The sequence below is a fragment of the Halegenticoccus tardaugens genome (assembly GCF_004116405.1).
Lineage (GTDB): Archaea > Halobacteriota > Halobacteria > Halobacteriales > Haloferacaceae > Halegenticoccus > Halegenticoccus tardaugens.
The window spans coordinates 230,687-286,375 of the sequence record NZ_SDIC01000005.1 but is presented as its reverse complement, the minus strand read 5'-3'; the positions used below and the strand labels follow the sequence as shown (position 1 = coordinate 286,375).

Below are 55,689 nucleotides of genomic sequence, written 5' to 3'. Positions count from 1 at the left end.
GCGTACAGCATGGTCTTCTGGGACGACGTTGTGGACGACGTGGCGTCCGACTACCCGAATGTGGAGGTCGAGAGCCTGCTGGTCGACGCGGCCAGCATGGACTTCATCCGAAGACCCGAGGAGTTCGACGTGGTCGTCGCCTCGAACCTCTTTGGAGACATCCTTACCGACGTCGGCGCGATCGTCACGGGCAGTATGGGGCTTGCGCCCTCGGGGAACGTCAACGTCGATGGCGATTACCCGTCGATGTTCGAACCCGTCCACGGAAGTGCCCCGGATATCACCGGCAAGGGGATCGCGAACCCGCTGGCGACGGTGCTCTCGGGGGCAATGCTGTTCGAGAATCTCGGCGAGCAAGCGGTCTCGGAGGCGCTGTGGACGGCGGTTCGGGAGGTACTCGCCTCTGACGAAGCCCCGAAGACGCCCGATCTTGGCGGTTCGGGAACGACCACGGCGGTCGTCGAGGCCCTCGAAACGCGCCTCTGAACGGCAGTAAGTTCGGGGAGAAACACGGAGTCCGCGAGAAGAACCGTCGGTTCGGATCCTTACGCCGGTTTCTCGGGGGGTTTCACCATGACGATCGGCGACTCCGCCGAGAGAATCACGGATTGGGCGACGCTCCCGAAGAGCGCCTTGCCGACCGGTGAACGCTTTCTGCCACCTACGACGACGTAGTCGGCGTCGACCGTCTCGGCGTAGGTGACGATCTCCTCGGCCGGTTTGCCGACAAGACCGATCGCATCCGCGTCCGCGCCCGCGTCCTCTATCGCTTCGGCCGCGATCTCCTCGGCGATCGCTTCGATCTCCTCGATCGGCACCGCGGAGCCTGATTTGGTGACGTTTGTTCGCTCCAGGGAGACGAACTCCTTTCTTGTGAGCACGTGAACGACGTGGACCGGTTCCTCGAATGCCGCACCGAGCTGTCCCGCCTGTTCGATGATCGCGGTGGCCTGGTCGCTCCTATCTACCGCTGCGACGATTGGCATGGTGGGACACTGGCCCCGGATCACATAAAGTCTCGGGGTAGCGCCCCCGAACGTCTCGCGTACCGCCGATCCGCGTCGATGCGGTGGTCGGGAACGAACCTTTAGATGCAGGGGGAGAGTAGACAGGGCGATGACTCAGGGGTCGTACGTCACGTACGAGGTAGAGAACGACGCGGCGGTCATCCGGCTCACGAACGAGGAGCGGATGAACGCGCTGAGCGAAGCGCTCATCGACGAACTGACCGCCGCGGTTGAACGCGCAGACGGCGACGATGTGCGAGCGGTCGTCGTCACCGGATCCGGCGACGCCTTCTCCTCGGGCTACGATTTACGCGAATCAGGAGGGCGGGCCGAAACCGGCCCGCCGACAGTGGAAGCGGGATTGGATCGGCAGAACAGGGCGCTCGAACTGTTCACGACGATCTACGAACTCGACCTGCCGGTGATCGCAGCCGTGAACGGCTACGCCCTTGCCGGCGGAAGCGACCTCGCGCTGACGTGCGATTACGCCGTTGCGAGCGAACGCGCGAGGTTCGGGTACCCGGGGGTCCGCATGGGCGGCCTCACGCTCTCGCTTGTCTACCCCTTCCGTATGCACGTCAATCACGCCAGGGAGCTGATGTACACCGGCAAGCTCATCAACGCGGACGACGCTGAGCGCATCGGGATGGTGAACCGAACGGTCGGACACGACGAACTCATGGATTCAGTCTGGGACGAGGTCGACGCGATAAAAAAAGTGCCGAGCGCGACCGTTCAGCTCACGAAGCACATGCTCAACGGCGTCATGGACATGCAGGGCTACCGGCCGGCCGTCAAAAACAGCGGGTACATCGCGACGCTGTCGCATCACACGGAGCCGGGAAAGAAGTTCTTCGAGATTCGCGATGAGGAGGGGGTTGGCGCGGCCATCGAGTGGATGAACAGCGTCGACAAGCCGTAGCGCGTGCTGTCCGGGCCGAATCCGTACCCAATACCCACAGTTATGATGCGGTGCGCTAGAGAGGGCTCATGGATCCCGAGGCAATTACGACGATCACCGTCGATTCGTATTCCACGCTCGTGGACGTCAATTCGCAAGAAGACGTTCTGAACGAATACGTCGACGGCATCGAAGACGCCGAGAACGTCTCGCAGCTCTGGCGCTCCCAGTACATCCTCTACTCCGTGATCGCAAACGACATCGACGGATACCGACCGTTCTGGGACCTGATCGGGCAAGGACTACGGTACGCGCTCGAAGCGCACGGCCACGACGTGTCCGCGGCCGTCCGCGACGAAATCCAACGAACAGTTTACGAGGAACGCCTCGCCGTCTTCGAGGACGTGACCGACGGTATCGACCGACTCGCCGATGCGGGCTATGACGTGTACGTCGTTTCGAACGGCACACCGCGGATGCTCGAACACCTGCTCGCGGCGGCAGACCTCGAAGGCGTTGTCACCGACGCCGTCAGCGCGGACGAGGTGGAGACATACAAACCGAATCCGGTCATCTATCGCCACGCGGCCGAACGGACGGCGACGCCGATCGACGAGATCCTGCACGTCTCCGGGGGGACAATGCGCGACGTATGGGGGGCGAAACACGCCGGGATGCGCACGGCATGGCTCTCACGCCCGGAACAACGCCTCCCTCACGAGTCTCTGGGACCGTCGCCCGATCTCGTCGTCGAGGACTTTCACGATCTCGCGGATCGGTTGGCGTGAGCAGCCAACCGAACGCGTGAACGAACGCCCGACCGCAAGTGCGCGCCCCGAACGAGGGACCGTTTACTCGTCGACGCGCGCGTCCTCCCCGGCCATCATCTCCAACACCTGCATCACGCCGGAGTTGTCATCGCGCCCCATCCCGTTTTGGACCATGGTTTTGTAGAGCTCGTGGGCGAGCGCCGTCTGGGGCATAGGCGATCCGAAGGCTTCGCCCGCATCGGCGGCGATTCGAAGGTCTTTGTACTGGTACTCGGCGAAAAATCCCGGATCGAAGTCACCGTGGATCATGTTCGGTGCGCGGTTGTCGAGTGTCCAACAGCCCGCCGCGCCGCCGCGTATCGCCTCTACCACCGATTCGAGCTCAGCACCCGCGTTGTGCGCGAACACCAGCGCCTCGCTCACTCCGACCATCTGCGCGGCGACGACGATCTGGTTGCACGCTTTCGCCGTCTGCCCGGCACCGCTCGGCCCACAGTGGGTGATCGTTTCGCCCATCACCTCAAGGACGTCCCGGTGGTCGTCCAGCGCGGCCTCGTCGCCGCCAACCATGATCGAAAGTGTCCCCTCGACGGCGCCCTCCTCGCCGCCCGATATCGGGGCGTCGAGCATCGTCGTGCCCGCGTCGGCGACCTGTTCTGCGATCGTCTTCGTCACCGTTGGTGAGATGGTCGAGTGGTCTACGAGAGTCATCCCCTCGCTCAAGCCCTCGATAACTGGATTCGGTTCGCCACCCTCCCCGAGAACGACGTTTTCCACGTCCGGCGAGTCGGGTAAACACAACAGGACAACGTCGCTCCGCTCGGCGACGCCCGCGGGCGAACCGCCGTCCTCACCGCCGTACTCAACGAGTTCTTCCGTCGGCGCGCTCGATCGGTTGTGGCTCACCACGGGGAATCCCGCGTCGACGAGGTTCTTCGCCATCGGTAGTCCCATGATACCGAGGCCGACGAAGCCGACTGTCTTATCTGGCATGGTGGCGCACACTGGGAGCGAGGGACGTAAATATCTACGGTCCCGCCGGTCGCGCCGAACCGGCCGTGCGGTGACAGCCCCCGCGCCAGCGCGCCGCGGCGACCGGGGCGGTTTCGGTTCACCCGTCCGATCGATTCGCCTTGGTGGCGATCTCGACGAGATTTCCGTCGGGGTCGCGGACGTAGACCGAAATCAGCGGTCCTCTCGCGCCGGTCTTCTCGACGGGTCCCTCGACGATCTCGATGCCGGCCCCGTCGAGGCGATCTCTGACCTCATCGACGGACAACTCCGTGATCACGCAGAAATCGCCGGCGCCCGGGGTAGGGCGTGCGGCTTTTGGTTCGAACTCGTCTCCGGCCGGATGGAGGTTGACCTTCTGTCCCCCGATTTGAACCGCCTTCCGGCCTCTGTCGAAGGTGACGGTTTTGGCCCCCAGTACGTTCGAGTAGAACACGCACGTCGTCTCGATATCCTCGACCGTGAGCACGAGGTGATCGATGCGGGTGACTTCCATGCGCATTCACGACGCCGCCGAAGCATAAGATCCCTCGGTTCCGTCGAGAGAAAGCGGCTCCGCGAGCGCTCTCCCCCGTCGTTCGTGGCGTCGTTTGCTCGCGGGGGAGATACCCGTGTCGAACGATGGTCCTCAGAATATCGCGGTGAGGATGAGCAGCCCGCCGGTGCTCACGAGCAGGAGGCTCAAGAGCACGACGAGGATCGGCTCGAAACCCGTAGACCGAAGCTCCGCGACTCGAATTTCGAGTCCCAGGCCCGCGAACGCCAACATGAACAACCAGTTCGAAGCGTGTTCGAGGGACGTCAGATGTTCCTGGCGGAGGATTCCCGTATTAGCGATCAGCATAACCAGGAAAAATCCGAGTACGAATTTCGGAAACGTGTCCCAGAGACCACGGAGTCCGTTTGAGACCGTCCCGCGCGACGCCACGGATCTCGCCCGCCGAGCGTAGTACATCGCGTAGCCGACGGCGACGAGTCCGATCAGCGCGTTCCGAATGAGTTTCACGAGGAGGGCCCACTCACCGGCCGTCTCCGAGAACGAAAATCCGGCGGCGGCGACAGGACCCGTGCTAAACATGGTCAGTCCAGCCCAGATGCCGAAAACGGTGTCGGAGAGGCCGAGCGCGTGGCCAACGATCGGATAGATGAAGAGCGTCACGGCGTCAAAAAGGAGGACGGTCGCCGCTGCGTAGGCGATATCCCTCTCGCGAGCCTGGATACTACCGGCGACGGAGACGACGGCAGAAACCCCACAGATGCTCGCTCCGGCGGCGAGCAGTGACCCGGTTTTGGCGGGTATCGCCACTACCTTTCGCGCGACGATCTCGGTCATGAGGAGTATCACCGCGACCGTCCCGATCACAAGTACGACGAGGGCCGGCCCCGCCGCGATCACGTTGTCCAGCACGATGCCCGCACCCATCACGACGATGCCGACTTCGAGCCACAACTGATGCGTTCTGACGCCGGCCCTCGCCCACTCTGGCACCCCGTAACTGTTTCCGACGAGCAACCCGATGAGAATCACGACAATCAGGTAATTCATCGATGGGAACACGAATGCGACCGCTCGCCCGGCGAGCCCTATCGTGATAAGCAGTGCGATTCCGGGGACGAGGGTTCGGAGTGCTACCATGGATCCGCTCACCACGGTATCGGGATGCCGACGCCGACGAGTGCGGACAGGAACAGCCCAATGACGACCGCCCGCCAACCTCTTTCGAGGGTAGACCACCACCGGCGTAACCGACGAAGTAACTCACGCGTCTGCATCGCCCCACCTCTCGAAATCATGGTCTGGCATGATTGTGACACGTCTTGGTTGTTGCGTTCAGGTTAATCATTGGCATCCCATCGCGTCGCGGAGCAGTTTCCGATCCCGCCCTCGATCGGATCGCTTTCCGTTTCCGGGCGCCGGTGGTCCGTCCGAACGAGGCGAACCGCTTTTTTAGCGCGTCCGCGAACGGCGTGGATCTGCCGTCGAACGTTGTCGAGACGGTGCGGTGGCAATCACCTCAAACCAATCGGCGATCGTCATACTTTCGGGCAACTCAACGAGTGGGTATGGTAACTGCAGGGCTAAAACCCTACCTTTCCGAGCGAGGATTCCGCGGGGGTACACGACGTTCTCCCGCGATTGATCGTGCCCTATCCGAAATGTTTATATTTATCGCATATAATCATCTGAGTTGCCCCTGTGTAACATGATAGTCCATCCCAAGGATTATGGCACGGTGTGCCGAGCTGATCGAGGCATCTCGAACGCGAGACGCGGTGAGCTCCGGTCGGCGGACTACGGAGCACGAACCACGGGAAATCGCTCCTTGTCGACTCCTACACAGACACGAGTTTGAGTACCAAAATGGTTGGATAATAGTATGACAGAGAATCCACAAAACGACGCAACGGCGTCAGCAGACGTTACAGGCACGGACACGAACAGACGACGGTTCCTGAAGTTAGCGGGTGTCGGCTCAGTAGCCGCCCTCGCGGGATGCACCCAGGGTGGCGGTGGCGGCGGTGGCGGTGGAAACGGCAATTGGGAACCGTCGGAGCCGGTTCGGTACATTGTCCCGTACGACCAAGGAGGCGGCACTGATACCTACGCGCGCGGCATCGTTGAAGCGTTCACTGACTCACTCGGACAGAATGTGCAGATCGAAAACATCCCGGGCGCGGGTGGTCTCAACGGGTTCGGCCAGTTGATGAGCGCTGAACCAGACGGTCACACGATCCTCGGAAGCGCGACGCCGCTCGAAGTCGCCCCGCAGATGCTCGAGGACCCAGGCTTCGACCAGCGGGACGCGACCGGCATTGGCGTGTTCGGCAGCTCTGCGTGGACGCTCGTCGTCAACAAACAGTACGAAGGAGAAGTCGAAGATCTTACCGACGTCATTGAAAAGTACAACTCGGGCGAGTGGAAAAGCATCGGCATCCAGGAACCGGGAAGTTCACAGGACATCATTGTTTTGCTCGCGAAGTACAAACTGGACTACAACTGGAACTGGAAAAACCGCGTTCATTACACTGGTACGGGGCCGGTCTCAGAGGCGGTGGCGAAGAACGAAGTACCGTGCGGGATTGGCACCGACGCTGGAACACAGTCGGTCGTTGACAACGGCTCCATCTTCCCGGCCACCGTCTTCGTCAGTGACGGCTCACCGGTGTACAAAGATGTCCCATCGGTGACTGACCTTGACTTCCCGGAGATGGACTTCGTCGGCGGACTCCAGCGCGGAATGTACGCGCCGCCGGAGACACCACGCGACATTCGCGATGTTCTCTCCCAGCGCCTCAAGGAAGCTGTGGAGGCTGATAGCACTCAGCAATGGTCCAAGGAAACCGGGAACCCGGTCGGACACGAAGGTCCCGACCAGGCGGAAAAAATCATAACTGACGCATTCAAGAAGTACGAAGAACTCAACGTCATCCAATTAGTTGAACAGCACGCCAATTAAAAATTAGGGAACATTTTAATTATTTAGATATACAAATATAAAAATGTCAATTCAACAAAAAATACGGAACATCGACGCTGAACAAATCATGCTCGTCGTGCTGGTCGGCCTCGGGGTAGTTTTTTACGTCACACCAATAACAGAGGACTACCCGGATAGCGCATCGGTGTTCCCACAGGGGACCGCCGCCGTGGTCATCGTGGGCTCGCTTCTCCTGCTCGGCCGCAACTATCTCCCTAATATATTGAAGACATTCGTGGCCGAGAGCGTCAACATCACCGACACGAGCGGAACGGTGGACGACTTCATGGGCCAAACCGCCGAAGATGAGGAGTCGGCCACCGAGACCGATGTCAAGGACGCCGGACCGCGGACGCTCGGCGAGGAGTATGGCATCACCGTCAACGATACCGTCTTCATGATGGTAAGTTCGGTGATCTATTTGATCATCGGTTGGGCTGTGGGGCTTCTGTACGTGACGCCCTTGTTCGTATTCGCGTACACACAGTGGTTCCGGGTGCGGTGGTACATCGGGCTTGGGTTGGCTATAGCCGCGACGCTCATCATCTACGGGTTCATCGTGTTCCTCCTACTCCCGTTCGACAGCGGTGAAATATTCCTTACTAGAGGGCTGATGTAAATGTCCGCAGTAGACGCGTTGTTTCAGGGTCTCTCCGTGGCGATCAGTTGGCCGATTATCGGTTGGATGGTGGTCGGTATCTTGCTCGGCATTGTGCTTGGAGCACTTCCCGGAATAGGATCTCCAGTGGCGATGGCGATCGTACTCCCACTAACGCTCCCATTGGAACCGGCGGCGGCGATTATCCTGTTGGTCTCCATCTATAGCGGTGCGATGTACGGCGGGAGTCTCGCAGCGATTCTTCTGAACGCGCCCGGTACTGAGTCGGCCGCAGCGACGACACTCGACGGCTATCCAATGGCGAAAAACGGGTTGGCGAAGAACGCGCTGTCGATCGCGACGACCGCGTCGGCGCTGAACGGCTTTGTCGGGGCGGTCGCCCTGGTCATTCTTTCGCCAGTGCTCATCAGTATCGTGTTCCTGTTTGGATCTCCTGAGTACTTCTTGCTCGCGGTGCTGGGGATTTCGCTCATCACGATCGTCACCGATGGCTCCATCGTAAAAGGACTCGTCTCAGGGGCGTTCGGCGCAATGGTTTCGACCATCGGCGTCGCGACCTTCAGCCCGAGCCCGCGGTACACCTTCGGCATCCTCGAACTGTTCCAGGGAATAAATTTCGTCGCCGCGCTCATCGGGATGTTCGCGTTCGCGGAGATGATGAAGCTCGCCGCCCAGAAGACGATCGCCGACGAGGCGGTCGAACTGGGCGGCAGCATCGTCGACGGGATCAAGACGGTGTTCAAGTACCCGAAGACAACGATCAAATCCGGGGTGATCGGCCTGTTGATCGGTATGGTTCCCGGTTCCGGCGCGACGACCTCGACGTTCGTCGCCTACGCCGAAGAGGCGCGCTCGGTGAAGGACGGAATGTTCGGCAAGGGCGACCCCCGCGGCATCATCGCACCCGAAGGTGCGAACAACCCGACTGTCAGCGGTTCGCTGGTGCCGACGCTCTCGTTTGGCATTCCGGGGAGTGGCTCGACCGCGGTGCTCCTCGGCGGTATCCTCATGCACGGTCTCCAGCCAGGCCCGACGCTGTTCGGTGAACAGCTCAACTTCACCTATGCAGTGTTCGTTTCCCTGTTCCTCGGCAATATCGTCATCCTATCAGTTGGATATACAGTCATCCCTTATGCAAGTAAATTGACGGAGATCAACACGAACGTTATCATCCCGATGGTTGTCGTGCTGTCATTTGCCGGCGCCTACACGCTGGCAAGCAGTTGGTTCGACGTGTTCGCAGTGCTCATCCTCGGTATCTTCGGATTCTACATGGTCCGCTACAATTACTCGGTAATCGCCTTCGTGTTAGGCATCGTGCTTGCACCCATCGCCGAGGAGAATCTTCTTCGGTCACTAAGCCTCTCCAACGGTAGCTACGCTGTCTTCGTCAAAGAACCGCTGTCGCTCATGATCGTGATCGCAATCTTCACGGTGTTGTTCGGGCCGTTCTTGAAGCCCCACCTGAGCAGGACGATCGACCGGCTTGCGTAGCGGTTTGCCCTCATTCTTCGTTTCCTCGCATCAATGTTCTCCGCGTCGGAGTCATCCGGAGCGTGACCGACGCCGCCGGATGGGACCCTCGTTCGTCACCCGACGGAACGACGAGGGTACCGCTGTCGCGAGATCGCTCGCGTACCAGTATCCGACGCCGTTGCGCGGGGGCCGTCCGGGAGCCGCCTCTTGATCTACCAGTTTGACCGGGTCGCCTTCGGAGACCCCCTTCCAGGGGAGTTCCCGCACGGGTAACTCGTCGAGAGCGCAGCGTCCGGTCCGTTCTCCGTGCGATCTTCACTGGAGCGGATTCGGCGCTCGACCGTCTCCGGTCGACGATCATCTCGCCGCCGCGGACGCCGAGCGGCGACCAAGGACGCGCGGTCTGCGGTCAGGCCCGTTCGCCAGTTGTCGCGGACGGTAGTCTCAGCGCGACGAGTACGAGCACCGTTGCGAACGCGGCGAACCCGCCGAGTACGGCGAACAACGTCGGCGCGTCGAAGGTCGTGAGCACGAACCCCGAGAGGGCCGCTCCGAGGGCCCCAACGCCGAACATTCCCAGGTACGTGAACCCGTACGACAGTCCGTGAACGTCCGCGGCGGCGGACTCAGCGATGAGCACCTGGTAGATCGGTGCCGTCGCGTACAGACAGAAGCCGAGCACGGCACAGACGAAAAGAAACGGCACGACGCCGACGCCACTGACCGGAATGAAGACGAACGCGGCGACCACGAGCACCGCGAGCGACCCGAAGAGGGCGTACTCAGTTCGCACGTGATTGGTCACGTTTCCGCCCACGTACTGGCCGAAGATACCGACGGTCAAGAGACCCGTGTACACGTACTGTGCCGGTTCGACCGTTCTCCCGAATAACAGCACGGGTTCGAATCGCGGAAGATTCGCGATCGTATCCGGGAGAAACGTCAGGAGGCCCCGATAATACACGCCGTACAGCATGACGATCACGAAGATGACCGTGAATCCGGCGGAAAAGAGCAGACGCGATTCGGCGAGCATAGAACGCAGGTTGAACGATCTCGTCGTCGCACTCCCACCGTCAGTGCCGGTGACGCTGGCACCGGTGCTGGCGTTTCCATCTTCGAACGAGATTTTGTATCCGAGCAGGATTACGGCGATCGCCGGCAGAATGAGGAGCGCCACGACGACCCGCCAGCTGAAAAAAACCAGCAGCACCGCGGCGATCAGCGGACCGAATGCCGTCCCAATGTTGCCGCCAACGCCGTGGTGAGCGAACACCGATCCCCTATCGGTAGCGCCACGACTGATGAGAGACAGGCCCGCGGGGTGATAGAGGCTTGCTGCGAGCCCCCACAGGACGATGGCGCCGCCGATAAAGAAGATGTCCGTGGCCAAGCTGAGCAGAAAAAACCCGATGCCCATCCCGGCTACCGACACGAGGATCAGCGTCCTCGAACCGTACCGGTCGGCGAGCAATCCGCTCGGGATCGCACCGACACCAACGAGCCCGTATCCCACGCTGACGACCGCACCGAGAACCGCCGCAGAGACCGAGAAGGTATCGAGCCAGACGACAACGAAGAGGGGAATGGAGAGCTCGTACGTGTGAAACATCCCGTGGGCGAGCATGGTGAACGTGGCTATCGAACGGTCGTTGGCCTCCATTCAGTGAATCCCTCCGAGCGCGAAAACCGGCATCATTACCGTAGAGATCGCGTGAGGACACTAAAAGCTATGTGTCACGTGGGTACATCTCCGAATCGTTCGTAACGCTGGATCCCACTCGCACCGCCGGCATCACGCGAACGGGGTGTCGGAACGCGTGTTCGACGATGCGGAACTTTTATGAGAAGGCGAAACAAGGTCTGTACTACCGTGTCGCTCGAAAAATCCCACCCGGAAACGGTAAAATCGGCTGAAACAGCGTTCGACGTCCTCGAACTCCTCCACGAGCGAAACGGTGCCCGATTGACGGATCTCGCGGACGACCTGGGGATCGCGAAAAGCACCGTTCACCGCCACCTCGCGACGCTGGAAAAGCGAGGGTATGTCACCGCGGAGGAGAGCGTCTACCGTACGAGTCTCCGGTTTCTGGACTTCGGTGAACGCGCACGGACACGCGAGAGGGCGTACGTTCTCGCGGGACAGAAAGTAAACCAGCTCGCCGAGCAGACCAACGAACGGGCGCAGTTCATCGTTGAAGAGAATGGAGAGGGCGTCTACGTACATCGAGCCACCGGCAGCAACGCAGTCGAAACGGACACGCGGATCGGTAAGCGGGTGCCGCTTCACGCCAGTGCCGCGGGGCTGGCGATTCTGGCACATCTGCCGCGTTCACGGGTCGAAGAGATCGTCACTCGGCGGGGACTGCCGCGACTCACCACTGAGACGATTACCGATCGAGAGGATCTATTGGAAGAGTGTGAACGGATACGCGAACGCGGGTTTAGCGTCAATCGCCACGGCTACGTGATGGGACTTAGTTCGATCGGCGTTTCCGTCCACGACCGTAACGACCAACCGATCGGCGCATTCAGCGTCTCCGGACCCTCCCACCGTATGAAAGGCGACTGGTTTCGCACTCAACTCCCAGATCTCATTCTCGGGGCCACCAACGAACTAGAACTCAAAATAGCCTATTCCGGTGCTTCTGATGTCTGATACACAAACGGTGTTTTCGGCAGGAGTATGAGCAGGTCGCTCGTTACGGTGCACGCAGTTTGTGCGTCCTCGATGAGTTCCGCGTGGCGGAAACCCGCACCGCCGCGCGGAGTCATCCCGGTGATTTCGACCGACCGCCGCGGTCGTATCGGTTAGCCGAACACTAGTCGCTGATAGACTGACGTGGGTTCGTCCTTTCAGGTGTTACAAGAATATGTTTGTAATCCCAAATCAGCTGTTACCTTCCCATACGTTCTAGAGCGCGGACCGTCGAGCGAAGATTGAGCAACTGTGGTGACGCAAATCGATTTTTCCGCAGATATAGCTATTATCTCTCTCATATTATTGGTTGAAATCCCGGATAGACGTCGAGCATACACGTGGCGGCTGCAAGGCGGTTGTTCGGCGCAAAAACGTGCTTCGACTTAGCCCGGGGTTTCGGGGTGCAGTTCCGTGTTCTGTTCGGCGGAACCACCCTCTTCTCCCGCACAGCACGGGTTTTCACACCGCTATCAAAAGAACAGTTACGGCGCGAGGGTGAGAGGTCACCTGTGGATCACCGCTCGTGAACGCCGATGCGGTTATCGACTCGCTATCGACGAGCACGGGGATTGAGATACAATTTACTATGTACACTTGCAGCGTGAGTAGAACCGAACAATCCATGCGAGAGTTGTCACACGCGGATTCTACTCGCAATATCGAGATGTAACTCCGTGGACGAGATAGCAGCGCAGACGAGCGGACTCCGGTCGAATGATCGAGTAGTAGTGGCCCTTCCCGTGCCGCGTCCCTTTCGGCCTCCGTCGGGGTTTTCTGCGCGAAGATGAGTACGGGAATCCACCGCCGGACCGAGGGAACCGGCGACATCGAGGTGCACCGCCTTCATCCGTGGAGCTACTCCCTCGTCGTACCGCTATCGTCACGGTCGCGGCCGCGGGTCCGCCTTGCGTGGAGAAGTCCTGCCCGTCGCGAGGAGATAGTGTGCCGAGTCTTGTACGGACGCGTCGATCATCCTTGACAGTATGGACATTAGTAATTAGATTACGTAGCGTCGATTTGAAAGCAGCCGAGCGAATTCCGCTGACTCACTGGGAACTCCATCCCCTGGGGTTTATCCCCCTCGACGGCGACCGTCCTACCATGCGTTTTCCACGCCTCTCGCGAACGCTGAGTCGGTCCCGCTACGCAGCCATCGGTGCGGCCATCGGTGCCGCTCTCGGCGGCTTGATCAGTAAGAGCGCCGCGAGCACCGGTGCCGCCATCGGCGGGCTCATCGGCGCGACGTTCGGCGAGACGCGAGTGACGGTGCGCTCCCGGCTCGAGCGGACGAAAAAGCGCGTGGAACCGTTCGTCGATTTCGACTGAAATCCGCCCGCTTTCTCGTCTTTCGTCCGTAACGCGAAACTGTGCGTCGTTTGCGGCCTCAAAGTCGCTCGATTCGAGTCGTTTGCTTCGGATCCAGCAGGTCCCTGAGACCGTCTCCGAGGAAATTGAATCCCAGAACGGTCAGCATGATCGCCGCACCCGGCGCGTTGACGAGCCACCACGCCTCGCGCAGGTAGTTTCGCCCCGACGCCAGCATCGTCCCCCGCTCGGGCGTGGGCGGCTGGGCGCCGAGTCTGAGAAACGAGAGCCCGGCGGTCGCGAGAATCACGCCACCCAAATCGAGCGTCGCGAGCACGACAACGGGAATCGCGACGTTCGGAAGGACGTGTCGCACCGAAACGCGCAGTGTGAACCGCCGAGGAGCCGGGACGCCGTGACGAACTCGCGTTCTTTCACGGAGAGCACGCTCTCTCGAACGAGGCGTGCGTACGACGACCAGCCGACGAGTGCGATTCCGAGCGAGATTCTCGACCGTGAACGAGGCGCGGAGAACGTCCCGCCCGAGCTCGTCGGTTCCGAGGGGATGGTCGAGGGACGGCGGTTCGAGTTGCTGGTCGAGCCGTTGCTCTCGCTCTAACCGTTCGCGTTCGGTGGACAGATCAAGGGACCCGACGGCTATGCCGTCGGTGTCGTGGGTGTACTTCAGGATCCCCACGTCGATCCCAACGCACTTCTCCGGCGTCTCAGGCTTCGCGGGAGCTTCGTCTTCGGTTTCGATCCCGAAAATAGCGAACCATTCGCCCGTGGGTTCCTTCTTGACTGTCACTTGTTTGATCGCGGCGTCATCGGGTACCTCGCGGTGGAGCCGAACGGGTATTTCTCCGATCTTTGAGAGTCGGAGGACGGGCTGGCCACTCGTGTTCTTGAGTTCGAAGTCGGACTGTCGGTACGTGAATGATCGGTACTCGTTCGGTGCCTTCCACTCGAGCAATCCAACCGAACGACCGTTGTCCTTCGCGTCTTTCAGCCGTGAGGGGTCGTCGTATAACCGCTCGACGGCGTTCTGAAGCGTTTGGGAGTACAGGTCAGACAGTTCGGTCCACCACTCCTTAATCGACGGGAGTTGGTTGATTTTGCCGTACTTCGTCGTCCCGTCAACGCGGTTGAGTCGGTAGAGGAAGTGGTTGTACATCAGTTGTCGACCATCGATCGCTCGTGCGCGGAGGCAACGGAGGTTGCTGCTCTATGGCTTTCGAGCCTCGATGACCAATGAGATGAGGAACTCATTCAGGTCGCGCGTTTCATCCCATGTTTGGATAACCGACTGACTGTCGTCTTTTGGCGTGATCGAGATCGAATCGAACCCCACTACATCGAGCATCCGTTCCAACTCGTCGATCGTCGCTGCCCCTGAGACACAAGCTGTCAACGCCTCGGGATCGTCACGGACTTCATCAGGGAAAGGAACAGTCTGAACAACGTCAGAAATCGCCAGTCGACCACCAGGTCGCAGCACGCGGAATGCTTCCTCGAACACCTGTTGTTTGTCCGGAGAGAGGTTGATAACGCAGTTCGAGATGATCACGTCGACTGTCCCGTCTGAGACGGGGAGGTGCTCGATCTCTCCGAGGCGGAACTCAACGTGGTCGGTGTCGTCACGAACTGCGTTCTCGCGGGCTTTCTCAACCATCGCTGGTGTCATGTCGACGCCCACAACTCGTCCACTGGGGCCAACCGCCTGTGCCGCGAGGAAACAGTCGAAGCCAGCCCCGGAGCCGAGGTCGAGCACTGTCTCCCCATCCGCTAACCCAGCGATAGCCGTCGGGTTCCCACACCCCAACCCCAGATTTGCCCCGTGAACGACAGTACTGAGGTCATCGTCATCATATCCTAACTCACGGGTTCGCGTGCCTAGGCCGGACGACGAACAACCGTCACTCTCACAGCACCCACTCTCGATTGATTCGGTGGCAATATCGGCGTATCGCTCTCGGACGATACGACGCTGTTCGTCGGCTGTCCGAGCGGCTGCGGGCAGGTTATCACTCATTGACCGCACCTCGAATCTCGTCGAGCGTCCCGAGTAGTTGTTCTGCGGCGGGGGTAGCGCTGTAATAGCGCCAGCGACCCTCCTTGCGCCGTGTCACGAGGCCGGCACTGTGTAACCGGGACAATGCCTGACTAACTGCCCCCTGGCTCACGCCAAGGGCAGGCTGGAGCTGACAGACACAGACGCCTTCATTCGACCCAGCGATGAGTCGAAGCGCTTCATATCGGGTGTCGTTGCCCAGTGCTGAGAGTAACTGAACGTCGGTCGCGATAGCGTTCGCTTCAGTCGCTACCGGCGACGTACAGCACTCCGTGTCGTTTTCTATATCCTGTGTGGGTGTCGTTTGAGGTTCCATTTTAGCTACTGCTAATATTAGTGCCGGCTAATATAGCAGTTACGGTGCTGAAGTGGTTGATCTGCCTCCCAGCTTATTCGATTGCGACGACCGCGTCAAGCGTAACCGACGCTCCACCGAGAAGGTCACAGATACCCACCGTCATACGTGCCGGATACGTCTCGCCAGAGTGCTGCTCATACATCTCGTTCACCTCCGCGTAGGCATCCACCTCCGCGAGATAGAGCGTCACCTGAATCTCGATGAACTCATTGCGCTCGCGCACGCCGTCGTTCCCCACATGCTGGATCAGGACGGTGGACACGTGGTCGATCTCTCCTCGGTTGTCGGACGATTCGCCATGGAGAACAGTTCCTCCTATATGGCGGCGAAAGTCGGAGTAACTGGCTTTGGCGAGGCGTTCGGCATGATGTCGCCGAAGAGGGGATCCGGGTTTCGACCATCGAACCAGGTGCCGTCGATACGGAGCTACTGGAAGACATTCCCGACGACGAACTGAGGTCGAACGTCGAGTAATCTAACTCGTATGACAAAACGTCCTCGATTGTATCGTATGACCGTGACCGTGGAAGACACGAGAGACGAAGTCGCTCTTCGAACCGGAGGGAGAAGTGAGTAGCTCGGACGAGGGATACGAGGAGACCGCCGGACCGACGAGCCTTGGGCGACCCCTGGCGCTGGATGGTGTGAAGGTACGCTTCCAGCTCCTGTTTTTTATCTACTTCATCGCCTCTTCGGGGTTCGTCGTCTTTCGGAATGTGTATCTGGAAGAGATGGGGCTGTCCGGCTCGCAGATGGGTCAGATCGGCTTCCTCCTGATGGCGACCGGCGTCGTCGCCCAGCCGGCGTGGGGGCTGCTCACCGACTACTTCCGCGCCGAGCGGACGGTCCTCATCTTCGTCGGAATCGCTTCTGCCGTCGCGATCCTCAGCTACCCGGTCGGTGACGGTCTCACCGAACCGTTCCTCCTGATCGCCGTCGGATCCGCCGCATATTCGGCCTTCCAGACGCCGGTTGGTCCCATCGCGACCGGGATGGTCCTCTCGCGGGGATTCGACTATGGGAGCGTCAGGGCCTTCGGCTCGCTCGCGTTCGCCATCGGAAGTCTGGGATTCGGGTTCGTGGTCGGCACTCTAAGCATCGTCTCCATCGTCTACTTCTACGTCGCCGGCACGGCACTGATGATCGGGATCGCCTGGTCGCTCCCTGGTGGCAGGAGCGCTGACGAAGGCGACGATGTCGCCGGAGACGACGAAAACGAAACCAACGAACCCCGTCTCCTGGAGGCCACGCGGATGCTCGTGACCAGCCCGACCTTCTTGGTGATCGTAGGCGCGAGTTTCCTGCTTCGGCTCTCGGCAATGGGCGGCGAGGCGTTCTTCTCCGTCTACATGCGGAATGTAGACGCCAGCATCGCTGCCGGTCCGTGGACGCTCCGCCCCGACGGGATGACAGGCGTCGCCTGGGTGATTAACTCCGGCGTCGAAGCCGTGGCATTCCTCTACGCCCTCAAGGCGAACGTCTCCCACAGGTGGTTGCTCGTGGGTGGCGGTGTCGCCCTCGTGATCCCGAACCTCGCCTACGGGGTCACGACTCGACCGTGGGTCCTCCTCGCGGTCCAGTCGCTGGGCGGCATCGGATTCGCGATGGTCACCGTTGCTACGGTCGACCTCGCCTACGATATCGCCGCCGACCGTGTGACGTCGACCGCTCAGACGCTACTTACCGGGTTCGGCTTCGGCCTCGGGGGTGCGGTGGGACAGATAGTCGCGGGGACGCTGTACGATGCCGTTGGAATTATGGACATGTACGTCGGTATTGCCGTCCTTGGGTTCGCCGGCGCGGCACTCGGACTGGTCGTTTCGTCGGACGGCCGATCCGGCAAAAACCAGCCGACCGGGTGATCGGTATCGCTCCCACTCTACTCACGAGGCCATTTTTACGGGCATTCCAAATCGCATCGAATTCAACGAACAGTACACCGTGATGTAGACTCAGCCATGGATGTGACGAGCGTTCCGTCCGCTGCCACGGAAGTTTCACCTTCGAGCCGAGGCCTGAAGTTGAGACTGCCGCTCTCAATGCATAGTTAGTCTATCTCAAATAAGCTCCTTTCCACCTATCGGTACTCAAAATATCCCCATCTCCGAGATCTGAGGTGGAACAAGCAGAACCGTCCAACGACGCTCCACGAAATAGGCAGCAGAATGAGGGTTCGAGTACGCCATGGCCTGGTTTGTTATGGAAAATTCGAGGCTAAAACCCGCCCTGAAGGGCGGGGATACAGCCGACAATTCTTCGCTAACCACGTTCGATAGCACAGCCGGATATTCCACGCCTCTGTCGTTACTTTTAAAATATAATTCCCTATAACTGGTTATGGGCGCAGTACGATGCTGGAAACAACTCGCACCTACCGAGCGAAAATCGTCAACCACCAACAGGTGCAAGACAACATCGACCAGTGCGGGTTCTCGGCATCCAAACTGTGGAACGTCGCCCGATACTACACGCAAGGTCGATGGAACGAAGACGGGGAAATCCCCGACGACGGCGAACTCAAATCCGAACTCAAGGAACACGAACGATACAGGGACTTACATTCTCAATCCAGTCAGCGAGTTCTCGAAGAGCTTGCTGAGTCGTTCACCAGTTGGTACAAAGCACGCCAACGAGGAGATGAGGACGCCAACCCACCCGGCTACCGCAAACACGGCGACGAACACCCGCGCTCCACCGTGACGTGGAAGCAGAAAGGCATCAAGCACGATTCCAAGCACAACCACCTCCGCCTTTCCAAAGGCTTCAACCACAAGGCGTCCCCCTCGGACTTCATTCTCTGTGAGTACGGGACGAGACCGGATGTGACCGTGGAAAACATCCAGCAAGTCAGAGCCGTGTGGAACGGCGACCGATGGGAACTCCACCTTGTCTGCAAGGTTGAGATTCCTGTCGAGGACGCACCCGGAGACAACACTGCTGGCATCGACCTCGGTATCAAGAACTACCTGGCCATCGCCTACGATGACGGTGATGCGGAGCTGTATCCGGGGAACGTGCTGAAACAGGATAAACACTACTTCACCCGTGACGAGTACGATACCGAGGGCGAGAACGGCCCGTCACGCCGTGCGCTCCGTGCCCGTCAGAAGTTGTCTCGGCGGAAAGACCACTTCCTACACGCCCTCTCCAAGCACGTCGTAGAGCAGTGTATCGACCACGAGGCGGACGCATCGCTATTGGCGACTTGAGCAAGATTCGTGAGGACGAGAACGGCGAGTCTCGGAACTGGGGCAAGCGAGGGAACAAGAAGCTCCACGGATGGGAGTTCGACCGCTTCACTCGCTTGCTCGAATACAAGGCCGAAGAACACGGCGTCCTCGTCGACCGCACAAGCGAACGAGACACGAGCAGGACCTGTTCGTGTTGTGGCCGGAAGCGAGACGCGAATCGTGTGGAGCGTGGGTTGTACGTCTGTGAGTCGTGCGGAGCGACGATGAACGCAGACGCGAACGGCGCAGTAAACATTCGTAGAAAGATAACTCAGAATCCTCTAACCGAGGATATGAGTAACGGTCGTTTGGCACGGCCAGTAGCCTTCCTGTTCAATCAAACCTCGGGAGCGTTCCGCCCGAGCGAGCAGGTGGGTTGCAAACCCTAATATCCCAACGCTCGGGAATCCTCGCCCTTCAGGGCGGGGAGGATGTCAACGATGTATCAGCCCCAGTATCCGGCCTCGAACGTCATCGGCGGAGTCGTACGTTTGGTTGCCAGTGGAAGCGAGCACTTCCTCTAGGGATTCCATCCCACCCTGTGTTTCGATTTCATAGTCGCCATAGGCCGCAACCAATTCATCCGTCGTGGTTGGATAGTCGTGGGTTTCGAGTGCTTCATCGAGATCACCGAGCCGCCCACCAAGGTCACCACTCATCGCTCGGTTTTCCTGAGCGCGGTCGCGTGTTTCCTCTACCTCTCGCTCTGGCTGTCGTCGCTCTTGCTCACTCGCTTTCTCGTCTCGGCCTGGTTTGTCATCTGGCATGCCTTCCCCTAGGCGCTCGATTCAGATAACTGTAGGGCGGCTCACTCGTGTGACTCCCGAACATATCTTACGGGAGTTGGAGTTCCGTGAGATCACCGTACTAATTTTCGGATGGCTGGAAAAACGCCGCATAAAACGAGAATCATTGAGTTTGGCGGATAAACTCGTCGAGGTCGGCTTCGATGAGTGTCGCAACCCATTCACTATATTGCCAGAGTGCGGCATTGAGTCGCTCTTCGGTCTCGTCATCAAGTTCGTCGGCCCCTCGAAGGACGGAGTCTTTGGTTATCTGGGGGTGGTACACACAGACGGCGCCGAGTGAGGTATCCGAGCTTGAGGTTCCAGCCGTGTGGATTCCATATTGATCAGTTCCCCAGACACCATCGCCGCCTTGTCGCTCCAGTTCGGAGTCAAGCGCGTCGAGGAGATGGATCTCTTCTTCGGTGAGGATGGGATCGTCACCTTCGAATAGTTCAGCGTATGCCTGTGTCCGAGCCGTATTGGTCCATTCTTCTAACAGGGAACGAGCTCGGAGGACGAGCTGCCTCTCATCTGGAAACTCAGCCATACTCCTAGAAGGGGTGCAAGGCGAATGAACGTTTGTACAACGTCTACGGATGGTGGGTGTGTCGGTGGCCGCGATGTACTTATCAACGGCTTTGTCGCTCACATCCGTGTCTGGTTCGTGTGCATATCGGATTGCTTGGGAGAAGTGAATTCCTGAATTCGACTACGAGACTTTATCGACCGTGAACACACAGAGAGGAGTTGGTGGCTACACGACTACCAGTTTCGTGTTCAGATGGCGCTGCAAGAACGCCTCGAGATCTGTGTCAATGTCGAGGCGATCGGAGAGTATCTGACGCCACCGTGCTTTGGTGTCCTTTCCGATGATGACGTAGTCTACGTCTTGCTGGATGGCCTCGTAAAGGATAGCCTCTTCGAGCAAGAACGCGTTCCGGGCGTGGTAGCTCACGTTCGGGAGTGAGCCGAACTCACGCTCGACCGCGCGAACAAGGTCTTTCCGCTCAACGTGCTCGCCCTTGTGGAGGAGATTCACATAGAGGATATACACAGGTGAGAGTTTTCATATCCATCAGCGAGTTCAATCGCTCGTTTCAGGGTTCGAACGCTACTTTCTCGCGGTGGATATCGGATAGGAATCAACAACCTGTCTTGTGTATGATGTTTGAAAGTCACTGGGAGCTACCTAGTAGCTTACCCTTCGGTACGGGGAAGAATGTCAACAGTTCATCATCATGCCGACACGATGCGACATTCGCCTGTTCTTCTTCGATGACTGAGACCAGACATCAGGTCCGGATGCCGATAGTGCTCTAGTAGCCTCTATCACAGGCAGAACATTCAAGCGAATTCTCGACGTAAATTGAATATACCGGTGAGAGAGTTATCATAGAAGCTAACGACGGTCAAGCGGAGTATGCCACAAGCCCAGAAACTATCGACATCCTCAGATATATCGCGGAGAGTTTGAGTCTCTCCTTCAGCCAGTGGGATGAGCCATATGTGACCGGACCGAGTCTCTATTTTATTGTCGTCGCCGACATCGATTTCGGTAAATACACCGATCCACTAGGCGACAACACGTGGCCCGTCGACCAGTGTCGGTCAGTTACCATCTCATCCGATGAGTTCATCGACGCAGCCCGCAACGTAGCATTCAACTGCGATGGGGCAGTCGTTATTGCCGCGGATAGGACGATCCACGAACAGATGGTTCGCGTTCGAACTCCAAATACTACTGAGGTGGTCGAAGAGCCACCCATCGCCTATGCCGATTGGATGGGGACCAAACATCTCAGCGCTTTAGAAATATCTCACCGAGAAGAAGTCCTTGCCAGTGTAACGCTGAGCGAAGAGAATGGTCGTGTGACAGTCTTCCAGAATGGAAAATACAACGATTCCGAACGTGAGCAACTTGGGGGACGCTGGCGGATTGCCGACTGAGATTGTACGGCTCTCGATGAGGGGTGTTCTGCGAGCTCAGTTTTCGAATTTGTCGTCGTATTGTTCGTAGGTAATCGTCAGCTTGCCTGCTGTTGGACGTTTCGCTGCATCTCGGAGCGTTTTGAACGATTCGAGGAGTTCGCCTGTGTCGTCTGAGTCCTCCCGGCCGCTCGATGACTCTTCTCGAATCGTATCGTATACCCGCTCTAAGATACGCCGAGCGGCATACGAATCGGTTTTTGAGTCAATCTCGAAGGACGCCACGTGACGTGACATACCCAGAGGTCGTTCTCCACGAGGTTAACAGGCGTCATGTTTCAGCGGGAGACGTGTCCTCTTCCCCGTCCGAGATGATTCTCGTCCCCTCAAGTTCACCGGTTCGGACAGCAGTGAGGATGCGCTCTGGATCGGTTCCATCGATAACCACTGTTTCGCAATTTGCACGTTGGATCATCTTCGCGGCGAGAAGGTCGATCGGTACACTGCTCCCGGGAGTACTGCCGATATTGAGGATCAGGGTAATGAGTTGGCTCGCGCTTAACTCGTCGAATGGTTCTGCGTCTGGGTGAGTGTAGGGATCTACGCTAAAGATGCCAGGCACGTTCGTCGCGTAGATGAGAATGAGAAGTCGGGCGTTTAGTCGAGCGACCCCGATGCCGATTTGATCAAGCTCAACCTCGTTCGCACCGCTAGCTCTCCCCACATCGATGAATTCGCGCGCAAGAGACCCGCTTCCGGTAACGACACTGACGTCGTGTTCCTCAGCGAGTGTTGTAATGACGGCTGCGTACTCTCGAAACTGCTCTGGGGCAAGCGCCGGCACGAGGATGCTCCCGCCGAGTGAGAGTACGATGCGCATGATGCTCTCTAGATTGTAGTCTGACGCTGTCCTAAAATCTAGCACCTCTTGATGACCCGCCACGTTATGGGTGCGGCTCGCCTACTCTAGTTCCTGGTGACGATCGTCTATCAAGGAATGGATGACACTGTATCGGAAGAGATCGACGATGAGAAACTGAACTACCGAGATGACCACTGGCAGATTCATCACGGCGACGACGAGTACACGTACATCCCGAGAGAGCGCGTCTATACAGTGAAGATAACCGACCCGCACTTCCTAAAGGGGTGAGTAATGCATACGGTTGAGAGAACCCCCGAGACGTGCCCCCGAGCGGTTCACTCGTCCATGGCGCTTTCTGCGCGACGGCTCTGTGAAATACAATTGTTCACAGTGTTTCTTGTGCCGTATCTCGGGGGGAGCCAGAACCCATGAATCAAACACGGACGCCCCAAAAGAACGCGATTCCGAGGACGGTGACGACCGACAACAACAACTGTAACGGTGCACCGACGCGAATGAAGTCCGAAAACTTGTAGCCACCAGGCCCGTAGACGAAGAGATTCGTCTGGTACCCCACCGGCGTCATGAACGCCGTCGAGGCGGCGAACGTCACGGCGAGGACAAACGCGAACGGGTTCGCATCGATCGACTGGGCGGCGCTGGCAGCCACCGGGATCATCAACACGACGCTCGCGTTGTTGCTGATCACGCTCGTCAGGAGGCCGGTCGCGAGGTAGAACACCCAGAGGACACCGATCGCAGGCAAGAACACCGCCGTCGAGGCGACGGCGTCGCCGAGCAGCGCTGCAGCCCCGGTTTGCTGTAGTGCGATACCGAGGGGGATGACACCGGCGAGCAGGAAGATCACGTTCCACTCGACCGACGAATAGAGTTCGGTCGGTTTGAGGACGCCGGTGAAGACCATCGCTACCACCCCTGCTAACGCAGAGACGACGATCGGAAGGAGGTTTACTGCTGGTAGTGCGACGACACCGGCGATGATGCCCACTGCGAACGGGATTTTCTCGCTCCGGTAGGTCACTTCGTCGAACTCGTGGGCGACAATGAAGTCCTCGTTCTCGACGAGGCGGGTGAGACTATCGGGTGGTGCCTGTACGAGGAGCGTGTCACCGACCCGAATACGGATGTCCTCGAACCGGTCCCGGACGACGTCACCACGGGTTCGAAAGGCGAGGACGTTCGCGTTGTAGCGTTGTCGGAAGGTCGAACTCGCAAGCGTCTCGCCGACGAGGAACGATCCTGACGGAATAACGACTTCGACGAGGACCGACACCTCCTCACCAGGATGCAGATCGTCTTCGGTCCGAGGGCTACCCGACAGTGCGAGTCCTTCCGTGTCAATGATGTCTTCGAGTATCTCCCGGTTTGTCCTGAGTCGAAGCGTGTCGTTCTCGCGGATCTCCTTGCGCGAAAGCGGTTCGACGAAGCGCTCACCATCTCGAATCAGCTGTAACACGTCGATGTCGAGCTCGTCATCGCCTAAGGCCTCCTCGACAGTCTGCCCGATCAACGACGAGTTCGCAGGGACGACGACGTCTGCGAGGTACTCTTGGAGGGCATACTCCTCGACGAGGTCCTCGTTGGCTGGAATCCGTTCGGGGAGGAGTCGAACGCCGACCGTCATTAGATAGAGCGCGCCCACCGCGAAGACGAGGACACCCAGCTTGGTGAATTCGAACATTCCGAAGGCGTGAAGACCGAGCCCAGGAGACTCCGCCCCAAGCTGGGCTGCAATATCGCTCGCGAGAATGTTCGTCGACGTTCCAATGAGCGTCAACGTCCCCCCAAGCATCGACGCAAACGATAGGGGGATGAGCAGCTTCGACGGTGAGGTCTTGCCGTTGTGGGCGAGATCGTTGATCACCGGGACCAGAATCGCGACGACTGGCGTGTTGTTGATGAACCCCGAGACCGGCCCCGAGACGCCCACCGTCGCAGCGAGTTGCTTACGCCGATCGGTCCCGGCGAAGGCGGCCATCCTTCGCCCAATCAGCTGGACGATGCCGGTTCGGTTGATCCCGGTGCTCAGGATAAGCATCGCCAGGACAGTGATCGTGGCTGGATTGGCAAATCCTGAGATTCCCTCCCGCGGAGAGATTTGTGTCCACGGCTCGAATACAATCAATAATACCATCACCAAGATCGCGGTGACGTCGATCGGGAACCACTCAGTGGCGAATAATACGAGCGCGAGCAGAATAATTGCGAAAACGACGAGTATCTCGGCTGTTACGGACGTTGAGCCGAGGCCCTGGAGTGCCAACGAGACTTGAGAGAAGGACATACCGAACAGAGACACCTACACGGGAAAAGGCCTGGTATGTACAGCGGCCGATTGCTGAGCGCTACAACCCGTGGAAGGGCGCGTGACCGGTAGTTCGAGAAGCCAAGCAGAACGCGTTATACGCACGAGAAACCTGTTATTAGTCAGTCGTATCGCGCGGACTCGGAACCGCTCTACGAGAGATATACTGCAGGTCAGTTGTTGTGATGACTCCGATAACTTCTCCGTCATTGAGAACCGGGACGTGATGGATGCCATATTCGAGCATCAGTCTCCCGGCATCCCAGAGTGACGTGTCAGCACCCACTGTGTGGACCGGCAAAGATGTGAGGCTCCCGACGAAAACATTGTCATCTGAGAAGGGAAATACGTCCAGGGATAAGAGTTCTCACCGAAGTACGGATCTTGGACTGGACACTCTACTGTGTCGTGTGGATGAACGCCCCAATATCGCTATCTGACTCCGCTTGGTACCCGTCCATTTGCGATCTTTGTAACCGGGTGGATTCTGCGGCATCGATTCCGCAGATGTCGTCTGATGTGAAACGGCAGGAGAGCGATGCTACTTCTCAGAGATCAGCGACCCAGAAACGTTTTTCACTCCTGTTGCCCTACCTTCAAGGAACAGATGGGGTTTTTCAGACGAGTCGGAAGACAGGTTGAGCAGTTCAAGCAGACGGCTACCGAGACTGCTGAGGAGAAGGCAAACTACCGGTGTGAAGCGTGTGATGCATGCTTTTATTCCCAGCACGATCAGTGCCCGGAATGTGGAGCAGAGTCCATCGTTTCAACGGCGGGAGAGGAGTGACGCTCTTGGAGGCTCCAGCGTGTACAAATAGAGGAAAAAGACACTCACTCACTTTGTTCGACCCGAAACACACGAAGTACGATACCAAACGGTTGCCGAACCGCGTCCTCCACTTGTTTCAAACGTCAGGGGGACCCACAGATGGCGATTCCGACACGGAATACGGTCGGACAGCGTCCAGTGATCCGGACGCGAGGTGAGGAGCCCTGCGAATCGAGAAGTATGGCTTCGTCAGAAGGCACCATTCGTTCTGGCGAATCAGGGGTGTCCTCTCCGTAGAACCACACAAATAGTCAAATAAATATTTGTATTCGTGTTTTTGGATGTTTGTTTGAAAATTCCTTAGGTAGAAAAACGAACACGGAAGACTTAACCATGTCGTAGATTTGTGTGTAGTTGCAATGGCAAACGGTAAGGTCGATTTCTTCAACGACACTGGCGGCTACGGTTTCATCACGACGGACGACTCTGACGACGACGTATTCTTCCACATGGAGGACGTTGGTGGTGAAGATCTGACGGAAGGGACCGAGATCGAATTCGACATCGAACAGGCCCCCAAGGGTCCCCGCGCGACGAACGTCGTTCGCGCCTAATTCAAGGTTCACGTAGTCGCCAGTTAGGCGACGCTGTGTGACTTTGTTCTATTTCCGAACCAGTATCCACCTATAGCAGTAGCTTGCGCAATGCTTCGTACGTCGGCCAATTACGGTCAATTGGTCTCGATATCAGGTTGAGACGACACGGCTATTGGCGGACTCTACTGAGGTTACGAACGGTAAACCTGAATTGAAATCTCTACAGGCGGGTCAGAGTGAGCGTCTCGGGACTTGGCCTTGAAGCGGTTCACTGACCTCACGTCATCGCTCGGGGGATGCTGACGTATCGGACTCGGTGTCGTATTGCTCATAGATGATTGTCAGCTTTCCAGGCATTGGGTCTTTCGCTGCATCTCGAAGCGTTTTGAACGCTTGAATGGTTTCACTCGAGTCTTCTGAGCCTTCCCTGACGGTTCGTACCTCTTCTCGAACAGTGTCGTATACTCGCTCAAGGATGCGCTGAGCAGCGTATGAATCCGCTTTTGAGCCAATCTCGAACGAAGCTTCGTAGCGAGCCATACTCGTAATTGGTCCGCACTGGGTTAACCATCATGACGAATGCTCCACCTGGAGCGGTGAAGGAGTACAAGTATCGTTGGGAGATCGAGAGTGGCTACAAGTCCAAGGGGTTCATGGCTGCGACGACCTCGAAAATTTCGGGCTGCGATTCTTCTACTTCACGTTTGCCTGCCTACTGTACTCGGTTTGGCGAGCCGTTGATCTGCTTGTACAGGTCGAGTTGACTGGTGAGTACGAGCACGCGCCGATGGTGACGGCCGATAACACGCTGACGCTGCTGAAGAAGGAGACAGGGATCGGATAGTGAGATGCTCAACCCGGGATCGCGTGGATTTCTGAGTGGCAACGCTATCGAGATCCGCAGAGAACCACTGATCTGGTCGTTAGCGCCACAGGAAGAAGCGATCGAGAGGTAATCTGGAGCAGTTCCCGCTCACCGATTCGCTCCAAACCGCGCATTACAGCACCGCTGCACCCACCGTAGTCTCAACTTCCTCGGAGACATTCTATATATCATTCTGTGATTTATAAACTCGTCTGAAACGCGTTCCCTCGGTACAGCCCCCGAATCGTCCGAATTCGGGGTATTCCCGGATTCTACGACCCACTCTGTTTTAGCCCACTAAACTCGAATGGATTTATGAGGGTCTGCGCCGTCCGCGAAGCCATGCACCCGTCCCGGACCGCAGCCGACGAGAACGCTGACAGCGAGGACGTCGACGGCGGTTCGGACGACGAGGGCCGGAGCGATCCGGCGATCGACAGGTATCCCTGATCGCTCGATTCGATGTACTCACGGAAGACGGCGCGGACTGCGCTCACCAGTGGGTTGAGTGGATAGACGGCCGGGGCGACGCGGACTTCGTCGCGCTCGGGAGCGACCGCGGCGCGACGGCGATGCGACACTACGCCCAGCGCCTGCGTCGCCGCGTCGACGCGGGCGGGATCGAAGCGACGACCGCACGGGCGTACTACGACTGGATCAGCGGCTTTCTCTCCTGGTGCGTCCGTGACGGCCGCCTCGGACGGAACCCGGCGCTGCGCGATTGCGCGCGCGAGGCGATCGACGAGAGCGACCGCGACGCGCTGGCGTCGGCGCGCGATCTCGCGTTCGTGTCCGTGCTCGCCTTCTCGGGGGTCCGCGGCGCAGAGATCCTCCGGGCGTCAGGCGACGCCCGCAAGGGGCGACGCGGACTCCGGTGGAAGCGCGTTGACCTCGACGCAGGCGTCCTCACCCTCTACGGCAAGGGTAAGCGGTCGGATCCGCGAAATCGGTGGGAGAAGACGCCGCTCCCCGAACAGGCGCGGCCGGCGGTTCGACGGTACAAACGACTTCCCGATCCACCCTCGGAGGAGTGGCCCGTGTTTCCGACGGGCCACGGGCCGTCGAAGTACCGCGTCGCGCGCACGGTACTCGCGCGCGACCGCGACCTTTCCCGACGACAAGATCGAAACCGTCCTCGAAAATCACGGCGTCGACGACGTTCTTCGCGAGTACGAGATCGTTCCGCCGGCGGTCACCGGAGCCAGCGGACGACGCGAGACGCGTACTCGCACATCGAGGCGGAAGAGCGAGCGCGACGGGTTACGGACATCATCGAACACAGCGTGCGGACGCGGGAGTAATCCCGTCAGTCGAAAAGCTCCTCCACACGAACGTACTCTCGCGGTTTCCCGTCGCCGCGAAACAGTCCACCCGCCGCTTCCTCGTCGCACTGTTCGTTTTTCGACGCCCTTTCCAGCGCGAGAGTCGCTTCTACCTGATCGTACTCGTCGCTGAGTCGATCGAACTCCTCGCTCAGCCGCGCGAGCTTGCGTGTGAGGATGGCGTTCTCTTCGCGGGCCTGTTCGAGATGGGCGTTCTCTTCGCGGAGGTGCGCGACCTCGGTTGTTCGACAGACTTGACCGATCTCAAGGCGTGTCGTCGATTCGGATGTCGTCTGATCATCGCCGATTTCAGTCATCTGTTCTGACCTTCACTAATGTGTGAAAGAGCGATACTTATTGTAATGGACCACCTACGGAAGTATACGGAGGGCCCACTGAGGTACTTGCGATCCATCGGGCATAAATGGTTAGAAGGTCGATGTGTCCGGTTTCCGCTTCGACCTCACGTACGCGGTGACACTCTATTTCGCCCGGATCGAGGTCCACAGTAACTATCTGACCATAAGATTGATATTCTACGCCTGATCGATATATTAACGACAATGTTTTGATATCGATTATGGTCGGATATATCTTTTGGCCGTTCTGAGTCATAGATTGAAAAAACTTATCTACAAGAGTGACGCTCGGATAGGTGAATATGTCTGAGACCCCAGAACAGAATGGGAATTCACAGTCGATTGCCCGCCGAACGTTCCTCGGTGCAGTAGGTGTGACATTTGGCGCTGGCGTTCTCTCACGAGAAGTATTAGCTGCAGACGAGTGTCAACGGGATCAAGACGGCGCGAACTCTCCGTCGGAAGGAGACTCTGACAGCGCCGCATGCGAGGTGTCGTCGGACGACTACGAGCGAATCAACGTGGTCGATGAAGGTGTTGACAACACGGGAAGTGAGTCGATCGTCGAGGATCTCGAAGCGCTTCTCGATGACAACGTTCGGCTCTATTTCCCGTCTGGAAAGTACTATATGGACGAACAGATCCGGTTCACCGATTTCGAGAACCTCTGGCTCGAAGGGGTGCCCGGAGAGACGACGATCGTCCCCGCGTCGGCCGATTCGTTCTCCGGTGAGGCGCGGTTGTTCAAACTCGGGACGTACTACGAACCGGGTGACTATCTCCAGATCGAAGGGTTCACGTTCGACTTCACCGCGTCGAACACCGGTTCTCGCGCGATCCAGGCGCAGGTGAACGAGTGTTGTTTCTACGACATCGACTTCGTAGGCGAACACGACAGCGGAACATGGGGCCCGATGGAAGTCGACATCATCGACCCGGAGGGGTCGGGCATCATCGAGCAGGTTCGAATGCCGGACGGCGGACGGTACACAAGGAACACGTCGACCGACGGTGAGCCGACTGTCAGTACGGGTCCGACGGGGATGCTGATGAGTCCGTATCACCGCGGCGAACTCCGCATTCGGAACTGCGAGGTCGGACCGTTCCCCGACAACGGCCTGTACGTCTCTGGCAACGAGGGGCGAGTTATCGTCGAAGGCGGCGAGTTCTACAACAGCAACATCGCGAACATCCGGATGGCGGGCAACGGGAGCGCGATCAGGAACGCGACGATCGTCGTCGACGAAAACCGATCCCCCGATGAGAACCAGCCCGGGATTCGCCTCGACGACGGCAACGCGATGTCGGTTAAGAACGTCGAGATCGTCCTCGACGCACCCAACGGGGACGCGATCAGGTCGACAGACGCGGTGTCTTCTGCGACGATCGAAGGGTGCTCGATCAGCATCGCCAGTGGATCGGTGAACAACGGCATCGTTCTCAGTGAGGGCACCGGCGAGATTGCCGTCGTCGACACAGACATCGAGATGGACAGCGGCGGACAGGCCATCCAGGTCCGAGACGGCAGTCAGCCTGTCGTTCTCGACGGCGTGACCGTGACGGGCGACGCGTCCGGCGCCGAGGGCGGTCGGGAGGCAATCCGAGTCGATCGCAGCGGTACCGAACTCACGAACGTGACGGTGGACCAGCCCGGCGACGATTACCGTCGCGCGGTCACCGTCACCGCCGACGACTGCACGCTGGCGGGCGGCACGTACGAATCGACCTACTACCCGATTACGAACGAAGCCAACGGGACCACGATCCGAGATCTCACCGCCCGGTCGTACGATGGCTACGAAGCTGTCCACCTCATCGGCGGCTACAGCGACGTCACGATCGTCGACAACACGCTGTACGGTGGCATCAGGGACGACGGGACGTCGAACCTGCGCGAAGAAGGCAACGAAACCCCCGAGTGAGCGCCGCGCCCCGGCGCTCGCGACCGAGACCCGTACCCTCCGGTCAACCGTCACGTATTTTGTGTCGTCCATCGCGATAGCAGGTCGCAACGCGGTATCGGGCGATCGACACCGGAACCCGGTCGAGAGCGAGGCCCGCGATAGGCGTCGGAACCGCGTCGATCCCGAAGAGTCGTCCGCCTCCTTCCTCACTCGTTGGAGTCCTCGACTGGGTCATAAACACTCATAGCTATAGAACCACTATAATGAATCGGGTACTGATAGATACATGGGAACGGCCGATTCGCAGAAGCGCGCGTTAGAACACCGCTAGAGCTACGTTTCCTGATAGGTCCCGGAATCGACCGCCAAGAACGGATAAATTGCTCAAATCGAACTCATCCGGTACCTGAACCGTAAAATTCGCATTCGAAAATATCATAGAATAAAATGTGACGTCAGACGCGGATCGAGCAAACAACTGGAGCGCATGGTCTGCGATCCTATCAGTGATCCGTGTTTCGGCGTTTCGTTCGTTCTCGCGGACACTGGAGCACATTCGAAAAACGGCGCGGCTACTCCGGAGGCTCGATCGATCACTGAAACGGACGGTTTTCGATCTCGCGTCACGCCGCCGAACCGACCCCCCATCGACGGCTTCCATCGCTGGTTCGGGGTTCGGTGAGATGACGCGTCGAGACCTGCGAGAACGAACATGTCGGTAGAGAGTGCCAATTTGATCGCCGTTGAGCCCTTATTTTCATATACGAGTGGATTGAAGTCGATTCGATGAACGACGACATGCGCGCGGTCGGGGCCGCAATGGCGGACGAGTTCGACGGCCAGGGAGACGTCGTCGCCGTCGCTCCCGGTCGCGTGAACCTGCTCGGCGGACACACCGACTACAACGAGGGATACGTATTGCCGGTCACGATCGACAGACGCGTCGTCGCCGTCGGACGCAAACGGTCAGACCGGACGATCGCCGTCCGCTCGCGCGACTACGACGAGCGCCGCTCGTTCTCGCTCGACGACGTGCAACGTGACGGCGAGGTGACCTGGATCGACTACGTGAAGGGCGTGGCGGCGCAGTTCCGAAGCGACGGCCTGCCGGGGGTCGACCTCGCCGTCGGCGGCGACGTGCCCCGCGGGGCCGGGCTGGCTTCGTCGGCGGCGTTCGAACTCGCGATCGGCGCGGCGCTCTCCGTGCTCTCCGATCGGTCGTTCTCCCCCCGCGAACTTGCGCTCCGGTGCTGGCGTGCCGAAAACGAGTTCGTCGGCGTTGAGTGCGGCATCATGGACCAGTTCGCGTCGGCGCTCGGCCGGGCAGAGAGCGCGCTGTTTCTCGACTGCCGGTCGCGGTCGTTCGAGCGCATCCCGTTCGACGCCGGGACGATCCGCGTCGTCGTGATTGACACGAACGTCACCCACGAACTCGCTGACTCGGCGTACAACCGCCGGCGAGCGGAGTGTCGCGAGGCTGCGGCGCGGTTCGACGAGTTACTCAACCGCGAAGTAACCACCCTTCGCGACGTGTCGCCCACCGAATTCGAGACACACGCAGACGACGTGTCGCCGACCCTCCGCGACCGGTGCGAGCACGTCGTCTTTGAGAACGAGCGGGTGACGACGGCAGCCGCCGCACTCGAACGGGGTGACGTCGAGCGGGTCGGCGAACTCATGTTCGAATCCCACGCATCCCTCCGGGACCGCTACGAGGTGAGCTGCCCGGAGCTCGACGCGGTCGTGGAGGCGACTCGCGGTCACGATGCGGTCGTCGGCTCGCGGATGACCGGGGCGGGGTTCGGCGGGTGCGTCGTGAGCCTCGTCCGCGACGAGGGCGTCGACGCGCTCACGGCGCACGTCGAGCGGGAGTTCGCGGATCGGTTCGACGCCGAGCCGGACGCGTACGTCTGCGACACGGCGGACGGCTGTCGGGTGCATCGCGAGTGACGAGAAGACGGCCACAGGGATGAGCTCGCCGGCGGACCGCCGGAACGGTTCAGGACGTTACAGGTCTATCTTCGTAATCGCGAGCGCTCACTGAGTGAGCGCGTGAAAAGCGGTCGGATCATTCCAGAGCTCGCCGAGCGTCGCGGCGGCCAGATACCGGGTCGGAGCGACCACCCACTCCGTCGTCGCGGGGTCGTCTGGTTCGGGGGCGACGGCGTCGAACCACCAGGCGACGTAGCGCTCGTCGTCAAGTTTCGCCGTCGGGTACATGCGCCCGTTCACTGAAACGTCGATCCGGGAATTCGATTCGACCTTCAGTCGTTCGTCGGCGTCGTCGGCAACGAGTATCTCGATCTGAATCTGTCCATCGCTCATCAGACCACCCCGCCGGGCGCGGCGCGGGCGTCGGGCGGGTCGGGCGTCGTCGCGCGTCCGTGTTCCATAACCGATAGCGCGCACCGGGTCATAATAAGGGTTAGTCAGGCGCGCGTCAGACGCATTGGTAGATACCGACTGCCTCCCCGGTGACTAATCCCCCTAGCTTTCGCTGGGATAGCGGACGTCACCTGAGATATCCAACGATATGTCTCGCTGTTTGAGCGAATTCTCATCGAAATGGGCGGGAGAATCGAAAGTGAGCCGAGAATTACGGTCCGACAGCCGCCCGGGCATAAATCACCGATCAGTTCGGTTATGAAATGGCGTCTGAGCGAATTGTACGAAGAGCATCGCGTACTCGTTCGGTTCAACGGGTTCGACATTCTGTTCGAAAAACATCCATAGTCAGTGGGGCCGGAAAGGAGATAATGGATTGGATTCAGTCGGTCGAGAATCGACGGTTATTCCCCGATCGAAATGTTCTCTAGTACGATCCCCACGTCGTCGATGGTCAGGGTGATCCGACAGATCTCGTACGTCTGGTCCTGGTAGGTGACCGTGAGCCCACGGAGCGTGAACGACGCGTCGTCGATCGTGTACCGCTTCTCGTCGATCGACTTGCTCGGGAGATCGGATCCCGAAACGTGGACGTCCGACACGGTGAGCGTCGTGTCGGAGATGGAGATGTCCTGACTGCCAATCTCTTTGACGTCCGTCTCGGCGTTACCGCTCGCTGCGACCGCGGCGGTCGAACCGACACCGAGGAACAACAGGCCGATTATGACTACCACTGTAAACCTTCTCATGGATGTTGACACCAACGAGTCTCATAGTAGCGCTCGACAGTAATAAATATAGGGCACACACTCGCGATAGGTCGGAGGACGCGCGATGGAAAGTGCGCGGAGCGCGGTCGGGACCGACAATACTCGAGAAATGGTATGTCGAAGTGTAATAATGAGTGCACGTACTGAACGTCGTCGCCGACGATCATCGGCGCTCGAATATCTAGATCCCGGACGGTGATATCACGTGACGATCACGAACGTTCGTTACTTTATTTCCATATTGTACCCAAAGGAATTTAAGCGCGAGCGGGGAACCTACGGATGGATCTGTGCAAGGGAAATGGATCAATCCGGTCAGGGAGTTGCTCGCGGGGATCGGCCGCCTGCTGGTTCGGCTGAACCTCATCGACGAGCGGCGCGTCACGCACACGACGGACCTCGCGTGGCCACGCATCGTCACCGGTCTCGCGCGCATGTCGAAGTCGGCGGTCGACATCGCGATGGTCGGGCTGGCGGTCGGTCCAGCGGCAATCGCGGGCGTCGGATTCGCGACGCCCTTTTGGGGGTTGGCGTTCGCGCTCGGTGGCGGGGTCGCCGACGGCGCGATCGGCCTCATCTCCCAGCGCTACAGCGCGAACCGCCACGATGAACTCGACGCGACGGTGAAGGCGAGCGCTGCCCTCGCCGCGGCGGTGACGCTCCCGGTCGCCGCGCTCTTTTGGTTCCTCTCGGAGCCGTTGGTCGCGCTCGTCGGCTCCGGCGGCGACGCGGTCACCCACGGGGCGACGTACCTCCGGATCGTGAGCCTCGGCATTCCGTTCGCCGCGTTGAATCTGGTCGGGAGCCGGACACTCGTCGGGGCGGACGACGCTCGGATCCCGATGCTCCTGCGCGCCGGCGGCGCGGTCGCCAACGTCAGCATCAACGCAGTTCTCGTCTTCGGACTCGGACTTGGCGTCGTCGGCGCTGCCGTCGGAACCGTCCTCGCGAACGTGGTCGTGACCGCGGGGTTCGCGCTGGGTCTCGTCAGGGGCGTTCTCCCGCTCGTCGGTCGCTTTCCGGTCACCGTCGATCCGTCGAACCTGCGCGTCGACCGTTCGGCGGTCCGCGGGATCGTCGACATCGGGACGCCGCTCGTCCTGACGAACCTGGCCCGGACGCTCGGGCAATTTCCCCTGCTGGCGATTGTCGGACTCTTCGGGCCAAACGTCGTGGCTGCCTTCGTCATCGCCCTCCGCGTCCGAGCGCTCATGGACACGCCGGGGTGGGGATTCAGCCTCGCGTCGAGCAGCCTCGTCGGGCAGGCGCTGGGGAAGGGCGCGGAGTGGAAGGCGGAGGGGTACGCGCGCGATGTCCTCCGCTTTTCGATCGTCGTCTACCTCATCGTGGCGCTCGTCGTGGCCGCCTTCTCCGAGCCGATCGGCCGGTCGTTCGTCGACGACCCGACCGTCCTGCCGCTCGTGGACGGCTTCATCTACGCGGCGTGCGCGAGCGTCGTCTTCTACGGCGTCATCGGCGGGGCGACGGGGCCGCTTCGCGCGAGCGGGGACACCCGCTGGCCGCTGTACGGGCAGGTGCTCGGCTTCTACGTCTTCGCACTCCCCATTGCGTACCTCGGGGTCGCGACGTCGCTCGGCGTCGCGGCGCTCTCCCTCGCGCTCGTCGCCGAGACGCTCGTCCCGGCGCTCGTGACGTACTATCGGTTCGACCGCGGCCGGTGGAAGGCGATCAGCCGGTCGTACCGGCCCGACGTCGCCGACGACTGATCGGGCCGGGAGCGCGGCCGTCGAGGCGTCAGACGCTCTCGGCCGCGTCGTCCGCAGGAGTCGCGCCCCTGCTCGACGGGATCGTCCCCTCTTCTTCAGCCGAGCGCGCGGTGAGTTCGTTGTAGGCGGTCGCGAGCACCGCCGTGGAGAAGACGGTCGCGATGGCGCTGCCGATCTGGGCGAACACGAGTCCGACGCCCGCGCCGGCGAGATTCCCGACGCCGAAGACCACGTTCAGCGCCAGCGTGACGAGAAGGACCGCCACCCCGAGGAGGACGAGGTCGAGGCGGTACCCGCGGGTGAGCGCCCAGCTGCTGCGGAATCCTCGGACAAAGTTCTGATCCTCGACGGCGACGTAGACGCTCCAGAACGCCAGCGTCACGAGCAGGAAGATGCCCGGGAGGATCAGGGCGACGAAGCCCAGCGCGACGACGATGCCGAAGACGATCGCGCCCACGATGAAATTGAGTGTTGCCCACCCGACGTTACGGGTGAAGTACTCCCGAGGCAACCGCTCCGTCTCGTCGCTCACGAACACGCGGATCGCGGCGATGCTCACGACGATCGTCGCCACCCCGATGGCGAGCGAGAGGAGGCCGGCGAGCCCCACGGCCAAGAGAATCGCGGGGTCCGATTGAGGGGCGGCCGTGCCGCCCCCCTGTTCCGCCGCCCACCGCGCGATCCCGAACCCCAGGAGGCCGTTGACCGCCGACAGGACGAAGACGATCCCCATCAGGAACAGTCCGTTTCGCTCGACGCTCCGGCTCGCACCGGTCTTCAGGACGTCAGTTACGTTCATTCGCATAACGATGCCTATAGGATGGGAAACGTGATAAATTAGACAGGTTCGTTCGCCGTCGTCGGACTGTCCGAACAAACTGACCGGCCGGCGCCCGCTTTATGACGACGCCCCACCGATCTATCGTCATGATCGGCCCCCACGGAACGCTCCCCGGAACAACCCGCACCGGCGAGGTCTCGCTCCACGTGAACGATCTCGATCTGACGACCGCGTTCTACCGGGACGTGATCGGACTGGCCGTGCGGCGGCGCGAAGGCGACCGAACCGTTCTCGGGGCCGGCGACGAATCGTTGCTCGAACTGTGCGCGGATTCGGACGCACCAGAGCGCAAGCGGAACGAGACGGGACTCTTTCACACCGCGTTCCTCGTCCCTTCCCGGGCTGCGCTGGGGGACGCGCTCGAACGCATCGAGGCGCGCTGGCGGCTCGACGGCGCGTCGGACCACCGCGTGAGCGAGGCGCTCTACCTCGCAGATCCTGAGGACAACGGCGTCGAAGTGTACCGCGATCGGCCGCGGGACGTGTGGCCGAGTGCGGACGACGGGGCCGTCCGAATGGACACGCTCCCGCTCGACCTCGACCAGATCCGCGATCTGGGGCGCGGCGAACCGACCGCCCCGAACAGCACGACGGTCGGGCACGTCCACCTCGAAGTCTCGTCGCTTTCGGCCTCGCGCGCGTTCTACGTCGACGCGCTTGGGATGCACGTTCGCCAACTGTACGGCGACGCCGCGCTGTTCGTCGCCGCGGGGGACTACCACCACCACGTCGGGCTGAACGTGTGGAACGGCCGAACCGCGCCGCCGACGGGTCGAGGACTTCGGCGGTTCGAACTCGTCGTCCCCGACCACGACGCGCTCGAAGCCGCACAGGCGCGCCTCGACGGACGGGGGATTTCTGACGCGGTCGCCGACGAGGGGATGGACGTCTCCGATCCCGACGGAATCGGGCTCCGCCTGCGGGTCGCGGGGGAGTAGTCGGGTCCGCAGCCCGCCGCGGGTTCGAAAGCGCCCGCTCATCCGATCTTTCGAACGTCGACGCGAAGAACGTCCCCCTCAGCGAACGAGTTTTCGACCGCGCGCGCGACTTCCTCGCCAAGGTCGTGCGCGTCGCGTTCGCTCGTGAGCGTTCGGACGATGCGAAACCCATCTGGCTCATGGGTCACCGTGGCCACCCCCAGTCGACGGCGCGACCCTCGCCGGAACGCTGAGACGACGCCGGCGATCCTGGCGAGTTGGCCGAAGCGATCCATTTCGCCCGCGACGATCGGAAAGGCACGTCCGTCACGTCGTCGACGGGGGATAGTTCCGCATCAGACTCTGGGGCGGGGGGAGGTCGAAGCGTCCAGCGTCTCATGTCATAACGTTAGCAGTGCATCCTAATAGGTGGCGTGAGCGCCTTGATGCCTGACTTCCGTCGGACGATAAACTGCCATCTTTTTTACAGTCGGCGAATGAGAGAACATGCCGGCGCATCAGATATCGACTGTCGGACATATACTCCGAGAGAAAATATTTCGTTATAGACGAAGTGGAATGATGGAACGTCTTTCTCGGATCGGAAGCTGAACCGGTCGAACCCCGACCTCCGGACAGGGTGAAGAGCGTCAAGTGCGAGGTGAACACCGAAGCTCGACTCATCGGCTGCCACGGAAACCGGGTAGTCATTAATTATTTGACGAGAATTCATACTGTGAGAACACGTAGTATCCCGTCGACCATGGAAATCAACTGGCGAGCAATCGGATATGGGTTCCTCACCACGCTGATCATCGGGTCCTGAGCGGTTCGACCGTCCCTCTCACGGACCTCATGCTTCCCATCGTGGGAGCGGGACTGACCGGCGTCGTCGCCGGCTACGTCGACGGCAGGAAGATGACGAGCGGAGCCGTGCATGGTGCGCTGGCGACGATCATCGGCGTGCTGGTCGTGGGCGCAGTCCTCGTGCTGCTCGGAACGCTCGTGTCAGGGATCCTCGGACTCGGGCTCGCGGCGCTCTTCGCGGTTCTCCTCGTGGAGTATGCGATCCCCGGCGCCGTCGGCGGCGCGCTTGGCAGCACCATCAAGAATAGCACCGCCGCGAGCCGCGCGAGACCGGCCGCGAAGTAGCTTCGCTCGCGCGTATCAAACCGGGGGTGAACCTGATGCATTATACGAATTATCCGTATAATACGAACAGTTCGTATTACTCCCAAGCGGGGCCGAGCTCGCCGAGGGAGAACTCGTGGGGCCACCCGTCGAACTGCCGAGCGGCGCTCTCTGTGGGATCTTCGTCCCAGGGCCAGCATTCGAGCCGACACCGTCGGTTTTCGTGATCGACTCGGACCACGCCGTACCCCTCTCGTTTCAGGCGTCGGTCCCGAATCGTCCGGCCGCTCCCCGCTCGTCGCCCGCGGTAGGCGTCGAGCGCGACTTTCGGGTTCGCGGCTGCGAGGACTCGCACCTCGTTTCCAAACGCGTCGGTGAAGTCCACTGGGTCCGCGTCGCCGAGATCGTCCCCTCGTCCGTCCGGTTCGAACCAGCGCTGGTACAGCGACGCGCTCGCCGGGCCGCTGAATTCGAGGACGCCGGCCGGGTGTCCGTCGACGCGGTGGCGGACGAGCGTCGCGAGGTGGCGATCACCGGAGAGAACCAGCGCGCCCGCGTCCCGGAAGCGTCGGATCGCGTCGTCGCGCCCCGCTGGTGGATAGCCGTTCGAGTCGCGGTCCGTCGCCGGCGACCCGTCCGCCGTCGTCTCGACGCACGCGTAGAGACACTGGCTGAGACAGATCGGCACCGCGTCGTCGTCGAGGCCGTTGGTCCACTCGTGGAGGAACCGCTTCTGCCGTCGTCCGAGCAGCGCGTCTCGCTCCTCGTCCCGCTCCTCGCCCCGCGCCGACTCGCCCGCTCGCGGACTCGATTTGAACTTCCGATCTTCGAGAAGGGCGAAGTCGACCCCGCCGTAGCGAAACGACGAGTAGTAGACATCGATCCCGCGCTCGACCGGCGTGGGGTCGTACGGAGCCGGATCGTGGGCGCACTGCGTCCGCTGGACGAGATTGACGAACGCGGCGGTGCCGACGTATCCGCCCGCCCGGGAGACGTTTCGCGGCGCGTTCTCGCCACGTTCGCCCCACAGGTTCTGTTGGTAGACGTCGTGGTCGTCGACGAGAACGACGGTTGGCGTGTCTCGGGTCAGCGGTCGAAACGCCCAGACCCAGAGGTACCACTTGTACAGGTAATCGAGCGTCGGATTCTCGCGGCCTTCGATTCTGGTCGGGTTGTTCTGGTAGAGCTGATCGCCGGCGAACACGAGCAGGTCGGGGCGCTGTCTGCGAGCGTTTCCGACGAGTTCCGGATACGGGAAGTAGAGGTTCTCCTGCGTGTACCGGCCCAACCGTTCGTGCGACGCCGTCCCCAGGTCGAACCGTCCGGCCTCTAGCCCCCGCGCCGTCGGTGCGGTACAGCTGAACAGCCCGACGGTGAACTCGCCCTCGTTCGCCGGATCTCGCTGGACCCGCCCATGATAGGCGACCGGACCGGCGGTTCGCGAGCGGTAGACGACGCGGTAGTCCCACGCGCGCGTCGAGTCCCAGTCGTCGAGGGTGAACAGGGCTGTGTATCCGGGTTCGAGATCGGCCGTCGGGCCGCGTCGCCACCGATCGGTCGACCCGGCCGGTCGATAGTCGAGACGGAGGATCCGGACGTCGCCCTCGTCGACGGGCAGGAGTTGCGCCGAGAGGCGGAGCGAGTTCCCGTCCACGGTGTACAGAGTCCCGGCGATCGGGCCGAAGGTCCGGTCCGGGAAGGACGCGACCTTCTCGCCCCCCGTTCGGAGATCCCGGAACCACCAGCGAGCGCCGGGCTTTCGGGGCGGCGGCGACGAGACGAGGGCGATCCCGCCCGTCAGCTCCGCCTCCGGGACGTCGCAGCGGACCGCCGCGCCGAGAAGTTCGCCGGTCGGCTCGTCTCGAACCGTCAGCCGAACCTCGAATCGACCGTCCAGCTGGGGGAGGAGATCGAGAGCGAGGTCGAGACGGTCGTCGGCCGCCGGACGGATCGGACCGCCGGACGGGTACCGCACTCGCGCGGGGAGCGCTTTGAATTCGAGCGGTTCCGATTCGCTCGTGTGCTCGCGAAACCAGAGTCGTCCGCTCCGGTCGAACGTACACAGGAATCCGCCACCCTCACCGGATCCGTGCTGCGCCAGTGCTGCCGCGCGGTAGTCCAGATCAGGCCCTCCGACGCCGACGAGAAATCCGCAGAATCCGCCGCGCTCTGCCTCGCCCGCGAGCCCGGTCGTAACGCGGAGGTGTCCCGGCAGCCGCCCGGCCACGATCGTTCGGGTCAGCACGCTCACCGTCCGAATCTCGTAGCCCGCATCGCCGCGAAGGCACTCGATCCTGCCGGCGCGCAACCGCCAATCCTGCAAGCGGTTGCTCCAGAAGTGCGGTCCGATCCATGCGCGGGTGACGCCGTCCGGAAGCGCCGAGACGGGAGTCAGATGGGACTCGCGAACGCGCCGCCACGGGATCAGTCCCTTCGACGCGCGGGTGTGTCCGGCGACGGCCGACGCGCCGGCACTCACCGCGATTACCCGCTTCAGAACCTTCCGACGACTGGGCTGTCCACCCCGCCTCCGTGGGGTGGACCCCCCACGGGTTTCTCCATCCATCTCAGCTAACACGGTGGGTCGCGGGACGGGATAAATTATTGGGCAACTGTCAGTTTCGGCGGGGATATCAGCGTACTAGACGGACGACGCGATCGTGGCGCGGTCGGTCCTTTCCCCCTCCGAGGGGGTTCTGAGACACGATGCGCGTCGAGACGGTGTCGAAGCGCGACCGATGAAAGGCTACAACGGGTTCCGTGCCGAACATAGAGGTCCATGAAGGACATTGAACGTCTCAAACGGCGCGTCCAGCTGATCGAACAGAAAGTCACCGGCAACGAGCCGGAGAACCTCGAAGCGCCGCCTTCGTTGGCGACGCGGGTGCGGCGATTAGAGCGGGACGTCCACGGGATAGACGATCGAGAAGGGTTGGAAACGCACGTCGAAGAGTTACGAGCGGAGCTGGACGCCGTCCAGCGACGACTCGATGAGATCGAAGAGTAACCGGGACGGAACGAGCGCGCCGACACGTTAATGACTTTAGTCGTGGACCGCAGAGGTACGAGCTATGAGGGAGGGAACCGACGACCGGGAACTCCCGGTTCGAACGCGGTTGAAAATCCTCCGTTCGAACGTCGAGACGCTCTCGTCGATCGCGACGGCGGTAGCGGAGCACACCGATCCGCCCCGCGCGCGACACTACGCAGACGCGGCCGACGCCTTCCGCGACGAAGCGCTCGCGATCGACGACGCGCTCCAGTCGGGGACCGAAGCGGAACAGGAGGAGGCCTTCCGCCTCGCCATCGACAACCTCGTCGAATTCAAATCGTCGCTCCCGCCGTCGGTCGTCAGAGAACTCGACGAGAGGGCGATCGGCCGGCTCGACACCTTCCGCTGACGCAAGTCGTACCTTCGGACGACGCCTCGCACCCTCTCTCAATCGAACTCGACAGTAACATCTATGGGTACTGGAAGCACACCACGTGGTATGGTCGAAGAACGGACCCGCTGTTCGCGGTGTCGACGCGAACTCGCTGACGGAGAGCCGCACGTCTGGCTTCGTATCGAGAGCGCGGACCTCGGTTACGAGCCGCTCGATCGGCTGGAACTCCTCTGCAAACCGTGTTACAGATCGTATCAGGAATTTCTCAGCCCCCAAACGGCTTGAATCCGCACGATCGCACGAGACGGCTGATCGGCGGCGAATCGGCCGGCTTCGGGCACGTCGCTCGGCGGGGTTCATAGGGCAAGCAACGATTAACTAAACGTGGGCGTCCGCAACGTCTATCCGGTACGCGCCCGCCGGCGATCGACGGCGGGGAGTCGTCCCGGGCTCCCGCGCGGCGAGCGTAGCAGTCGGAGCACGACACATGTCACACGAGAACGCACCGCGGAACGGCACGCTGTCGAAACGATACGAAGGGCAGTCAGCGAGGGACGACGGAGAGCGGCCGGCCGGGGCGAACGACGAACCGTCGCGGGAACCGAAGCTGTTCGATCCGCTCCTCGACGAACAGCCGATCTTCGCACAGAAGGAGGTGCTCCGCCCGTCCTACACGCCGTCACGGCTCCCGCACCGGTCGGCTCAGATCAACTCGATCGCGACGGTGTTGGTCTCAGCGCTCCGCGGCGAGACGCCATCCAACATACTAGTGTACGGAAAGACCGGGACCGGAAAGACGGCGAGCGCGCGGTACGTCAGTGGGGAACTCCAGAAGACGGCGACGGACGAGGAGGCGTCCTGCGAGGTCGAGTACGTCAACTGCGAGGTCGTCGACACGCGGTATCGAGTTCTTGCCCGGCTCGCGAACGCGTTCATCGAGGACAATCGCCGCCGGATCGGTGAGCGAATCGATGCGCTCGAGGAGGTGTGCGAACGGGCGAATCGATCCCCGGAGACGGTCAGCGACGCCGGCTTCGAGTCGATCGCGGACGTGGACGCCCGGATCGCGGAGCTAAAACGGGAGCGGGAGGGGATCGAGCGAGTTCCGATGACCGGGTGGCCGACGGATCGGGTCTACCGGGAGTTCTTTGAGGCGATCGACCGGTTCCGCCGGGTGGCCGTCGTCATCCTGGACGAGATCGACAAACTCGTCGAGAAAAGCGGCGACGACACGCTGTACAACCTCTCCCGGATGAACGCAGACCTGCGTCGCTCCTGCGTGTCCATCATTGGGATATCGAATGATCTGACGTTCACGGACTTTCTCGACCCGCGGGTGAAGTCGAGCCTCGGCGAGGAGGAGATCGTGTTCCCGCCGTACGACGCGGCTCAGCTGCGGGACATCCTCGACCAGCGCGCAGCGGTCGCGTTCGAGTCCGATGTCGTCGCGGACGGGGTCGTGCCGCTCTGTGCGGCACTCGCCGCCCAGGAGCACGGAGACGCCCGCCGGGCGCTGGATCTCCTTCGGGCGGCGGGCGAGTTGGCCGAGCGGTCGGCGGAAAAGGGCGTGACGCAGGAGCACGTGCGGCGGGCGCAGGAGAAAGTCGAGTTCGATCGGATCGACGAGATCGTGAGAACGCTCCCGACGCAGTCGAAGCTCGTCCTACTCGCCGTCATCGAGCTGGAGCGGCGGGGAGGCCGAACGGCGAGTACCGGCGCGGTGTTCAACGCGTACGAGGTGCTCTGCGGCTCGATCGGCGCAAACGTGCTGACCCAGCGCCGGGTCACCGATCTGATCGGAGAACTCGACGCGCTCGGAATCGTTAACGCGATCGTCGTCAGCAAGGGTCGGTACGGCAGGACGAAAGAGATCAGCCTCTCGGTCCCTCGCAGCGAGACGCGCACGATTCTCGAAGCCGACGCCGGGATCGAACCCGCGACGCTCGAGTAGACGTTCCGACGAGCGGACCGTATTTGTGGCTCGCGCCCGTAGAAGACGACGCCATGAGCGACCGCACTCTCGTCCCGATGGACGCGTCAGAACCGTCCCGCGAAGCCCTCGAATACGCGCTCGCGACGCACCCCGAAAGCGAGATCACGGTCATCCACGTTCTCGACCCGTCCGAGGTTCACGGGTACGGGGCGATGGAGGGAACCACGCTGAGCAACTTCGACGAGATTCGAAGAGAACAGGAAGCGAAAGCCGAGGAGGTGTTCGCCACAGCGCGCGAACTGGCCACGGAGCGCGGGGTGAAGGTGACGACCGCTTCGGAAACCGGCTCGCCGGCCCGGGCGATCGTCGGCTACGCCGAGAACAACGACGTCGATCGAGTCGTCATCGGGAGCCACGGGCGATCTGGCGCGAGTCGCATCCTGCTGGGGAGCGTCGCCGAAAAGGTCGCCCGCCGTTCGCCCGTTCCGGTCACCATCGTCCGGTAGCGCGATCCTGAAAGCGACCGTGCGCGCGACGCGAGTCGCGGCGGATCGTCCGAGCGGGCGTTCACACCTCGTCCGGGAGCCACCAGAGGACGAGCCGATCGCCGATTTCGAGACGCTCCACGCGTCCGTCGTCGCGCAGTCGCCGAAGGCGGCGAGCCGTCGCGTCGTAAGTGAGGTCGAGTTCGATCGCGAGATATCGCGTGTTCACCGTCGGAAACGGCGCGGCGCGAAGCGCGTTCAGGACGTCCTCGTCGGCAACTCGCTCGCTCGATCTTCGCCGTTCCCGTCGCTCGTTTTCGTCCCTAGTCATAACGCACACCTCCTTCGCGAACGCCTCGGATCATAAGAACGCGCTGAAACCAGTTAAGCGGTTCCCCGCTGGGCGGCGTCTCGGCGGACGTCAGACGGGCGTGCATCTCGAAGACGAACGGTTCGGTCGCGTTGGATTGTTCGGAGAAAGACACGAGTCCGAAGAACGGTGAGTCCAAAAACTTACGTTTGGAACGACGACACGGCGCCGACGCACTCGTTCGAGACCGCAGCAGGTATCCACGAACGTGATCGGACGCGGGTCGATCGTCCGAACCGACGGGAGTCCTCGGAATCTTAACGGTAAAAAACAGTTCTAATACGGAAGACAAAGCCGGATATGATTCCAGATCTAGTAATTTTCCCGGACGCTTGTCGAAACATAACGAAAAGCTTTTAACCACTGCGGTTCGACTGATTCCTGTCCGAGGATAGGTGGGAAAAATCCGACGAACGTCGCGGAGATAAAAGAAATCAGAGGCACCCCCATTCCGGGCACCCCCGACTCCCTCTCCCCCTTCGAACCGACGAATCAGCGAGTCGAGCGCGTGTCCGCGCGTTCGTGAGAGAGAACCGCGTTCCGCATCCGTTCTACCAACCGCTCCGGCTCCGCGTCGGTCGCCGGCCTGTGTATCGCGCCGCGGAGCGCTTCGAGCGCAGCCTCGAACTCGGCGAGGGAGTCGGACGGACGAGCGTCCTGAAAGACGGTGTGCGCCTCAGCCGCGTACGCGAGAGCGCGCTCGTCGTCGTCGTGCGCGAGCGATTCGGCGGCGGCGTCGAGGTTCGCGTAAGCGACGCGGTAGTCGAGTGCCATCCCTCTGAAGAGGAGCGTGAGAGAGAATTAACATTCGGGCCGATCGAACGCCGCGAGCCAGACGGTCGACGGCTCGACGAGCGTCGCCCGACGGCCGATCAGTCCATCACCGCCGGGAACGTTCCAAAAACACCTCGGTATCCGAATACTCGTTCTTCACCGGAAGTGAGAAAAACACGCCGCATGTGTCGTTCCGATCGGGACCCGATAATGGAACATCACCTGGAATATATCGGAGATACGATCGGATAACCCACATTTTAGGAGGGGAGTCGCGAGCAATAGTTGATTTTCGAGAAGGGCCTCGAGACGCGTGCGGTGAGCATTCGTATTATTATCAGTGGGATGGAATTATTTTTACCAGATGTGTAGTGAATCCGGTTTTCCGCCCCAATCAGGAATCAGATACATGTTCGAGGTCGACGAAGAAGGGATGATGAACGCACGAATGAAATCGGCGCTCGCGGGAATCGGTGCCCTCGCCGCGGCGTGGGTAGGGTGGGGGCTGTACGTCGCGTACGGGACGAAGCGTGTGCCGTACACGACGGTCGACGAGTTCGACGGCATCGAGATTCGGCGGTATCCGGAGCTCGTCGCCGCGCGGACGACGGCTCCCGACTCGAACGAGGCGTTCCGCCGCCTGTACGGGTACATCACTGGGAGGAACCTCTCGGCCGAGGAGATCGAAATGACAGCTCCGGTGGCGACGCGCGGCGAGAAGATCGAGATGACCGCTCCGGTCGCATCGCGGCGCGCGGGCGACGCCGTCGAGATGGCGTTCTACCTGCCCTCAGAGTACACCTTCGAGACCGCGCCGCGGGCGTCCGAGGCCGACGTCACTCTCGACCGCGAAGAGCCTCGAACGCTCGCCGTGCGCTCGTTTTCGTGGTACGCGACCGAGGCACGCGTCGCGCGGAACGAGCGGAGGCTGCTGAAGGTGCTCTCCGAGCATGGCGTCGAACCGGGCGGGACGCCGTTCGTCATGCAGTACAACGACCCGTGGACGCCGCCGTTCCTGCGGCGGAACGAGGTTGCCGTCGAAATAGGATAGGCAAGCCGGCGATAGTGCCGTCTCGTGTTCGCATTCGCTCCGCTCGTTCTCGCTATTCCCGGCGGGCGCGATAGTCAGGGAGCGTGTCGTCCTGCATGACCGCGGACCGGCCGCCGTCGACGAGGAGCGTCGTACCGGTGACGAACGCCGCGTCGTCGCTCGCGAGGAACGCGACCGCGCCGGCGACGTCCTGGAGGACGCCCAATCGGCCGAGCGGATGGATCGCTTCGAGGTCCGCCCGCTCGTCCTCGGGCACGCCGGCCGTCGTTCGGTCGACGTCGACCCGGCCCGGATTAATCGAGTTGACGCGGACGGTCGGGCCGAAGTCGAGCGCCATCGCGCGGGTCATCCCGTCGATGCCCGCCTTCACCGCGTTGTAGGGGAAGTGCGACGGTATCGTAAGGCGCGCGTGGTTCGACGAGACGTTCACGATCGCGCCCTCTTCGACGTGCTTCGCGGCGTGTTTCGCACAGAGCCAGTACGAGCGGAAGTTGGTCTCGACGACGAACTCCCAGTCGTCGAGCGTCGCCTCAGCGGCCCCGGTTTCGGTCTGGGCGCCCGCGTTGCTGACGAGCACGTCCAGCCTCCCGTGGGCGGCGACGGTCTCCTCGACGAGCGCCTCGACGTCCTCGGGGGAGCGCACGTCCGCCCGCACGAAGACGGCGTCGCCGCCGTCGTCGCGGATGGACGCCGCGACCGCCTCCCCCGCGTCCGCGCTCCGACCCGTGACGACGACCGCCGCGCCCTCCGCGGCGAGCCGTCAGCCGATCCCTTCGCCGATGCCGCGCGTCGAGCCGGTCACGAGCGCGACCGATCCCGAGAAACGCCACGGGGTGTTCGCGTCCGTCATCGTCACCACTCCGCGACGCTCCCGTCGGCGTGCCGCCAGACCGGGTTGTGCCAGTCGACGTCGCGTTCGGACCGGTCCCGGACCGTGGACTCGTCGACCTCGACGCCGAGGCCCGGGCTGTCCGGGAGTTCTATGTACCCGTCGCGGTAGTCGAACACGCTCGGGTCGGCGAGGTAATCGAGCACGTCGCTCGTCTCGTTGTAGTGGATGTCGAGGCTCTGCTCCTGGATCAGCGCGTTCGGCGAGCACGCGTCGACCTGCATGCAGGCGGCGAGGGCGATCGGACCGAGCGGGCAGTGGGGCGCGAGCGCGACGTCGTAGGCTTCGGCCATCGCCGCGATCTTCTTCACCTCCGTGATCCCCCCCGCGTGCGAGAGGTCCGGTTGGATCACGTCGACGACCCCCTGCTCGAACAGGGCCTTGAAGTCCCACCGCGAGTACAGCCGCTCGCCCGTCGCGATCGGCGTCGAGGTGTGCCGGGCGATCTCGCACAGCGAGTCGAGGTGCTCCGAGAGCACCGGCTCTTCGATGAACATCGGCTCGTACGGCTCGATGGCCTTCGCGATGCGCTTCGCCATGGGCTTCGAGACGCGACCGTGGAAGTCGACGCCGATGTCGACCTCCGGGCCGACCGCCTCGCGCACCTCGGCGACGCGCTCGCAGGCGTCCGCCACGGCCGCCGGCGTGTCGACCCGCCGCATCTCCGGCGTCGCGTTCATCTTCAGCGCCGTGAACCCGGCGTCAACCTTCTCCCGCGCGGCCGCGCCGACCTCCGAGGGCCTGTCCCCGCCGATCCACTGGTAGACGCGGATCCGGTCCCGCGCGCGACCGCCGAGGAGTTCGTAGACCGGCGCGCCGAACCCCTTGCCCTTGATGTCCCAGAGCGCCTGGTCGATCCCCGCGATCGCGCTCATGAGGATGGGACCGCCGCGGTAGAAGCCGCCGCGGTACATCGTCTGCCAGTGGTTCTCGACGTTCGTCGGATCGCTCCCGAGGAGGTGGTGATCCATCAGTTCCTCGACCGCCGCGCGGACCGTGTGCGCGCGGCCTTCGACGATCGGCTCGCCCCAGCCGACGAGCCCGTCGCTCGTCGTGATCTTCAGAAACAGCCATCGCGGCGGCACCTCAAACAGTTCGTAGTCCGTGATCTTCATGCTTCCTCCTTACACCCGTCGATGAGTCGGTTCAGAACGCACGTGCCGACCGGCTGCGCGCCGTACCCTTCCGGAACTCGGAACGTGCAGATCCAGAGCGTTCCCTCGCCCGCGTCGCGTCGGACGAGCGGGCTCGACCAGTTCGCCAGCCATCCCTCGACGTAGCCAACCTCGACGGCGTCGTCCGCGCCGAGGTCGGCGACGACCTCGTAGGGGTAGAGATCCTCGAAGGCCCACCCGAGCCGGCCGGTCGCGTCGAGGTCGGCGAGCAGGTCGCTGTCGTGCGAGAAGAGCGACGCGACGAGGTTCCAGCTCTCGGTCTCCGGAAGGGATCGGTACTCGACCGCGTCCGCGGACTCCATGTGGCCGTCGTCGCCCGGCACGAGCACCGCCGGCAGCCCCGCCTCGACGCGCGCTTCGAGCCCGTCGGAGAGCGACGAGACGACGGCGACGTCGGCGTCGGCGGGCACGTCCACGACCGCGTATCCGAATTCCGGGAGACGGTCGCCGAGCGACGGCAGGTCGGTGTACACCGTCGCCGCCGACGCCGACGCGCCGGTCGCCTCCGCGTCGTCCGTCGAGTTCGTCGCATCCCCCGCAGCCGCACCGTCCGCCGTGCCGGCGGCCGCCCCCTCGCGTTCGACGACGGTGATCAACTCGGTCGTCCGGACCGTCCCCTCCGGCGTCTCGAAGGCGAGTTCGAGTGCTTCGACCCCGGCGGCGTCCGCGGACCGGAGGTCGAGTTCGAAGCGGCCCTCGAACGCCGTCGGACCGAACGCGTCGACCTCGACCGTTTCCGTCGCATCGGTGCCGAGCGCCGAGAGCCGGAGCGTCCCGGCGAGCGGCGTCCCGGTGTCGTTGAAGACGGTCGCGTCGACGGCGACGCGGTCGTCCGCCCAGACGGCGCGGCGGGCCGGTTCGAGCCGCACCGCGACCGGGGCGTTCGCCGCGGCGAAGTCGTCGTGGAACGACTTCTCCTCGCGGAGGTAGTCGAGGACGCCGTTGAACTCCCACTCGATGTCGCTGAACTCGGTGATGACGTACCCCGCCACCGACTCGCGCGAGCGCATCTCCGCGATGACGTCCTTGACGGACTCGAACTCGCGGGCCTGCCACGTCTCCGCCAGGTCCTCGAACCCGTCGAACGTCGCGGGGAGGTTCGTCGCCTCGAACCGCGTGTCGACGCCCTCGGGGCGCTTGAGCGGCTCGTCGAGGAAGTCGTGTGAGAACCACGGCGGATCGCCGCCGTAGCGCTCCCGCAGGGCGGAAACGTCGTAGAGCCCCCACGTTCCGAACTCGGAGACGAGAAGCGGCGCGTCGGCCGGGGCGGGCGCGTCCCCGAGTTCGTCGACCGTCCCGTAGTTGTCCGCCGGCCGATCGAGGATGCGGTCGAGGTCGTCGCTCCACGCGTCGGCCCGGTCGGGGCTGACGAAGTAGCGGTGGTAGTCGTTCAGGTCGGTCGCGACGTGCGCCCACCCGGAGTTGTCGCAGACGAGCCGCGTCGGGTCCCACGCCTTCGCCTCCTCGTACAGGTCGGCGAGGTACGCCTGCTTTTCTTCGTCCTCCCAGAGGGAGGTCTCCTCGGCGAGCCCCTGCGGGTTGCCGAGGCCCCACTCCTCGTTGTAGAGGCTCCAGACGACGACGCACGGATGATTGAAGTCGCGTTCGATGAGACCGCGGATCTGCGTCCTGACCTCCTCCTTCGAGCGCTCCGTGCAGACCGACGGGTTGGCCGGTTCCTCCCAGACGAGGATGCCGAGCCGGTCCGCCGCGTCGAGGAAGTCCGGGTGGGCCGGCTTGATGTGCTTGCGGAGGAGGTTGAAGCCCAGCTCCTTCGCGGTCCGGATCTCGCGCTCGAAGAGGTCGTCGTCGAACGGGCGGTACAGCGTCTCGGGGTAGTACGCCTGATCGAGCGCGCCGCGGACGTACAGCGGATAGCCGTTCAGGTACAGCCGCCCGTCCTCGAAGTCGATCTCCCGCATCCCGAAGGAATCGCGGAGTTCGTCGACGGCCTCGCCGTCGCGTTCGAGTGTCGCGCGCACGTCGTACAGCATCGGGGAGTCGGGCGTCCAGTACACCGCGTCGTCGATCCTGAGCGTCGCCGACGCGGTGCCGTCGGGGTCGACGTCGACGCTCGCCTCCGCCACCGCGACACCGTCGCGCTCGACCGCGACGACGCAGGTGAAGTCGGTCGGGTCCCGTTCGTCGGCCGTCGCGACCGCGGTCTCGACCGCGACGGAATCGTCGGCGAGGTCGGGCGTCGCGCGGATCGACTCGACGTGCGCCGACGGTCGGGATTCGAGGGTGACGTCCTGCCAGATGCCGCTCACCCGCGTGTACCACGGCTCGCCCTGCTTACCGTGCGGGATCTCCGAGATGTCCTCGGGGTCGAAGACGCGGACGACGAGCTCGTTCTTCCCCGCGACGACGGCGTCCGTCGCGTCGAACTCGAAGGGGAGGTACCCGTCCCGGTGGGCGCCGAGCCGCTCGCCGTTGAGCCACACGGTCGCCTCGTAGTCGACCGCGCCGAAGCGGAGGAAGTATCGGGTCGCGGACTCGCGAGGGGCGTCTTCGTCCTCGTCGAGGGAGAACGAGCGGCGGTACCACGCGACGCCGGCGTACTCGCGGACGTCGTCCTCCTCCTGCCACGCGTGCGGCACCGTCACCATCGTTGCGTCGGCCGGCCACGACGCGTCCGGTCGGTGCCACCGCTCGGTGTCGGCGTCGGCGTCATCCGGATCGCCGTCCGGGTCGACGCAGAACTCCCAGTGCCCCGCGAGGCTGTGCGCGGTTCGCGTCGACGAGTCACGTCCGCCGTCGTTACTCATGTGGCTGTGCTCCTCGGTCCGGTGACGGCCGGACCGCCGGTGTCCTGTCCGCTGGTGTTGGGTCGTGCATACGTCTCGGTCAAATCGGTTGGTTTCGTGATTGCATCGTTATGAGTGTGTCGCTGTACCGCGGACCGTCCGCGTCGGTTCGTCGGCTCGTTCCGTCGTCGACGCGTCGTACAGTTCGACGTGGAACGAGAAGGCGAGCGCCGGAAAGGAGAGGACGAACGCGACCGTCAGCGCCGCGGTGGCGACGAACAGACAGAGCGTCGCGAGCCCCATCACGAGCGCGAGGGTCGGGTGGGCCGCGGTCCACGTCCACCCGATCCGGAGCGCGTCCGCGGGCGTCTCACCGCGGCTCAGGGCGACGAACGCCGGAATCAGGACCAACACGGCGTACAGCGTCGCGTACCCCGTGACGACGGTGAGCGTGCCCGCGAGGAGTCCCCCGCCGGTCGCATACTCGACCGCGTAGATCGCGGCCGTCGTCCCGAGAACGGCGGGGAGCGCGCTCAGGGCCGCCGCGTGGACGCCGCCGCGCCGGACCGTCCGAACCACGGCGGCGCGATCGACGGATCCCCGCCCGCGCAACGAGTCGATCGTCGCGTAGGACGCGAGCGTCGCCGGGCCGATGGTGACGAGCGGCAACGACGCGACGAACCACGCGAGGCTCACGACGAGCAGCGACACGGCGTGCTCGAAGACGACGCTCCGAGCGCCCGCGACGCCGCGGCGGAACGCGTCGACGTCGAAACCGCGTTCGTTCCCGTTCATCCCGTCGTCCCCTGGATTCTGACCGCGCTGATCAGGTAGTCCTGCAGCAACAGGAACACGACGAAGAGCGGGAGCGACGCGAGCAGCATCGCGGCCATCATTAGCCCCGGCTGGAAGTTCTAGTTGCTCGACAGCGTGACCAGCCCGATGGGGAGCGTGTACGAACCCTCCGTCTGGAGCACGATCAGCGGCCAGAGGAACTGGTTCCAGCTGGTGACGAACGTGTACAGCGCGAGCGCCGTCAGCGGCGACTTCATGTGCGGGAGCATTAGCTGCGAGTAGATCTGGAACGTCGAGAAGCCCTCCAGCCGCGCCGCCTCGTACAGGCGCTCGGGGACGCCCTGTCGCGCCGACAGCAGGATGACGAAGTTGAATCCGAGCGTCCACCAGACGGTCGCGAGCGCGACTGCCGGCATGGTGAACAGGTGCGAGTTCAGTCGGTTCGACGCGTTCAACGAGTTGTTGGATGTAGTAGTTCACCACCCCGTACTGGGGGGCGTACATCTCGATCCAGATGAGCGCGACGACCGCGACGGTCAGGATGTACGGGCTGAAAAAGACCGCCCAGAGGAACTTCCTGCCCTTGATCTTGCGGTTGACGCCGAGCGCGAGGAACAGCCCGAGGAAGACGAGCGTCGGGACCGTCAGCACGACGAAGTACACCGTTTCTTGACGGCGACCCAGAACTCCGGATTCCCGGCCATCCGGGCGTAGTTGTCGAAGAGGACGAACTCCGACAGCGACGGGTAGATCGCGTTCCACTCGAACAGGCTCATGTACAACCCCTTCAACAGGGGGTACAGGAGGAAGACGGTGAACACCGCCAGGTACGGGAGCGCGAAGAGGAGCCCTTCCAGGGTCTCGCGGTCGCGCACCGCCGCTGCATTCTCCCGAATGCTCTCGAGACGCGTTGCGACGGACATGCTCACTGCAGTTCTCTGTTGACGACCTCGGCCGCCTTCTTGATCCCCTCTTCGAGCGAGATGTTCTGCGAGTAGATCTCGCTGAGGTTCTCGTAGATCGGCTCCTGGTACGCGTCGACGGTCTCCGTCCGCGGGACGTATGCCAGTTCGTCGTTGTCGGCCATCTCATAGAACGTCGACAGCGTCTTGTCCCAGACGTCCGAGTCGCGCAGTTCGTTGGCTTCGAGGAGCGACTCGCTCGCGGGCAGGTGTCCGGCCTTGGTCCCCCAGACGTTCGACTCCTGGGTGAGCCACTGTGCCGCCTCGATCGCGGCCTGCTGCGTCGCGTCGTCGCGATCGGGGTTGAGCGGCACTGTCTAGTTAACCTCCTGGGCTGGCGTTCGTCCGTCGAGCGATTGATGCGGTCGGTGGACATTATAGTAGTGAACGAACAGCGCAAGCCATTGGCGAACGCTCAGCCGACTGCCCACCCATGAATTATGAAAGCGGTCGACTCACATCTTGAGGGTGTGAAACCACTTTTCGATATGGTTTCGGTCGGTGTAGTCGACCCGACCGCGCAATCCTAACCGAGAGAGGGCAGTCCGATAGCCGAACTGATCGACCAGAAACACCGTGTCTTCGTAGTCGTGTTTCTCGGCGACGCCATGAAGGAATGCAGCCGTCGGATCAGTTCCATGTCGCTTGAACAGCTGGACTCGAGAAGCAACTTTGTGTCGAGATCTATTGCAGCGTACAACCAAGACCACTCGCCATTGATTTTGACAGCGGTCTCGTCGACCGCGACCCGCCTTCGGCTATGCCGAAGGCGGGTCGGGAACGCTGTCGGCCAGTCGGTGAACCCACTGAAAGATCGCCTGAAACGAACGATCTACGCCCAACAAATGCAGAATAGCTTCTGTTTCCCTGAGTGAGAGCCCGGCAGCGTGGAGGCGAACGCCCTCACGGGCGTCGCCGTCCGCTCCCGCTGCCAACATTCAAGCGTAGCCGTGTCTAAACTCTCTTTGAGCAGGTTTGGGAGTAGCATGAATCACTAGCTCTTCGGCCTGCTCGCTCCGTAACTAGACACTGCCTGACACTCTATTTGTCGCTTTGTTTACCATCTACTGTCTCCAGGGCGTCACCCGCAACCGTGAGTTTCCCACGGCGGTAAATTACGAGAGGGTACGTATACGTTCCGGTCACCCTAGCACACCTCTCGTCGGCCGTCACGATTCTGTCGTGTCGGGCCGCCCCGGACCGATGTGAGTGTTCGCGGGCGAGCCCTGCCCGACGATGCGGCGTAAATCGACCGTTGTCGCGACCGTCAATCCGAACTCCCGGGGTCCGCTTCACGAACTACGCCACACCGCGTTCGACGTTCTCTCTATCCCGTATTGTCGGATGGGGGACTCGAAGTTTGCCGCCTTCGCGCGGCAATCGATCATTATTTTATATTATTAACCCATTCCGGCGACATCTCTATCCAACAATAGTGACCTTTATATGTACGACGAGCAGATACTGGAGGGATGAAGACGATCGACAAGACGGTCCGAATTCTCGACGCGCTGGCGGAACGGAGGGGGCCAGAGTCACCGAGTTGAGCGAGCAGTTGGAGATGCCCAGTAGCACCGTCCACGCGCATCTCTCGGCGCTCAAGCGGCACGGGTTCGTACGGAACGAGGGAGACATCTACGTGCTCGGACTGAAGTTTCTCTACCAGTGAGCGGTGACGCACTTCCGTCGGAAGACGCCCGGTAGTTCATTTTTCTGAAACAGTCCGCTACGAAAGAGTTCCGCCGGTATCGCTGAAGAGACTCGTAGATGACGGTGGAGAAAGGGTACGCGGCGTCCAGTGATCGAGAACGATCGTTGACGTCGAACGAGTTTTGTGACCATAGTTCGTTCAGTAATCTCGGACTTTAAACTCCTAACGAGATTTTTGTCGTCGTCGACGCTTCGACCCCCCCCTCACCTTCTCGGTCGCCGTCCGGGTTCGTCGCTGTGAGGACTGCTTCGGGAGGAAACGGGATACTAGAATAACAAACGCAGGCTTGTTATCTCTACACAGGCGGGACACCGACCGGAGACCCCACTCGGCGAATGACTGCCGTCGCCGCGGTTCACGTTATGACGAAAGAAACCCTCATCGGGAGGGGCCGTCGGTAGTCGAACGCTGTTCGATTCGTCTCTCTCCTCCCGTGGTTTCTCGGACAGAGTGGCACACGGTATCGTTTACTGTTCTGTAAGTGAGAACAGTCTGGCTGTCCAGTAGTTGTTGGAAGTCCGGGCCTCCTTGAGCTCTAACCCGAGAACCTCGCACAGTCGCAGTCAGCGTCGCGACGGAACGGTTTCGTAGAACACCTCGTTGACGAGAACGTCGATTATCTTCGCCCTTCCGCCGACCGACTCTCGAAGGCTATTACAAGTATACAGACGTAATGAAAGCACCGTCTTCAGCCATTACTGCTCTACCTATCACTGCGAACTCCTGGAGCAGGCGATGCAAGTTGTTCTCTAAAATAGAATCACACGTGAACGCGGTCGAGAGACTACGTGCTCGTTACTGCCGTTTTAAACGCTCAAGGAATGGGGAGGTATGCGGTGTCCGACTCCGAAGCACGCTGACTGACGGTGGCGAAGTATTCTGTAATAGGGAACGCCTTCAGAAGGGACGAGAACACCGGTCGCACACCGCGTCGAGTCCCACGTCCAAATCGTTAAGACACCGGGTGGAGAGCACACAGGCGATGCAGACAG

58 protein-coding genes and 4 pseudogenes (2 of these 62 only partly in view) are annotated in these 55,689 nt (G+C 61.5%); 29 read left to right on the top strand and 33 right to left on the bottom strand.

The features are described from left to right. Window positions 1-486, top strand: partial view of an isocitrate/isopropylmalate dehydrogenase family protein gene (locus C3L37_RS15420; RefSeq protein ID WP_129115485.1) — the final stretch only. It extends 570 nt beyond the left edge of the window; 486 of the gene's 1,056 nt are visible here — the last part of the coding sequence; its start codon lies off the left edge, out of view; the stop codon is at window positions 484-486. A gap of 59 nt (window positions 487-545) precedes the next feature. Here C3L37_RS15420 and C3L37_RS15415 read toward each other — a convergent pair whose 3' ends face one another. After that, complete coding sequence (locus tag C3L37_RS15415) at window positions 546-986, bottom strand: universal stress protein (RefSeq protein WP_129115484.1); 441 nt, start codon at window positions 984-986, stop codon at window positions 546-548. A gap of 130 nt (window positions 987-1,116) precedes the next feature. Here C3L37_RS15415 and C3L37_RS15410 point away from each other — a divergent pair, with 130 nt between their 5' ends. Further along, window positions 1,117-1,929, top strand: coding sequence for an enoyl-CoA hydratase/isomerase family protein (locus C3L37_RS15410; protein WP_129115483.1), 813 nt, complete (start codon window positions 1,117-1,119; stop codon window positions 1,927-1,929). Window positions 1,930-1,997: 68 nt separating this feature from the next. After that, entirely contained in the window at window positions 1,998-2,696 is a 699-nt protein-coding gene (locus C3L37_RS15405; protein WP_129115482.1) for a haloacid dehalogenase type II, read from the top strand. Between the two features lie 63 nt (window positions 2,697-2,759). On the opposite strand, the gene C3L37_RS15400 is transcribed toward C3L37_RS15405, so the two are convergent. The 3 genes from C3L37_RS15400 to C3L37_RS15390 form a co-directional block, all read right to left on the bottom strand. After that, entirely contained in the window at window positions 2,760-3,806 is a 1,047-nt protein-coding gene (locus C3L37_RS15400; protein WP_228546280.1) for an NAD(P)-dependent oxidoreductase, read from the bottom strand. Further along, window positions 3,790-4,185, bottom strand: coding sequence for a VOC family protein (locus tag C3L37_RS15395; RefSeq protein WP_129115480.1), 396 nt, complete (start codon window positions 4,183-4,185; stop codon window positions 3,790-3,792). The genes C3L37_RS15400 and C3L37_RS15395 overlap by 17 nt, the downstream gene beginning before the upstream one ends. Window positions 4,186-4,317: 132 nt before the next feature. Further along, window positions 4,318-5,325, bottom strand: coding sequence for a YeiH family protein (locus tag C3L37_RS15390; RefSeq protein ID WP_129115597.1), 1,008 nt, complete (start codon window positions 5,323-5,325; stop codon window positions 4,318-4,320). Between the two features lie 742 nt (window positions 5,326-6,067). Between C3L37_RS15390 and C3L37_RS15385 the strand changes: the two genes are divergently transcribed. Genes C3L37_RS15385 through C3L37_RS15375 form a run of 3 tightly spaced genes read left to right on the top strand, consistent with a single transcriptional unit; the run spans window position 6,068 to window position 9,281 of the window. After that, the gene (locus tag C3L37_RS15385) at window positions 6,068-7,147 is read left to right on the top strand and encodes a Bug family tripartite tricarboxylate transporter substrate binding protein (RefSeq protein WP_129115479.1); all 1,080 of its coding nucleotides are present in this window, start codon (window positions 6,068-6,070) and stop codon (window positions 7,145-7,147) included. Window positions 7,148-7,190: 43 nt separating this feature from the next. Then, window positions 7,191-7,787 carry a hypothetical protein gene (locus C3L37_RS15380; protein ID WP_228546266.1) on the top strand — a complete coding sequence of 199 codons (597 nt, stop codon included), beginning with the start codon at window positions 7,191-7,193 and terminating at the stop codon, window positions 7,785-7,787. Next, the gene (locus C3L37_RS15375) at window positions 7,788-9,281 is read left to right on the top strand and encodes a tripartite tricarboxylate transporter permease (protein ID WP_129115478.1); all 1,494 of its coding nucleotides are present in this window, start codon (window positions 7,788-7,790) and stop codon (window positions 9,279-9,281) included. A 391-nt stretch (window positions 9,282-9,672) separates the two neighbouring features. Here C3L37_RS15375 and C3L37_RS15370 read toward each other — a convergent pair whose 3' ends face one another. Continuing rightward, window positions 9,673-10,926 (bottom strand): MFS transporter, encoded by a 1,254-nt coding sequence (locus C3L37_RS15370; protein WP_129115477.1) that lies wholly within the window; start codon window positions 10,924-10,926, stop codon window positions 9,673-9,675. A gap of 180 nt (window positions 10,927-11,106) precedes the next feature. Between C3L37_RS15370 and C3L37_RS15365 the strand changes: the two genes are divergently transcribed. Together C3L37_RS15365 and C3L37_RS15360 are read left to right on the top strand one after the other, a co-directional pair. Then, complete coding sequence (locus tag C3L37_RS15365; RefSeq protein WP_129115476.1) at window positions 11,107-11,922, top strand: IclR family transcriptional regulator; 816 nt, start codon at window positions 11,107-11,109, stop codon at window positions 11,920-11,922. Between the two features lie 1,143 nt (window positions 11,923-13,065). Beyond that, complete coding sequence (locus C3L37_RS15360; RefSeq protein WP_129115475.1) at window positions 13,066-13,290, top strand: YMGG-like glycine zipper-containing protein; 225 nt, start codon at window positions 13,066-13,068, stop codon at window positions 13,288-13,290. 58 nt (window positions 13,291-13,348) lie between these two features. On the opposite strand, the gene C3L37_RS25810 is transcribed toward C3L37_RS15360, so the two are convergent. From C3L37_RS25810 to C3L37_RS24940, 4 genes are all read right to left on the bottom strand, one after another. Continuing rightward, entirely contained in the window at window positions 13,349-14,443 is a 1,095-nt protein-coding gene (locus C3L37_RS25810) for an ABC transporter permease subunit (RefSeq protein WP_394345798.1), read from the bottom strand. A 51-nt stretch (window positions 14,444-14,494) separates the two neighbouring features. Continuing rightward, entirely contained in the window at window positions 14,495-15,301 is an 807-nt protein-coding gene (locus C3L37_RS15350; protein WP_129115474.1) for an arsenite methyltransferase, read from the bottom strand. Beyond that, entirely contained in the window at window positions 15,294-15,656 is a 363-nt protein-coding gene (locus tag C3L37_RS15345) for an ArsR/SmtB family transcription factor (protein ID WP_129115473.1), read from the bottom strand. Before C3L37_RS15345 ends, C3L37_RS15350 begins: the two co-directional genes overlap by 8 nt. Before the next feature lie 73 nt (window positions 15,657-15,729). Then, window positions 15,730-15,960, bottom strand: a complete 231-nt coding sequence (locus C3L37_RS24940; protein WP_228546283.1) for a hypothetical protein — start codon at window positions 15,958-15,960, stop codon at window positions 15,730-15,732. On the opposite strand from C3L37_RS24940, the gene C3L37_RS24935 reads away from it, so the two are divergent. From C3L37_RS24935 to C3L37_RS15330, 3 genes and pseudogenes are all read left to right on the top strand, one after another. Then, complete coding sequence (locus tag C3L37_RS24935) at window positions 15,937-16,155, top strand: SDR family NAD(P)-dependent oxidoreductase (RefSeq protein ID WP_267195330.1); 219 nt, start codon at window positions 15,937-15,939, stop codon at window positions 16,153-16,155. The two genes, C3L37_RS24940 and C3L37_RS24935, sit on opposite strands and share 24 nt — an antisense overlap. Before the next feature lie 112 nt (window positions 16,156-16,267). After that, window positions 16,268-17,560 (top strand): MFS transporter, encoded by a 1,293-nt coding sequence (locus tag C3L37_RS15335; protein WP_129115472.1) that lies wholly within the window; start codon window positions 16,268-16,270, stop codon window positions 17,558-17,560. A gap of 489 nt (window positions 17,561-18,049) precedes the next feature. Beyond that, window positions 18,050-19,317: pseudogene (locus tag C3L37_RS15330) on the top strand (RNA-guided endonuclease InsQ/TnpB family protein). Window positions 19,318-19,362: 45 nt separating this feature from the next. Here C3L37_RS15330 and C3L37_RS15325 read toward each other — a convergent pair. The 3 genes from C3L37_RS15325 to C3L37_RS15315 all read right to left on the bottom strand — a co-directional run bounded on the left by C3L37_RS15325 (window position 19,363) and on the right by C3L37_RS15315 (window position 20,755). Next, window positions 19,363-19,695, bottom strand: a complete 333-nt coding sequence (locus C3L37_RS15325) for a DUF5789 family protein (protein ID WP_129115471.1) — start codon at window positions 19,693-19,695, stop codon at window positions 19,363-19,365. A gap of 142 nt (window positions 19,696-19,837) precedes the next feature. Then, window positions 19,838-20,263 (bottom strand): DUF7539 family protein, encoded by a 426-nt coding sequence (locus C3L37_RS15320; protein ID WP_129115470.1) that lies wholly within the window; start codon window positions 20,261-20,263, stop codon window positions 19,838-19,840. Between the two features lie 207 nt (window positions 20,264-20,470). Next, a complete protein-coding gene (locus C3L37_RS15315) occupies window positions 20,471-20,755 on the bottom strand; it encodes a hypothetical protein (protein ID WP_228546265.1) in 285 nt (94 codons plus the stop codon). A 431-nt stretch (window positions 20,756-21,186) separates the two neighbouring features. Here C3L37_RS15315 and C3L37_RS15310 point away from each other — a divergent pair, with 431 nt between their 5' ends. Continuing rightward, on the top strand, window positions 21,187-21,663 hold the full coding sequence (locus C3L37_RS15310) for a diadenylate cyclase (RefSeq protein WP_323740467.1): 477 nt from the start codon (window positions 21,187-21,189) through the stop codon (window positions 21,661-21,663). Window positions 21,664-21,699: 36 nt separating this feature from the next. Here C3L37_RS15310 and C3L37_RS15305 read toward each other — a convergent pair whose 3' ends face one another. Continuing rightward, a complete protein-coding gene (locus C3L37_RS15305; RefSeq protein ID WP_129115468.1) occupies window positions 21,700-21,939 on the bottom strand; it encodes a hypothetical protein in 240 nt (79 codons plus the stop codon). Window positions 21,940-21,973: 34 nt separating this feature from the next. Further along, the gene (locus C3L37_RS15300; RefSeq protein WP_129115467.1) at window positions 21,974-22,522 is read right to left on the bottom strand and encodes an amino acid kinase family protein; all 549 of its coding nucleotides are present in this window, start codon (window positions 22,520-22,522) and stop codon (window positions 21,974-21,976) included. A 96-nt stretch (window positions 22,523-22,618) separates the two neighbouring features. Between C3L37_RS15300 and C3L37_RS24415 the strand changes: the two genes are divergently transcribed. Further along, on the top strand, window positions 22,619-22,795 hold the full coding sequence (locus tag C3L37_RS24415) for a hypothetical protein (RefSeq protein WP_164974765.1): 177 nt from the start codon (window positions 22,619-22,621) through the stop codon (window positions 22,793-22,795). 145 nt (window positions 22,796-22,940) lie between these two features. On the opposite strand, the gene C3L37_RS15295 is transcribed toward C3L37_RS24415, so the two are convergent. Both C3L37_RS15295 and C3L37_RS15290 read right to left on the bottom strand, forming a co-directional pair. Next, window positions 22,941-24,749 carry an SLC13 family permease gene (locus C3L37_RS15295; RefSeq protein ID WP_129115595.1) on the bottom strand — a complete coding sequence of 603 codons (1,809 nt, stop codon included), beginning with the start codon at window positions 24,747-24,749 and terminating at the stop codon, window positions 22,941-22,943. 202 nt (window positions 24,750-24,951) lie between these two features. Beyond that, window positions 24,952-25,188 carry a CBS domain-containing protein gene (locus C3L37_RS15290; protein WP_129115594.1) on the bottom strand — a complete coding sequence of 79 codons (237 nt, stop codon included), beginning with the start codon at window positions 25,186-25,188 and terminating at the stop codon, window positions 24,952-24,954. A gap of 833 nt (window positions 25,189-26,021) precedes the next feature. Between C3L37_RS15290 and C3L37_RS15280 the strand changes: the two genes are divergently transcribed. Then, window positions 26,022-26,216: a cold-shock protein gene (locus C3L37_RS15280; protein WP_129115465.1), complete on the top strand. Its 195-nt coding sequence runs from the start codon at window positions 26,022-26,024 to the stop codon at window positions 26,214-26,216. A 264-nt stretch (window positions 26,217-26,480) separates the two neighbouring features. On the opposite strand, the gene C3L37_RS15275 is transcribed toward C3L37_RS15280, so the two are convergent. Beyond that, entirely contained in the window at window positions 26,481-26,738 is a 258-nt protein-coding gene (locus C3L37_RS15275; protein ID WP_129115464.1) for a hypothetical protein, read from the bottom strand. Between the two features lie 32 nt (window positions 26,739-26,770). Between C3L37_RS15275 and C3L37_RS15270 the strand changes: the two are divergent. Together C3L37_RS15270 and C3L37_RS15265 are read left to right on the top strand one after the other, a co-directional pair. After that, window positions 26,771-27,042 (top strand): annotated as a pseudogene (locus tag C3L37_RS15270) (transposase); the annotation flags it as partial. 593 nt (window positions 27,043-27,635) lie between these two features. Further along, window positions 27,636-28,364: a hypothetical protein gene (locus C3L37_RS15265; protein WP_129115463.1), complete on the top strand. Its 729-nt coding sequence runs from the start codon at window positions 27,636-27,638 to the stop codon at window positions 28,362-28,364. Between the two features lie 5 nt (window positions 28,365-28,369). On the opposite strand, the gene C3L37_RS15260 is transcribed toward C3L37_RS15265, so the two are convergent. Next, window positions 28,370-28,702 (bottom strand): hypothetical protein, encoded by a 333-nt coding sequence (locus C3L37_RS15260; protein ID WP_129115462.1) that lies wholly within the window; start codon window positions 28,700-28,702, stop codon window positions 28,370-28,372. A 533-nt stretch (window positions 28,703-29,235) separates the two neighbouring features. Here C3L37_RS15260 and C3L37_RS15255 point away from each other — a divergent pair. Both C3L37_RS15255 and galK read left to right on the top strand, forming a co-directional pair. After that, window positions 29,236-30,666, top strand: a complete 1,431-nt coding sequence (locus tag C3L37_RS15255; protein WP_129115461.1) for a right-handed parallel beta-helix repeat-containing protein — start codon at window positions 29,236-29,238, stop codon at window positions 30,664-30,666. 768 nt (window positions 30,667-31,434) lie between these two features. After that, window positions 31,435-32,598, top strand: a complete 1,164-nt coding sequence (gene galK, locus C3L37_RS15250; protein ID WP_129115460.1) for a galactokinase — start codon at window positions 31,435-31,437, stop codon at window positions 32,596-32,598. 87 nt (window positions 32,599-32,685) lie between these two features. On the opposite strand, the gene C3L37_RS15245 is transcribed toward galK, so the two are convergent. Beyond that, on the bottom strand, window positions 32,686-32,973 hold the full coding sequence (locus C3L37_RS15245) for a hypothetical protein (RefSeq protein ID WP_129115459.1): 288 nt from the start codon (window positions 32,971-32,973) through the stop codon (window positions 32,686-32,688). A gap of 464 nt (window positions 32,974-33,437) precedes the next feature. Then, the gene (locus C3L37_RS15240; RefSeq protein ID WP_129115458.1) at window positions 33,438-33,767 is read right to left on the bottom strand and encodes a hypothetical protein; all 330 of its coding nucleotides are present in this window, start codon (window positions 33,765-33,767) and stop codon (window positions 33,438-33,440) included. 326 nt (window positions 33,768-34,093) lie between these two features. Between C3L37_RS15240 and C3L37_RS15235 the strand changes: the two genes are divergently transcribed. Beyond that, window positions 34,094-35,530 (top strand): MATE family efflux transporter, encoded by a 1,437-nt coding sequence (locus C3L37_RS15235; protein WP_228546263.1) that lies wholly within the window; start codon window positions 34,094-34,096, stop codon window positions 35,528-35,530. A 28-nt stretch (window positions 35,531-35,558) separates the two neighbouring features. Here the strand turns inward: C3L37_RS15235 and C3L37_RS15230 are convergent, their stop codons facing one another. Continuing rightward, the gene (locus tag C3L37_RS15230) at window positions 35,559-36,329 is read right to left on the bottom strand and encodes a hypothetical protein (protein WP_228546262.1); all 771 of its coding nucleotides are present in this window, start codon (window positions 36,327-36,329) and stop codon (window positions 35,559-35,561) included. A gap of 128 nt (window positions 36,330-36,457) precedes the next feature. Here C3L37_RS15230 and C3L37_RS15225 point away from each other — a divergent pair, with 128 nt between their 5' ends. Continuing rightward, complete coding sequence (locus tag C3L37_RS15225; RefSeq protein ID WP_129115457.1) at window positions 36,458-37,309, top strand: VOC family protein; 852 nt, start codon at window positions 36,458-36,460, stop codon at window positions 37,307-37,309. 38 nt (window positions 37,310-37,347) lie between these two features. Here the strand turns inward: C3L37_RS15225 and C3L37_RS15220 are convergent, their stop codons facing one another. Beyond that, a complete protein-coding gene (locus C3L37_RS15220; RefSeq protein ID WP_129115456.1) occupies window positions 37,348-37,584 on the bottom strand; it encodes a hypothetical protein in 237 nt (78 codons plus the stop codon). A gap of 559 nt (window positions 37,585-38,143) precedes the next feature. Here C3L37_RS15220 and C3L37_RS15215 point away from each other — a divergent pair. Continuing rightward, window positions 38,144-38,440 (top strand): DUF5518 domain-containing protein, encoded by a 297-nt coding sequence (locus C3L37_RS15215; protein ID WP_228546261.1) that lies wholly within the window; start codon window positions 38,144-38,146, stop codon window positions 38,438-38,440. Between the two features lie 76 nt (window positions 38,441-38,516). On the opposite strand, the gene C3L37_RS15210 is transcribed toward C3L37_RS15215, so the two are convergent. After that, a complete protein-coding gene (locus tag C3L37_RS15210; protein WP_164974764.1) occupies window positions 38,517-40,898 on the bottom strand; it encodes an alkaline phosphatase D family protein in 2,382 nt (793 codons plus the stop codon). Between the two features lie 300 nt (window positions 40,899-41,198). Here C3L37_RS15210 and C3L37_RS15205 point away from each other — a divergent pair, with 300 nt between their 5' ends. From C3L37_RS15205 to C3L37_RS15185, 5 genes are all read left to right on the top strand, one after another. Next, window positions 41,199-41,426 (top strand): hypothetical protein, encoded by a 228-nt coding sequence (locus C3L37_RS15205; protein WP_129115453.1) that lies wholly within the window; start codon window positions 41,199-41,201, stop codon window positions 41,424-41,426. Window positions 41,427-41,490: 64 nt separating this feature from the next. Next, window positions 41,491-41,820, top strand: a complete 330-nt coding sequence (locus C3L37_RS15200) for a hypothetical protein (protein WP_129115452.1) — start codon at window positions 41,491-41,493, stop codon at window positions 41,818-41,820. Between the two features lie 90 nt (window positions 41,821-41,910). Next, window positions 41,911-42,090, top strand: a complete 180-nt coding sequence (locus C3L37_RS15195) for a hypothetical protein (protein ID WP_129115451.1) — start codon at window positions 41,911-41,913, stop codon at window positions 42,088-42,090. Window positions 42,091-42,292: 202 nt separating this feature from the next. Then, on the top strand, window positions 42,293-43,756 hold the full coding sequence (locus C3L37_RS15190) for a Cdc6/Cdc18 family protein (RefSeq protein WP_129115450.1): 1,464 nt from the start codon (window positions 42,293-42,295) through the stop codon (window positions 43,754-43,756). A gap of 53 nt (window positions 43,757-43,809) precedes the next feature. After that, on the top strand, window positions 43,810-44,244 hold the full coding sequence (locus C3L37_RS15185) for a universal stress protein (RefSeq protein WP_129115449.1): 435 nt from the start codon (window positions 43,810-43,812) through the stop codon (window positions 44,242-44,244). 61 nt (window positions 44,245-44,305) lie between these two features. Here the strand turns inward: C3L37_RS15185 and C3L37_RS15180 are convergent, their stop codons facing one another. Together C3L37_RS15180 and C3L37_RS15175 are read right to left on the bottom strand one after the other, a co-directional pair. Then, complete coding sequence (locus tag C3L37_RS15180; protein ID WP_129115448.1) at window positions 44,306-44,554, bottom strand: hypothetical protein; 249 nt, start codon at window positions 44,552-44,554, stop codon at window positions 44,306-44,308. A 531-nt stretch (window positions 44,555-45,085) separates the two neighbouring features. Beyond that, window positions 45,086-45,367, bottom strand: coding sequence for a hypothetical protein (locus C3L37_RS15175; protein ID WP_129115447.1), 282 nt, complete (start codon window positions 45,365-45,367; stop codon window positions 45,086-45,088). 409 nt (window positions 45,368-45,776) lie between these two features. Between C3L37_RS15175 and C3L37_RS15170 the strand changes: the two genes are divergently transcribed. Then, window positions 45,777-46,418 (top strand): SOUL family heme-binding protein, encoded by a 642-nt coding sequence (locus tag C3L37_RS15170; RefSeq protein ID WP_228546260.1) that lies wholly within the window; start codon window positions 45,777-45,779, stop codon window positions 46,416-46,418. A gap of 52 nt (window positions 46,419-46,470) precedes the next feature. Here the strand turns inward: C3L37_RS15170 and C3L37_RS15165 are convergent. The 8 genes and pseudogenes from C3L37_RS15165 to C3L37_RS15130 form a co-directional block, all read right to left on the bottom strand. Then, window positions 46,471-47,268 (bottom strand): annotated as a pseudogene (locus tag C3L37_RS15165) (SDR family NAD(P)-dependent oxidoreductase). A 2-nt stretch (window positions 47,269-47,270) separates the two neighbouring features. Then, window positions 47,271-48,422, bottom strand: coding sequence for a galactonate dehydratase (dgoD, locus tag C3L37_RS15160; protein ID WP_129115446.1), 1,152 nt, complete (start codon window positions 48,420-48,422; stop codon window positions 47,271-47,273). Beyond that, window positions 48,419-51,250: a glycoside hydrolase family 2 protein gene (locus C3L37_RS15155; RefSeq protein WP_129115445.1), complete on the bottom strand. Its 2,832-nt coding sequence runs from the start codon at window positions 51,248-51,250 to the stop codon at window positions 48,419-48,421. Before C3L37_RS15155 ends, dgoD begins: the two co-directional genes overlap by 4 nt. A 108-nt stretch (window positions 51,251-51,358) precedes the next feature. Beyond that, window positions 51,359-52,024, bottom strand: coding sequence for a hypothetical protein (locus tag C3L37_RS15150; protein ID WP_129115444.1), 666 nt, complete (start codon window positions 52,022-52,024; stop codon window positions 51,359-51,361). 119 nt (window positions 52,025-52,143) lie between these two features. Next, window positions 52,144-52,440 carry an ABC transporter permease subunit gene (locus tag C3L37_RS15145; protein ID WP_129115443.1) on the bottom strand — a complete coding sequence of 99 codons (297 nt, stop codon included), beginning with the start codon at window positions 52,438-52,440 and terminating at the stop codon, window positions 52,144-52,146. Between the two features lie 228 nt (window positions 52,441-52,668). Beyond that, window positions 52,669-52,947 carry a sugar ABC transporter permease gene (locus C3L37_RS15140; RefSeq protein WP_129115442.1) on the bottom strand — a complete coding sequence of 93 codons (279 nt, stop codon included), beginning with the start codon at window positions 52,945-52,947 and terminating at the stop codon, window positions 52,669-52,671. A gap of 2 nt (window positions 52,948-52,949) precedes the next feature. Next, window positions 52,950-53,300, bottom strand: a complete 351-nt coding sequence (locus C3L37_RS15135; protein ID WP_129115441.1) for a hypothetical protein — start codon at window positions 53,298-53,300, stop codon at window positions 52,950-52,952. A 3-nt stretch (window positions 53,301-53,303) separates the two neighbouring features. Further along, a pseudogene (locus C3L37_RS15130) lies at window positions 53,304-53,974 on the bottom strand (IS6 family transposase). A gap of 447 nt (window positions 53,975-54,421) precedes the next feature. On the opposite strand from C3L37_RS15130, the gene C3L37_RS24930 reads away from it, so the two are divergent. Both C3L37_RS24930 and C3L37_RS15120 read left to right on the top strand, forming a co-directional pair. Next, window positions 54,422-54,655 carry a helix-turn-helix domain-containing protein gene (locus C3L37_RS24930; protein ID WP_228546259.1) on the top strand — a complete coding sequence of 78 codons (234 nt, stop codon included), beginning with the start codon at window positions 54,422-54,424 and terminating at the stop codon, window positions 54,653-54,655. A 1,024-nt stretch (window positions 54,656-55,679) separates the two neighbouring features. Continuing rightward, window positions 55,680-55,689 carry the 5' end (the start) of a glycoside hydrolase family 3 N-terminal domain-containing protein gene (locus C3L37_RS15120; RefSeq protein ID WP_228546258.1) on the top strand. 2,321 nt of this gene lie beyond the right edge of the window, so the window shows 10 of its 2,331 coding nt (coding positions 1-10); it begins with the start codon at window positions 55,680-55,682; its stop codon lies off the right edge, out of view.

Coding starts and splice junctions, on each gene's coding strand:
- C3L37_RS15305 (WP_129115468.1), bottom strand. CDS start 21,939: ATGTCACGTCACGTGGCGTCCTTCGAGATTGACTCAAAAACCGATTCG.
- C3L37_RS15195 (WP_129115451.1), top strand. CDS start 41,911: ATGGTCGAAGAACGGACCCGCTGTTCGCGGTGTCGACGCGAACTCGCT.
- C3L37_RS15185 (WP_129115449.1), top strand. CDS start 43,810: ATGAGCGACCGCACTCTCGTCCCGATGGACGCGTCAGAACCGTCCCGC.
- C3L37_RS15225 (WP_129115457.1), top strand. CDS start 36,458: ATGATCGGCCCCCACGGAACGCTCCCCGGAACAACCCGCACCGGCGAG.
- C3L37_RS15150 (WP_129115444.1), bottom strand. CDS start 52,024: ATGAACGGGAACGAACGCGGTTTCGACGTCGACGCGTTCCGCCGCGGC.
- C3L37_RS15410 (WP_129115483.1), top strand. CDS start 1,117: ATGACTCAGGGGTCGTACGTCACGTACGAGGTAGAGAACGACGCGGCG.
- C3L37_RS15350 (WP_129115474.1), bottom strand. CDS start 15,301: ATGAGTGATAACCTGCCCGCAGCCGCTCGGACAGCCGACGAACAGCGT.
- C3L37_RS15345 (WP_129115473.1), bottom strand. CDS start 15,656: ATGGAACCTCAAACGACACCCACACAGGATATAGAAAACGACACGGAG.
- C3L37_RS15375 (WP_129115478.1), top strand. CDS start 7,788: ATGTCCGCAGTAGACGCGTTGTTTCAGGGTCTCTCCGTGGCGATCAGT.
- C3L37_RS24935 (WP_267195330.1), top strand. CDS start 15,937: ATGCTGGATCAGGACGGTGGACACGTGGTCGATCTCTCCTCGGTTGTC.
- C3L37_RS15275 (WP_129115464.1), bottom strand. CDS start 26,738: ATGGCTCGCTACGAAGCTTCGTTCGAGATTGGCTCAAAAGCGGATTCA.
- C3L37_RS15205 (WP_129115453.1), top strand. CDS start 41,199: ATGAAGGACATTGAACGTCTCAAACGGCGCGTCCAGCTGATCGAACAG.
- C3L37_RS15390 (WP_129115597.1), bottom strand. CDS start 5,325: ATGGTAGCACTCCGAACCCTCGTCCCCGGAATCGCACTGCTTATCACG.
- C3L37_RS15200 (WP_129115452.1), top strand. CDS start 41,491: ATGAGGGAGGGAACCGACGACCGGGAACTCCCGGTTCGAACGCGGTTG.
- C3L37_RS25810 (WP_394345798.1), bottom strand. CDS start 14,443: ATGTACAACCACTTCCTCTACCGACTCAACCGCGTTGACGGGACGACG.
- C3L37_RS15370 (WP_129115477.1), bottom strand. CDS start 10,926: ATGGAGGCCAACGACCGTTCGATAGCCACGTTCACCATGCTCGCCCAC.
- C3L37_RS15325 (WP_129115471.1), bottom strand. CDS start 19,695: ATGCCAGATGACAAACCAGGCCGAGACGAGAAAGCGAGTGAGCAAGAG.
- C3L37_RS15220 (WP_129115456.1), bottom strand. CDS start 37,584: ATGGATCGCTTCGGCCAACTCGCCAGGATCGCCGGCGTCGTCTCAGCG.
- C3L37_RS15245 (WP_129115459.1), bottom strand. CDS start 32,973: ATGAGCGATGGACAGATTCAGATCGAGATACTCGTTGCCGACGACGCC.
- C3L37_RS15380 (WP_228546266.1), top strand. CDS start 7,191: ATGTCAATTCAACAAAAAATACGGAACATCGACGCTGAACAAATCATG.
- C3L37_RS15215 (WP_228546261.1), top strand. CDS start 38,144: ATGCTTCCCATCGTGGGAGCGGGACTGACCGGCGTCGTCGCCGGCTAC.
- C3L37_RS15145 (WP_129115443.1), bottom strand. CDS start 52,440: ATGCCGGCAGTCGCGCTCGCGACCGTCTGGTGGACGCTCGGATTCAAC.
- C3L37_RS15180 (WP_129115448.1), bottom strand. CDS start 44,554: ATGACTAGGGACGAAAACGAGCGACGGGAACGGCGAAGATCGAGCGAG.
- C3L37_RS15170 (WP_228546260.1), top strand. CDS start 45,777: ATGTTCGAGGTCGACGAAGAAGGGATGATGAACGCACGAATGAAATCG.
- C3L37_RS15140 (WP_129115442.1), bottom strand. CDS start 52,947: ATGTCCGTCGCAACGCGTCTCGAGAGCATTCGGGAGAATGCAGCGGCG.
- C3L37_RS15230 (WP_228546262.1), bottom strand. CDS start 36,329: ATGAACGTAACTGACGTCCTGAAGACCGGTGCGAGCCGGAGCGTCGAG.
- C3L37_RS15260 (WP_129115462.1), bottom strand. CDS start 28,702: ATGACTGAAATCGGCGATGATCAGACGACATCCGAATCGACGACACGC.
- C3L37_RS15405 (WP_129115482.1), top strand. CDS start 1,998: ATGGATCCCGAGGCAATTACGACGATCACCGTCGATTCGTATTCCACG.
- dgoD (WP_129115446.1), bottom strand. CDS start 48,422: ATGAAGATCACGGACTACGAACTGTTTGAGGTGCCGCCGCGATGGCTG.
- C3L37_RS15300 (WP_129115467.1), bottom strand. CDS start 22,522: ATGCGCATCGTACTCTCACTCGGCGGGAGCATCCTCGTGCCGGCGCTT.
- C3L37_RS15415 (WP_129115484.1), bottom strand. CDS start 986: ATGCCAATCGTCGCAGCGGTAGATAGGAGCGACCAGGCCACCGCGATC.
- C3L37_RS15175 (WP_129115447.1), bottom strand. CDS start 45,367: ATGGCACTCGACTACCGCGTCGCTTACGCGAACCTCGACGCCGCCGCC.
- C3L37_RS15265 (WP_129115463.1), top strand. CDS start 27,636: ATGCGACACTACGCCCAGCGCCTGCGTCGCCGCGTCGACGCGGGCGGG.
- C3L37_RS15360 (WP_129115475.1), top strand. CDS start 13,066: ATGCGTTTTCCACGCCTCTCGCGAACGCTGAGTCGGTCCCGCTACGCA.
- C3L37_RS15190 (WP_129115450.1), top strand. CDS start 42,293: ATGTCACACGAGAACGCACCGCGGAACGGCACGCTGTCGAAACGATAC.
- galK (WP_129115460.1), top strand. CDS start 31,435: ATGAACGACGACATGCGCGCGGTCGGGGCCGCAATGGCGGACGAGTTC.
- C3L37_RS15395 (WP_129115480.1), bottom strand. CDS start 4,185: ATGGAAGTCACCCGCATCGATCACCTCGTGCTCACGGTCGAGGATATC.
- C3L37_RS15365 (WP_129115476.1), top strand. CDS start 11,107: ATGAGAAGGCGAAACAAGGTCTGTACTACCGTGTCGCTCGAAAAATCC.
- C3L37_RS15280 (WP_129115465.1), top strand. CDS start 26,022: ATGGCAAACGGTAAGGTCGATTTCTTCAACGACACTGGCGGCTACGGT.
- C3L37_RS15155 (WP_129115445.1), bottom strand. CDS start 51,250: ATGAGTAACGACGGCGGACGTGACTCGTCGACGCGAACCGCGCACAGC.
- C3L37_RS15385 (WP_129115479.1), top strand. CDS start 6,068: ATGACAGAGAATCCACAAAACGACGCAACGGCGTCAGCAGACGTTACA.
- C3L37_RS15320 (WP_129115470.1), bottom strand. CDS start 20,263: ATGGCTGAGTTTCCAGATGAGAGGCAGCTCGTCCTCCGAGCTCGTTCC.